Origin of the sequence: Limimaricola litoreus (assembly GCF_024159025.1) — a bacterium.
Taxonomy (GTDB): Bacteria; Pseudomonadota; Alphaproteobacteria; order Rhodobacterales; family Rhodobacteraceae; genus Limimaricola; species Limimaricola litoreus.
In genome coordinates, this window is the sequence record NZ_JAMYXC010000271.1 from 1 (window position 1) to 48,160 (window position 48,160).

The 48,160-nt window shown below is 68.5% G+C and carries 47 protein-coding genes; 17 read left to right on the plus strand and 30 right to left on the minus strand.

Translation table 11 applies throughout. The annotated features are described in order from the left end of the window. Positions 1-88 precede the first annotated feature (88 nt). The 6 genes from NHG85_RS16715 to miaB form a co-directional block, all read right to left on the minus strand. Positions 89-1,006, minus strand: coding sequence for a CBS domain-containing protein (locus NHG85_RS16715; protein WP_253334516.1), 918 nt, complete (start codon positions 1,004-1,006; stop codon positions 89-91). Further along, positions 990-1,559 carry an rRNA maturation RNase YbeY gene (ybeY, locus tag NHG85_RS16720; RefSeq protein WP_253334522.1) on the minus strand — a complete coding sequence of 190 codons (570 nt, stop codon included), beginning with the start codon at positions 1,557-1,559 and terminating at the stop codon, positions 990-992. The genes NHG85_RS16715 and ybeY overlap by 17 nt, the downstream gene beginning before the upstream one ends. Next, complete coding sequence (locus NHG85_RS16725; RefSeq protein WP_256500507.1) at positions 1,546-2,541, minus strand: PhoH family protein; 996 nt, start codon at positions 2,539-2,541, stop codon at positions 1,546-1,548. The genes ybeY and NHG85_RS16725 overlap by 14 nt, the downstream gene beginning before the upstream one ends. 188 nt (positions 2,542-2,729) lie before the next feature. Then, positions 2,730-3,029 carry a hypothetical protein gene (locus NHG85_RS16730; protein WP_253334524.1) on the minus strand — a complete coding sequence of 100 codons (300 nt, stop codon included), beginning with the start codon at positions 3,027-3,029 and terminating at the stop codon, positions 2,730-2,732. An 11-nt stretch (positions 3,030-3,040) separates the two neighbouring features. Beyond that, on the minus strand, positions 3,041-3,616 hold the full coding sequence (locus tag NHG85_RS16735; protein WP_253334526.1) for an OmpA family protein: 576 nt from the start codon (positions 3,614-3,616) through the stop codon (positions 3,041-3,043). Between the two features lie 266 nt (positions 3,617-3,882). Continuing rightward, on the minus strand, positions 3,883-5,211 hold the full coding sequence (gene miaB, locus NHG85_RS16740) for a tRNA (N6-isopentenyl adenosine(37)-C2)-methylthiotransferase MiaB (RefSeq protein WP_253334528.1): 1,329 nt from the start codon (positions 5,209-5,211) through the stop codon (positions 3,883-3,885). Between the two features lie 128 nt (positions 5,212-5,339). On the opposite strand from miaB, the gene NHG85_RS16745 reads away from it, so the two are divergent. Beyond that, complete coding sequence (locus NHG85_RS16745; RefSeq protein WP_253334530.1) at positions 5,340-6,254, plus strand: hypothetical protein; 915 nt, start codon at positions 5,340-5,342, stop codon at positions 6,252-6,254. A gap of 4 nt (positions 6,255-6,258) precedes the next feature. Here NHG85_RS16745 and NHG85_RS16750 read toward each other — a convergent pair whose 3' ends face one another. Next, positions 6,259-6,759 carry a type III secretion system chaperone family protein gene (locus NHG85_RS16750; RefSeq protein ID WP_253334532.1) on the minus strand — a complete coding sequence of 167 codons (501 nt, stop codon included), beginning with the start codon at positions 6,757-6,759 and terminating at the stop codon, positions 6,259-6,261. 295 nt (positions 6,760-7,054) lie between these two features. Here NHG85_RS16750 and NHG85_RS16755 point away from each other — a divergent pair, with 295 nt between their 5' ends. Then, positions 7,055-8,092 carry a M42 family metallopeptidase gene (locus tag NHG85_RS16755; RefSeq protein ID WP_253334534.1) on the plus strand — a complete coding sequence of 346 codons (1,038 nt, stop codon included), beginning with the start codon at positions 7,055-7,057 and terminating at the stop codon, positions 8,090-8,092. Positions 8,093-8,149: 57 nt separating this feature from the next. On the opposite strand, the gene NHG85_RS16760 is transcribed toward NHG85_RS16755, so the two are convergent. Further along, positions 8,150-8,398: an accessory factor UbiK family protein gene (locus tag NHG85_RS16760; protein ID WP_253334540.1), complete on the minus strand. Its 249-nt coding sequence runs from the start codon at positions 8,396-8,398 to the stop codon at positions 8,150-8,152. Positions 8,399-8,527: 129 nt separating this feature from the next. Between NHG85_RS16760 and lgt the strand changes: the two genes are divergently transcribed. From lgt to NHG85_RS16780, 4 genes are all read left to right on the plus strand, one after another. After that, positions 8,528-9,421 carry a prolipoprotein diacylglyceryl transferase gene (lgt, locus tag NHG85_RS16765; protein ID WP_253334542.1) on the plus strand — a complete coding sequence of 298 codons (894 nt, stop codon included), beginning with the start codon at positions 8,528-8,530 and terminating at the stop codon, positions 9,419-9,421. After that, positions 9,418-10,479, plus strand: a complete 1,062-nt coding sequence (locus NHG85_RS16770) for a class I SAM-dependent methyltransferase (RefSeq protein WP_253334544.1) — start codon at positions 9,418-9,420, stop codon at positions 10,477-10,479. The genes lgt and NHG85_RS16770 overlap by 4 nt, the downstream gene beginning before the upstream one ends. Continuing rightward, entirely contained in the window at positions 10,476-11,243 is a 768-nt protein-coding gene (pgeF, locus tag NHG85_RS16775) for a peptidoglycan editing factor PgeF (protein WP_253334546.1), read from the plus strand. The genes NHG85_RS16770 and pgeF overlap by 4 nt, the downstream gene beginning before the upstream one ends. A 162-nt stretch (positions 11,244-11,405) precedes the next feature. Next, positions 11,406-12,188, plus strand: coding sequence for a Hint domain-containing protein (locus NHG85_RS16780; protein WP_253334548.1), 783 nt, complete (start codon positions 11,406-11,408; stop codon positions 12,186-12,188). 13 nt (positions 12,189-12,201) lie between these two features. Here the strand turns inward: NHG85_RS16780 and NHG85_RS16785 are convergent, their stop codons facing one another. Continuing rightward, positions 12,202-12,702 carry an Lrp/AsnC family transcriptional regulator gene (locus NHG85_RS16785; RefSeq protein ID WP_253334550.1) on the minus strand — a complete coding sequence of 167 codons (501 nt, stop codon included), beginning with the start codon at positions 12,700-12,702 and terminating at the stop codon, positions 12,202-12,204. Between the two features lie 196 nt (positions 12,703-12,898). On the opposite strand from NHG85_RS16785, the gene trxB reads away from it, so the two are divergent. The 4 genes from trxB to NHG85_RS16805 all read left to right on the plus strand — a co-directional run bounded on the left by trxB (position 12,899) and on the right by NHG85_RS16805 (position 16,930). Beyond that, positions 12,899-13,921, plus strand: a complete 1,023-nt coding sequence (trxB, locus tag NHG85_RS16790; RefSeq protein ID WP_253334552.1) for a thioredoxin-disulfide reductase — start codon at positions 12,899-12,901, stop codon at positions 13,919-13,921. Between the two features lie 159 nt (positions 13,922-14,080). Then, positions 14,081-14,518, plus strand: coding sequence for a hypothetical protein (locus NHG85_RS16795; protein ID WP_253334553.1), 438 nt, complete (start codon positions 14,081-14,083; stop codon positions 14,516-14,518). A 62-nt stretch (positions 14,519-14,580) separates the two neighbouring features. Beyond that, a complete protein-coding gene (locus NHG85_RS16800; RefSeq protein WP_253334555.1) occupies positions 14,581-16,284 on the plus strand; it encodes a bifunctional sulfate adenylyltransferase/adenylylsulfate kinase in 1,704 nt (567 codons plus the stop codon). Between the two features lie 121 nt (positions 16,285-16,405). Then, the gene (locus NHG85_RS16805; RefSeq protein WP_253334557.1) at positions 16,406-16,930 is read left to right on the plus strand and encodes an inorganic diphosphatase; all 525 of its coding nucleotides are present in this window, start codon (positions 16,406-16,408) and stop codon (positions 16,928-16,930) included. 69 nt (positions 16,931-16,999) lie between these two features. Here the strand turns inward: NHG85_RS16805 and NHG85_RS16810 are convergent, their stop codons facing one another. Both NHG85_RS16810 and NHG85_RS16815 read right to left on the minus strand, forming a co-directional pair. Then, positions 17,000-17,236 carry a DUF1150 family protein gene (locus tag NHG85_RS16810; RefSeq protein ID WP_253334559.1) on the minus strand — a complete coding sequence of 79 codons (237 nt, stop codon included), beginning with the start codon at positions 17,234-17,236 and terminating at the stop codon, positions 17,000-17,002. Then, positions 17,233-17,652, minus strand: a complete 420-nt coding sequence (locus NHG85_RS16815; protein ID WP_253334564.1) for an Hsp20 family protein — start codon at positions 17,650-17,652, stop codon at positions 17,233-17,235. Before NHG85_RS16815 ends, NHG85_RS16810 begins: the two co-directional genes overlap by 4 nt. A 160-nt stretch (positions 17,653-17,812) precedes the next feature. On the opposite strand from NHG85_RS16815, the gene NHG85_RS16820 reads away from it, so the two are divergent. From NHG85_RS16820 to NHG85_RS16830, 3 genes are all read left to right on the plus strand, one after another. Continuing rightward, positions 17,813-18,031, plus strand: a complete 219-nt coding sequence (locus tag NHG85_RS16820) for a YdcH family protein (RefSeq protein ID WP_253334565.1) — start codon at positions 17,813-17,815, stop codon at positions 18,029-18,031. A 72-nt stretch (positions 18,032-18,103) separates the two neighbouring features. Then, complete coding sequence (gene purE / locus NHG85_RS16825; protein ID WP_253334566.1) at positions 18,104-18,589, plus strand: 5-(carboxyamino)imidazole ribonucleotide mutase; 486 nt, start codon at positions 18,104-18,106, stop codon at positions 18,587-18,589. Further along, entirely contained in the window at positions 18,582-19,655 is a 1,074-nt protein-coding gene (locus NHG85_RS16830; protein WP_253334567.1) for a 5-(carboxyamino)imidazole ribonucleotide synthase, read from the plus strand. The genes purE and NHG85_RS16830 overlap by 8 nt, the downstream gene beginning before the upstream one ends. Here the strand turns inward: NHG85_RS16830 and NHG85_RS16835 are convergent. From NHG85_RS16835 to NHG85_RS16880, 10 genes are all read right to left on the minus strand, one after another. Next, complete coding sequence (locus tag NHG85_RS16835; protein WP_253334569.1) at positions 19,652-20,506, minus strand: NAD-dependent epimerase/dehydratase family protein; 855 nt, start codon at positions 20,504-20,506, stop codon at positions 19,652-19,654. The two genes, NHG85_RS16830 and NHG85_RS16835, sit on opposite strands and share 4 nt — an antisense overlap. Then, entirely contained in the window at positions 20,503-21,336 is an 834-nt protein-coding gene (locus NHG85_RS16840) for a glycosyltransferase (RefSeq protein ID WP_253334570.1), read from the minus strand. The genes NHG85_RS16835 and NHG85_RS16840 overlap by 4 nt, the downstream gene beginning before the upstream one ends. Beyond that, entirely contained in the window at positions 21,333-22,553 is a 1,221-nt protein-coding gene (locus tag NHG85_RS16845) for an NAD-dependent epimerase/dehydratase family protein (protein WP_253334578.1), read from the minus strand. The genes NHG85_RS16840 and NHG85_RS16845 overlap by 4 nt, the downstream gene beginning before the upstream one ends. Before the next feature lie 158 nt (positions 22,554-22,711). After that, positions 22,712-23,770 carry a branched-chain amino acid ABC transporter permease gene (locus tag NHG85_RS16850; protein WP_253334579.1) on the minus strand — a complete coding sequence of 353 codons (1,059 nt, stop codon included), beginning with the start codon at positions 23,768-23,770 and terminating at the stop codon, positions 22,712-22,714. After that, positions 23,767-24,810 (minus strand): branched-chain amino acid ABC transporter permease, encoded by a 1,044-nt coding sequence (locus NHG85_RS16855; protein WP_253334581.1) that lies wholly within the window; start codon positions 24,808-24,810, stop codon positions 23,767-23,769. The genes NHG85_RS16850 and NHG85_RS16855 overlap by 4 nt, the downstream gene beginning before the upstream one ends. Beyond that, positions 24,807-25,529, minus strand: coding sequence for an ABC transporter ATP-binding protein (locus NHG85_RS16860; RefSeq protein WP_253334583.1), 723 nt, complete (start codon positions 25,527-25,529; stop codon positions 24,807-24,809). The genes NHG85_RS16855 and NHG85_RS16860 overlap by 4 nt, the downstream gene beginning before the upstream one ends. Continuing rightward, the gene (locus NHG85_RS16865; RefSeq protein ID WP_253334585.1) at positions 25,522-26,286 is read right to left on the minus strand and encodes an ABC transporter ATP-binding protein; all 765 of its coding nucleotides are present in this window, start codon (positions 26,284-26,286) and stop codon (positions 25,522-25,524) included. The genes NHG85_RS16860 and NHG85_RS16865 overlap by 8 nt, the downstream gene beginning before the upstream one ends. A 63-nt stretch (positions 26,287-26,349) precedes the next feature. After that, positions 26,350-27,519: a substrate-binding domain-containing protein gene (locus NHG85_RS16870; protein WP_253334587.1), complete on the minus strand. Its 1,170-nt coding sequence runs from the start codon at positions 27,517-27,519 to the stop codon at positions 26,350-26,352. Positions 27,520-27,644: 125 nt separating this feature from the next. Next, positions 27,645-28,466: a TlpA family protein disulfide reductase gene (locus NHG85_RS16875; protein ID WP_253334589.1), complete on the minus strand. Its 822-nt coding sequence runs from the start codon at positions 28,464-28,466 to the stop codon at positions 27,645-27,647. Positions 28,467-28,535: 69 nt separating this feature from the next. Beyond that, entirely contained in the window at positions 28,536-30,305 is a 1,770-nt protein-coding gene (locus NHG85_RS16880) for a glycoside hydrolase family 15 protein (RefSeq protein WP_253334591.1), read from the minus strand. Positions 30,306-30,460: 155 nt separating this feature from the next. Between NHG85_RS16880 and egtB the strand changes: the two genes are divergently transcribed. Next, positions 30,461-31,723: an ergothioneine biosynthesis protein EgtB gene (egtB, locus tag NHG85_RS16885; protein WP_253334593.1), complete on the plus strand. Its 1,263-nt coding sequence runs from the start codon at positions 30,461-30,463 to the stop codon at positions 31,721-31,723. On the opposite strand, the gene NHG85_RS16890 is transcribed toward egtB, so the two are convergent. The 9 genes from NHG85_RS16890 to putA all read right to left on the minus strand — a co-directional run bounded on the left by NHG85_RS16890 (position 31,720) and on the right by putA (position 46,234). Then, a complete protein-coding gene (locus tag NHG85_RS16890) occupies positions 31,720-32,190 on the minus strand; it encodes an Lrp/AsnC family transcriptional regulator (protein WP_253334595.1) in 471 nt (156 codons plus the stop codon). The genes egtB and NHG85_RS16890 overlap by 4 nt on opposite strands. A 62-nt stretch (positions 32,191-32,252) precedes the next feature. Beyond that, positions 32,253-33,029, minus strand: coding sequence for a crotonase/enoyl-CoA hydratase family protein (locus tag NHG85_RS16895; RefSeq protein ID WP_253334596.1), 777 nt, complete (start codon positions 33,027-33,029; stop codon positions 32,253-32,255). Next, positions 33,026-33,877, minus strand: a complete 852-nt coding sequence (locus tag NHG85_RS16900) for a hydroxymethylglutaryl-CoA lyase (protein WP_253334597.1) — start codon at positions 33,875-33,877, stop codon at positions 33,026-33,028. Before NHG85_RS16900 ends, NHG85_RS16895 begins: the two co-directional genes overlap by 4 nt. Beyond that, positions 33,870-35,858, minus strand: a complete 1,989-nt coding sequence (locus tag NHG85_RS16905) for an acetyl/propionyl/methylcrotonyl-CoA carboxylase subunit alpha (RefSeq protein ID WP_253334599.1) — start codon at positions 35,856-35,858, stop codon at positions 33,870-33,872. Before NHG85_RS16905 ends, NHG85_RS16900 begins: the two co-directional genes overlap by 8 nt. Then, positions 35,858-36,268, minus strand: a complete 411-nt coding sequence (locus tag NHG85_RS16910) for an ASCH domain-containing protein (protein WP_253334617.1) — start codon at positions 36,266-36,268, stop codon at positions 35,858-35,860. The genes NHG85_RS16905 and NHG85_RS16910 overlap by 1 nt, the downstream gene beginning before the upstream one ends. 7 nt (positions 36,269-36,275) lie before the next feature. Further along, positions 36,276-37,883, minus strand: a complete 1,608-nt coding sequence (locus tag NHG85_RS16915) for a carboxyl transferase domain-containing protein (RefSeq protein WP_253334601.1) — start codon at positions 37,881-37,883, stop codon at positions 36,276-36,278. Beyond that, on the minus strand, positions 37,883-39,046 hold the full coding sequence (locus NHG85_RS16920) for an isovaleryl-CoA dehydrogenase (RefSeq protein ID WP_253334603.1): 1,164 nt from the start codon (positions 39,044-39,046) through the stop codon (positions 37,883-37,885). The genes NHG85_RS16915 and NHG85_RS16920 overlap by 1 nt, the downstream gene beginning before the upstream one ends. A gap of 11 nt (positions 39,047-39,057) precedes the next feature. Further along, complete coding sequence (locus NHG85_RS16925) at positions 39,058-42,525, minus strand: indolepyruvate ferredoxin oxidoreductase family protein (protein ID WP_253334605.1); 3,468 nt, start codon at positions 42,523-42,525, stop codon at positions 39,058-39,060. A 232-nt stretch (positions 42,526-42,757) separates the two neighbouring features. Then, entirely contained in the window at positions 42,758-46,234 is a 3,477-nt protein-coding gene (putA, locus tag NHG85_RS16930) for a bifunctional proline dehydrogenase/L-glutamate gamma-semialdehyde dehydrogenase PutA (RefSeq protein WP_253334607.1), read from the minus strand. A 123-nt stretch (positions 46,235-46,357) separates the two neighbouring features. On the opposite strand from putA, the gene NHG85_RS16935 reads away from it, so the two are divergent. The 3 genes from NHG85_RS16935 to NHG85_RS16945 all read left to right on the plus strand — a co-directional run. After that, positions 46,358-46,828: an Lrp/AsnC family transcriptional regulator gene (locus tag NHG85_RS16935; protein WP_253334609.1), complete on the plus strand. Its 471-nt coding sequence runs from the start codon at positions 46,358-46,360 to the stop codon at positions 46,826-46,828. Positions 46,829-46,940: 112 nt separating this feature from the next. Beyond that, the gene (locus NHG85_RS16940) at positions 46,941-47,549 is read left to right on the plus strand and encodes a CDP-alcohol phosphatidyltransferase family protein (RefSeq protein WP_253334611.1); all 609 of its coding nucleotides are present in this window, start codon (positions 46,941-46,943) and stop codon (positions 47,547-47,549) included. Positions 47,550-47,591: 42 nt separating this feature from the next. Continuing rightward, the coding region (locus NHG85_RS16945; RefSeq protein ID WP_253334613.1) for an NAD-dependent epimerase/dehydratase family protein at positions 47,592-48,160 on the plus strand (569 nt) is incomplete at its 3' end.

A 48,160-nucleotide genomic window follows, 5' to 3' on the forward strand; every position in this document is an offset into this window, starting at 1 on the left:
GAGCCCGGCCAAGGCGGCGCGCGGCCAGGGCCGGGCCACGCGCCGCCAGGCGGCGGGCCGCACCCGCAGCAGGCTCGCGGTCATGGCTTCAGGCGTCCCGGCTCTCGGGCAGGCGGATGCGCAGCCGCTTGATCCGGCGCGGATCGGCATCGACCACCTCGAACTCGATCCCGGCCGGATGCTCGATCACCTCCCCGCGCGCCGGCACATGGCCCGCCAGCATGGAGACGAGGCCGCCGAGGCTGTCGATCTCTTCCTCGTCGATCTCCTCATGCGCGGTCAGGTCCTGCCCGATCGCTCGCTCGAAGGTTTCGAGCGGCGTGCGCGCCAGCGCCAGCCAGACGCCGGGCTTTTCGCGCAGGAAGCTCTGCGCCTCGTCGATATCGTGTTCGTCCTCGATCTCGCCCACCACGGTCTCGATCAGATCCTCGATGGTAACGAGGCCGTCGGTGCCGCCATATTCGTCGATGACCAGCGCCATGTGGATCCGCTCGGTCTGCATCTTCTGCAAGAGCACGCCCAGCGGCATCGAAGGCGGCACGTAAAGCAGCGACCGCAGCATGTCGCGCAGGCTGAAATCGGGCCTCTCGGGCACGAAGCAGTACTTGAGCGCGAAATCCTTGAGGTTCACCAGTCCGATCGGCGTGTCGAGCGTGCCGTCGAACACCGGAATCCGGGTCAGCCCGCTCTCGCGGAACACATTGATCAGCTCATCCAGCGGGATGGTGACCGGCACGGCCGTGATATCGGCCTTGGGCACCATCACGTCCTCCACGCGCATGCGCCGCAGGTTCAGCATGCCCGGAACGGGCAGCACCTGCGCAAAGCTGCGAGAAGCCTCGACCGGCGGCAATTCGGTCTCGGGGGGATTGAGAACCCCGATGATGCGGCTGAAGAAACCGCGCCCTATGCCGTCCTCGGCGGTGGTGCTACTTGGCCCCTCGGAGCCATCTCCATCGGCGTCGCGGGTGGTCCCCGCCTCGGCCGTATCAAACGCGTCGCCCATCGTCTCCTTCCGGTGCTGCTGTCGCTTCCGTGGCATATGGGTCCGCGACCCCCATCTTGCCAAGTATTTCCGTCTCGGACCCTTCCATCAAGGCCGCGTCCGGGTCGGTTTCGTGGTCATAGCCCAGCAAATGCAGGGTGCCGTGCACCAGCAGATGCGTCACGTGATCGGCGGTTGTCCGCCCGCCGTCCTGCGCCTCGCGCGTGCAGGTCTCCCATGCGATGGCGATATCGCCCAGCTCGGTCGGCCCCATGGGATCGCGCCGGGGGGCTTTGGGCCGGTCGCCGGGGCGCGCCGCGCCGCGCTCTTCGGAGGGCCAGCTCAGCACGTTGGTGGGCTTGGGCTTGCCGCGGAAATCGGCGTTGAGATCGGCGATCCGCGCGTCAGAGCAGCCCAGCAGACTGATCTCGAACGCCGCCGGGTCGAGCCCGAGCCCCTCGAGCGCCGCCGCGCAGGCGGCCTCGGCCAGGGCCTCAAGACCGACCTTCTCCCAGCGATGATCCTCGATCAGGCAATCGACCAGCGGTGGCCGGGCGGGCCTACGCTGCGCCATCGGCTTCGTAGGCGTCGATGATCGCCGCGACCAGCGGGTGGCGCACCACGTCGCGGGAGGTGAAGTAGCTGAAGCTGATCTTGGGGATGTTCTTCAGGAGCCGCTCGGCATCGTGCAGCCCCGAGGTGACGCCGCGCGGCAGGTCGACCTGGCTGCGGTCACCGGTCACCACCATGCGGCTGCCCTCGCCCAGACGGGTGAGGAACATCTTCATCTGCATCGTCGTCGCGTTCTGCGCCTCGTCGAGCACCACGAAGGCCCGGGAGAGCGTGCGGCCGCGCATGAAGGCCAGGGGCGCGATTTCGATCACCTTCTCCTCCATCATCTTGGCGGCCTGCTTGCCCGGCAGGAAATCGTTCAGCGCGTCGTAGAGCGGCTGCATGTAGGGGTCGACCTTCTCCTTCATGTCGCCGGGCAGATAGCCGAGCTTCTCGCCCGCCTCGACCGCGGGACGGCTCAGGATGATCTTGTCGACATGGCCTTGCAGGAACATCGACACGCCCACCGCAACGGCAAGATAGGTCTTGCCGGTGCCGGCGGGGCCGATGCCGAAGCACAGCTCGTTGTCGAACAGCGCGCGCACGTAGTCCTTCTGCGCCTCGGTGCGCGGCTCGACGAGCTTGCGGCGGGTCTTGATCTCTAGACGCTCGGCTGCGGGGTCGGACTTGAACAGGTCGATCTGGTCGGTGCTGGCCGCGGGCTGCGTCTCGATCGCGCCCATGCGCAGCTCGCGGTCCACGTCGCCCGGCTCGACCGCGCGGCCCGCTTCGAGCCGCGCATAGAGCGCCTGCAGCACCCGGGCCGCATCCGACACGGAGTCTTCGTCGCCGATCACCGAGAGCCTGTTGCCGCGGCGCAGAATCTGCACGCCGAGACGCTCCTCGATGGCCGCAATATGGCGATCATGTTCGCCGCAAAGATCTATCAACAGGAAATTGTTGGGAAACTCGAGGACTGTCTCGGTCGGGGTGGCGATGGACAAGCAGGACTCCTCATGCCGAATGGCGCCTATGCAGCAAGGCAATGGTCGCAATTCGCGGGCGCGCGCGCAAGCGGCTGCCGACGGATCGCCCTGCAAAACGCATCAGCCACGCCTCGGTTGCGCCGGCCGGGACGCGAAAGGGCCGCGCCTTGCGGCACAGCCCCCCTGCGTCTCATCATGCGATCGGCCTAGAGCAGGTCCGGGATCGGCGAGCCCGACTTGAACGGCCCCACCGCCGCATTGGGCTGGGCCACGCCCGAGCAGACCGGCAGCCCGTCCGGCGTCAGCCGCTCGCTCAGATAGCCTTCGACGCCGTCGTCGATGATCCAGTGGTCGCAGCCGTCGGGGTCGACCCAGATCCCGGCCACCATGGTCGAGACGTCATGCGCGTTGATGCCGCGGTCGAACGACTTGTCGGCACCGACCGGCGTGCAGGCCGCGGCCGAGCCGATGAGGCCGAGGATCGCGAAGCTTTTCAGGACAGTCATGATCTCGCTCCTCAGCGCAGGCAGTAGATTTCGACGCGGCGGTTGAGCTGCATGCCCGCCGCCGTCGCGTTCGAGGCCTTGGGCTGGCGTTCGCCGAAACCGCGCACGTCGACCACGCGCGCCCCCATCCCCTGCGCGACCTGCGCCACGGCGCGAGCGCGGTTGTTGGACAAGGTGATGTTGTATTCGTCGCTGGCGCGGCTGTCGGTGTGCCCGTAGATCAGGAAGCCGAAGGCATTGGCCTCGCTGAAGAACCGGCGCAGCCGCTCGCGGCCGGCGGCGGAGATGTGGTAGCGATCAGTGGCAAAGAGCGTGTCGGTGGGCACGACGCCGCAGATCTCGGATCGGTGACAGACCGGGCGGCCATCGCGCATCCGGCGCGGCCCCATGAAGCCCTCAGCCCCGTCGTCCATCGCCCAATGTTCGCAGCCATCGGGATCGATCCAGATGCCGGGGTTGTAGCGCTCTGCGGGGACGGTGCGGGTGTCTTGTGCGAACGCCGGCGCGCCCAATGCTCCCAGCGCCAGCCCGACCGCCACGATCCCCCCGGCCGCGGCGCGCAACTTCGCCTTGATGAATGAAGCCACTTGTACTGATCCTTTTCGATACCGTCGGCAAAATTGCTCGCCGTCGGCAAAAGGGCGAGCCTGATCGTCACAGTGTTAATGCCGATCATGGCCATGGGAAGGCCTTGGCAAGATTTTGCCGAGCCGGACCGATACAGTGGCGCCTCATACTCCCGATTGTTGTCACGCTGACGTCAAGAACATGGCCCCGGGCGACCACGCGACGCAGCTTTGCCCGACTTTCGCCGAACTTCGCCAGAATCCCTCGGCCGCGTCGGGCCGACGGATCAGCCGGTCAGAACGCCCGAGAGCGAGTTCGGCCCCGAGGCGGTGATCCGCACGCGCGCGATCTCGCCGCGCATCGTCTCGGGCGCCTGCGCATGCACCGCGAAGAGATGCTCGGACTTGCCGACCATCTGGCCGGCCATGCGACCGGGTTTTTCGAACAATACGGTGGTCTCGCGGCCGACCATGGCCTCCTGAGCCGCGCGCTGCTGCTCGCCCAAAAGCGCCTGAAGCCGCTGCAGCCGCGCGTCCATCGCCTCGGGCGGCACCTGCACCTTGCGCTCGGCGGCAGGCGTGCCGGGGCGGGGCGAATACTTGAACGAGAAGGCCGAGCCGTAGCGGACCTCGCGCACCAGATCCATCGTCGCCTCGAAATCCTCATCGGTCTCGCCGGGGAAGCCGACGATGAAATCCGAGGTCAGCAGGATGTCGGGCCGCGCCGCGCGGATCCGCTCGATCAGCCGGAGATACTGCTCGGCGGTATGCTTGCGGTTCATCGCCTTGAGGATGCGATCCGAGCCCGACTGCACCGGCAGGTGCAGATAGGGCATCAGCTTGGCCTCATGCCCATGCGCCGCGATCAGCGCCTCGTCCATGTCGTTGGGATGCGATGTGGTGTAGCGGATGCGCTCCAGCCCGTCGATCTGCGCAAGCTGGCCCACCAGCGCCGCGAGGCCACCCTCGGCCCCGTTCAGATCGCCGTGCCAAGCATTGACGTTCTGGCCCAGAAGCGTGATCTCGCGCACGCCCGCCTCCACCAGCCCGCGCGCCTCCGTGACGATCCGCTCGGCCGGACGGCTGACCTCGGCCCCGCGCGTGTAGGGCACGACGCAGAAGGCGCAGAACTTGTCGCAGCCCTCCTGCACGGTCAGGAAAGCCGTCGGCCCGCGCTTGGCCTTGGGGCGCGATTTCAGCGCCTCGAACTTGTCGTCCTCGGGAAAATCGGTGTCGACGGCACGGTTGCCCTGCCCCACCGCGCGCTCCATGGCGGGCAGGCGATGGTAGCTCTGCGGGCCGACCACCAGGTCGACGAGCGGCATCCGGTTGAGGATCTCCTCGCCCTCGGCCTGGGCCACGCAACCGGCCACGCCGATCTTCAGATCGGGCTTGGCATCCTTCAGGGGCCGCAGGCGCCCGAGATCGGAATAGACCTTCTCGGCCGCCTTCTCACGGATGTGGCAGGTGTTGAGCAGCACCATGTCGGCGTCGTCCGCCGTCTGGGTGGTGACATAGCCCGACGCGCCCAGCGCCTCGGCCATCCGCTCGCTGTCATAGACGTTCATCTGACAGCCGTAGGTCTTGATGAAGAGCTTCTTGGGCGCCTGGGTCATCACCGCCATCCCTTTGCGTGATCAGGCGCGTGGTCTAGGCCAAAGGCACCGCTCTTGCAATGCGCGGCCCGCTGGGCAATGCCTTTGGGCGGCCGGGGGCCAAGGGCCCGGGCCGACAAGGAGGCGCGATGATCCACGACAGCCTTGAGCATTTCCTCGCGGCCCTGCGTGCCGAGCGCCGCGTTTTCGGGCGCAAAAGGGCGCCGGGCGCCGGCCGGACCGCCGCCACCTCCGGGCCGATGGCGCTCATCGTGGTCGAGGACGCGGCCGAGATCGAGACCACGCTGCGCCACCATCTCGCGCTGGGCTTCGCGCGGGTGGCCGCCTTCGCCCCGCCCGACCTGCCCCGCCCCGCGCTGTCAGACCCCCGGCTCGACTGGGTCCGCGCCGAGACCCGCACGCCCTCCGCCGGGTCCGACATCGTCAACACCGTGATCGGGGCCGTCCCGGCGGGGCAATGGCTGTACTACTGCTACAACGCGGAATACCTGTATTTCCCCTTCAGCGAGGATCGCGGCATCACCGAGTTCTGCGCCTTTCTCGCAGAGGAACGGCGCGACACGGCCTCTTGCGTCACCGTCGATCTCTATGTCAGGGATTTGACCCTCCATCCCGACGGGCTATCGCGCGACGAGGCGCATTTCGACCGGCTGGGCTACTTCGCCCACGGGCGGCGCGATGCGCAGGGCCGCTCGCTCGACCGGCAGCTGGACATCTTCGGCGGGCTGCGCTGGCGCTTCGAGGAGCACGTGCCGCCAGAGCGACGCCAGATCGTGCGGGTGGCGCTGTTTCGCGCGGCCCGGGGGCTCACGCTCGGCGAGGACCACCGTTTCGACCGCGCCGCGTACAACGAGCTGCAATGCCCCTGGCACCGTTCGCCCACGGCGGCCATCTGCTCGTTTCGCGCCGCCAAGGCGCTGCGTCGCAACCCCGCCTCGCGCGACGTGATCGCCAGCTTCGACTGGGCCGGAGCCACGCCCTTCGAATGGCGCGCCCGGCAGCTTCTGGAACTGGGGCTTATGGAGCCCGGCCAGTGGTTCTAAGGGCTCAGGCCCGCCCGTAGGCCTCGGCAATGGCGATCTGCATCGCCGCCTCCGGGGCCCGATGCGCCCAGGAGACCAGCTGGAACGCCGGGTAGAACCGCTCGCAGGCGTTGAAGGCGGCATGGATCATCGTGTCGACCTGCTCGGAACCCGCGATCTGCCCGCCCGAGAGGACCAGCCCGTAGCGGTAGGCCATCATCCCCTGATCGCCCCACCAGCTGAACCCGCCGGCCCAGCAGCAATCGTTGATACGGTTGATCAGATCGAGGATCTGCGGCATGCGCGGTTCGGGCGGCTCCATCTCGAACATGCAGGCCAGGCGCAACGTCTCGTCGGCGGGCTGCCAGGCGAGCGTTACCGCATAGTCGCGCCACTGGCCTTTGAGCGTCATGGCGATCTGGTCCTCGGCGACCCGCTCGACCGCCCATTCGTGCAGGTCCGCGACCTGCTCGACCAGGTCGATCGGGTGGATCTCGTCGTCGAGATAGGACTCTGACAATGCCATGAACGGCCTCTTTCGCTTGCGGGTGACGGGTGCGGCGCATCCGCCCGGGCCATGGTGACGGAGGTGCTTCCGTCTCGCTTGTCCCGGGTGTATATGGTGAGTCTTGTCCGAGTCGCTGTAAAGCCGTTTCTTGGGGATAATTGCCCCGATTCGTTCGATTCGGGAATCACCTCTGACATTTCCTGTGGATAACCGAATCGGCTGATCGCGTTCTTCGGTCCCGCAGTTGCCGTCGCGGGGCCATTGCACTTGCCCGCGCGCCGGGCCAGCCTTCGCGCCAAAAGCGGAGAGCCTCATGAACACCGACCTACTCAAGCGCCTGTGCGAAACCCCCGGCGTGCCGGGCCACGAACACCGGGTGCGCGACCTCATCGCCGCCGAGATCGGCGGGCTGTTCGACCATGTGGAAACCGACCCTATGGGCAGCCTGCACTGCCGGCGCGACGCCGCGACCGAGGGCGCGCCCAAGATCATGCTGCTGTGCCACATGGACGAGATCGGCTTTCTCGTCAGCCATATCGATGAGAAGGGCTTTTTGTGGCTGCAGCCCGTCGGTGGCTTCGACCCGCGCAACCTGTTCTCGCGCCGTGTTCTCATCTGCACCGATGAGGGCGATCTCAAGGGGGTGATGAACCCCGGCGGCAAGCCCTTGCACATCTCCAAGCCCGAGGATCGCAAGAAGGTGCCCGACGTGGGCGAGTTTTTCGTCGACACAGGTCTCGGCAAGGCGGCCGCCGAGAAGGTCAGGATCGGCGACATGGTGGTGATGGACGAGCCTTTCCTCGAGATGGGCGACAAGCTCGTCTCCAAGGCGCTCGACAACCGCGTCGCCTGCTGGCTTGGCATCGAGGCGATCCGCCAGCTCGCCGACAAGGGCCGCGGCGCCGAGATCCACGTGGTCTTCACCACTCAAGAGGAAGTCGGGCTGCGCGGCGCGAAGACGGCCGCCTACAAGGTGCGCCCCGACATCGGCATTGGCGTCGACACGACGCTGGCCTGCGACACGCCCGGTGTGCCCGAAAAGGACCGCACCACCAAGCAGGGCGACGGCTTCGGCCTGCACGTGCGCGACGGCAGCTTCATCTCCGACCGCGATCTCGTGGTGGATATCGAGAAGCTGGCAAAAGAACGGGGCATTCCCTGCCAGCGCACGCTTCTGGCCGCGGGCGGGCAGGACGGGGCCGCAGCACAGCAGGCGGCGGCAGGCGCGCGCGCCGTCGGCATCGTGGTGGGCACCCGCTACATCCACACCGTGACCGAGATGGTCGACCGCGGCGATCTCGAAGCCGCGCGCGACATTCTGAGCGCCTATCTCGAAGGCTTCGAAGCCTGACACGCGAAGGGGCGGCCCGCGGGGCCGCCCCTTTCACATCCGCCGAGGACACCGGCCTCAGTTCGACGTCTTGGTCTCCAGCGCCGCGATCCGCGCCTTCAGGGCTTCGTTCTCCTCGCGCGCCTTCTGGGCCATGGCGCGCACCGCGTCGAACTCCTCGCGCGTCACGAAATCGCGCTCCGCGAGCCAGCGGTCGAGCATCGACTTCATGGCGTTGTTGGCCTCGTCCTTCGCACCCTGCGCCACGCCCATCGCGTTGGTCATCAGCTGCGACAGGTCGTCGAAGATCTTGTTTTTCGATTGCATGGCGGGTCTCCGCTGTTTCGGGCTGGACCCTATATGGGCGGTCGGGGCGGTCACGACAAGGCGAGGCTCCGCCCGCCGCGCGGGGCCGTGGATTGACAATCCGCCGGGCGCCGCCGCAGGTATCGCGCCATGAATGGCATCCCCTTCCCCGAGATCTCGCCCGAGATCTTCTCGATCTCGCTCGGCGGGTTCGAATTCGCGCTGCGCTGGTACGCGCTGGCCTATATCGTCGGCATCATCGCGGGCTGGCGGATCTCCGTCGCGGCGCTGAAGCGCCCCGGCCTGTGGCCGCGCGATCGTCCGGCCATGACCCCGCCCGAGCTCGAGAACCTGCTGAGCTGGATCATCCTCGGCATCATCGGCGGCGGGCGGCTGGGCTATACGCTGATCTACCAGCCGGGCTACTACCTGTCGCACCCGTGGGAGATCCCCTTCCTGTGGCAGGGCGGCATGTCGTTCCACGGCGGCTTCATCGGCGTGATCCTCGCGATCGTGATCTTCGCGCGCCGCCACAAGCTGCCTCTGGGGGGCGTGGCCGACACCATCGCGCTCGCCACGCCCCCCGCGATCCTGCTCGGGCGGCTGGCCAATTTCATCAATGGCGAGCTCTGGGGCCGACCGACCGACCTGCCCTGGGGCGTGATCTTTCCCGGCGCCGCCGCGCAGGACTGCGCGGGCGTGGTGGGGCTATGCGCGCGCCACCCCTCGCAGCTCTACGAGGCGGGGATCGAGGGGCTGTTCCTTCTGGTGCTGTTCGTGCTGATGGCCTTCCGTTGGGGCGCGCTGAAGCGGCCTTGGCTGCTCTCGGGCGCCTTCTTTCTCGTCTACGGGATCGGGCGCTTTCTCGTGGAGTTCGTCCGCCAGCCCGACGCACAGTTCGTCAGCCCCGGCAATCCGCTCGGCCTCGCGTTGCATGTCGACGGCTGGGGTCTGACCATGGGGCAGATCCTGTCGCTGCCGATGATCCTCGCCGGGATCGCCGTGATCGCCCATGCCCGCCGCCGCCGCATGGCCCCGGCATGACCGCGCTGAAGGAGATCCTGCTGCGGCGCATCGCGGCCACCGGGCCGATCAGCATCGCCGAATACATGACCGAATGCCTGCTGCACCCCAAGCACGGCTATTACACCACCCGCGACCCGCTCGGCGCGCAGGGCGATTTCACCACCGCCCCCGAGATCAGCCAGATGTTCGGCGAGTTGATGGGCCTTGCGCTGGCGCAGGCCTGGCTCGACCAGGGCGCGCCCGCCCCCTTCGTGCTCGCCGAGCCGGGGCCGGGGCGCGGCACGCTGATGGCCGACATGCTGCGCGCCACCGCCCGGGTGCCCGGGTTCCACGATGCGCTGCGCCTGCACCTGATCGAAGCCTCTCCCGCCTTGCGCGCCGCGCAGGCCGAGCGCCTGCCACGGGCCACGTGGCACGACCGTCTCGATCAGATCCCCGGCGATCTGCCGCTCTTTCTCGTGGCCAACGAGTTCTTCGACGCGCTGCCGATCCGCCAGTTCGTCCGCGAGGGCACGGGCTGGCGCGAGCGGGTGGTGGGGCGCGAGGGCGAGGCGCTGGTCTTCGGCCTGACCGCACCCGTGCCGCTGGCCGAACTCGAGCACCGGCTGGAAGACACGGTCGATGGCGACATGGTCGAGACCTCCCCCGCCCTGCCCGCGCTGGTGGGCGAAATCGGCGCGCGCATCGCCGCCAATGGCGGTGCGGCGCTGATCATTGATTACGGTGGGCGCGGGGCGACGGGAGACAGCTTCCAGGCGGTGCGCGGCCACGAGAAGGTCGGCCCCCTGGATACGCCGGGGCAGGCCGACCTGACGGCGCATGTGGATTTCGCCGCCCTCGCCCGCGCCGCCGCTCCTGCCGCCTGCGCCGGGCCGGTGCCGCAGGGCGTGTTTCTCGAACGGCTCGGCATCACCGCGCGAGCGCAGGCGCTGGCCGCGCGGCTGGAGGGCGCGGCACGCGATGCCCATGTCTGTGCGCATCGGCGCTTGACCCACCCGGCGGAAATGGGCGACCTGTTCAAGGTAGCCGCACTTCATCCGTGCAACCTGCCGCCGCCACCCGGAACCGAGACGTGAACGCAGCCACACCGCTCGACATCATAACCTCCGACAGCCTCGCGCCGCTGTGCCATGGCTTCTTCGGCCGCGCGGGCGGGGCCTCCTCGGGCGTCTTCGCCGGGCTCAACTGCGGGCCGGGCAGCTCGGACCAGCACGAGGCGGTGCGCATCAACCGCGGCAAGGTCGCGCAGGCCATGAGCGTCGCGCCCGAGGCGCTGCTCGGCCTGCACCAGGTCCATTCGGCCGATGTCGTCACCGTCGACGCCCCCCTTGCCGACAAGCCGCGCGCCGACGCGCTGGTCACCGCCACGCCCGGCCTCGCGCTCACCATCCTCACCGCCGACTGCCAGCCCGTGCTCTTCGCCGACCGCGAGGCGCAGGTGATCGGCGCGGCCCATGCCGGGTGGAAGGGCGCGCTGGCGGGCGTGCTCGAGGCGACGATCGATGTCATGGTGGCGCAGGGTGCCGAACGCGGCCGGATCCGGGCGGTGATCGGCCCTTCCATCAGCCAGCGCTGCTACGAGGTCGGCCCGGAGCTGCTCGATGCCTTCATGGCCGAGGACCCCGAGGCGGCGCGGCATTTCGCGCAAGGCAAAGGCGACCGGCTGCTGTTCGACCTGCCTGGCTTCGGCCTCGCCCGCCTGCGCGCGGCCGGGATCGCCTCGGCCGAATGGACGCGGCATTGCACCTATTCGGACCCCGGGCGTTTCTTCAGCTATCGTCGCGCCACCCATGCGCGCGAGGCGGATTACGGACGGCTGATCGCGGCAATCCGCCTTTGAGCCTTCAGCGCGAGGCGTTCCGCCGCCCCGCTGAAACGGATCGTTTCGGATCAATGCTTTGACACTCGCTCTCCGCAACTCCATCTTGGCATCTGTAATCCATCATCTTCGGGTGTTGTCGGTGGGGGCCGACAGCCGATGTGACGACCGAAAGGTGATCGCATGGCCATGCCCCTGCTGCCCCAGACCGTCTCGGCACGCGCCGGCGCGACGCTTCCCACGCTCGTCGAAGAGACATCTCCGAGGCCGTTTCACGGCCTGATGCGGCGCATCGAAATCCTCACGCTCTGCCCGAACCGCCCCGGCGACATCGTCGAGACGGCGCGTCGGGTGCCGGCGCTTCCGATCTTCGAGGAAGCCGTCGCCGCCTTTGCCCGCGGCGCGCAGATCCCGACCGAGCGTGGCCTTGTCGCGGTCGAGGACCTGCTTCCCGGCGACCGGGTCAAGACCGTCGACCGGGGCTTTCGCACGTTGCTGTGGCGCGGCGCGACGACGTTGGTGGCGGGGGTGGAGGGCCAGACCCCCGAGATGGGGCGGCTGACGCGCATTTCGGCCGATGCGCTGGGCATCGCCCGACCGATGCATGACCTCGTGCTCGGCCCCATGGCGCAGCTGGTCCGCCACGGCGCCGCGATCGAGCGGCTCACCGGGCACCGCGCCGCCGCGCTCCCCGCCCGCGATCTCATCGACGGCATGGGCGTGGCCGAGCTGACGCCGCCCTCTGCCGTGGCCGTGTACCATCTCGGCTTCGAGCGTCACGAACGCCTGCTCGCCAATGGCGTCGAGATCGCGAGCTACCACCCCTGCCCGACGCGGCTCGCCCGGCTCGCGCCGGAGCAGCGCGGATTGTTCCTGTCGTGCTTTCCACATTTGGAGCGGATCGAGGATTTCGGCCCGCCCGCCCTGCCGCGGGTGCGGCTCGCCGAGCTCGACATGGTCGCCTGAGCGGATCTGCCGCTCAGGCCTTGCGCGCCAGCCGCGCTTCCAGCACGTCGAAGGGCACGCCCGGCTCGGCCTTGGCGTTGCGGATGACCAGCGATGTCTTGACGCTCGCCACGTTGGGCGCGGCCGTCAGCTCGCTGGTCAGGAAGGACTGGAAGCTGCGCAGGTCGGGCGCCACGCATTTGAGGATGAAATCCACCTCGCCGTTGAGCATGTGGCACTCGCGCACGAGCGGCCAGCCGCCGCAACGCGCCTCGAAGGCCGACAGCTCGGCCTCCGACTGGCTCACCAGCCGCACCATGACGAAGACGGACACGTCGAACCCAAGCTCGCGCGGGTCCACGTCGGCATGGTAGCCACGGATGTAGCCCTGCTCCTCGAGCGTGCGCACCCGCCGCAGGCAGGGCGGCGCGGAAATGCCGACGCGGCGCGCCAGCTCCACATTGGTCATCCGACCATCGGCCTGCAGCTCGGCCAGGATCATCCTGTCGATCTCGTCGAGTTTCGCCCCGGGCATCATCGTCTCCGTGAATGTTGCGTCCGACCTAGGCACTTTGCACCGCAAGAGCAAGAATATTGCGAACATGCGCAACATTGTGACCTGGCCCGTGACGTTGCTGCCGCGGCGCTTTCGCACCGCGCCCACCGGGGGTTTGCACCGACAGGGACAGTGGCTATATGCAGCCGACTTCAGGCTTGCAAGGGGATGTCCCATGACCACGCGCCGCGACACCAGGGTTCTCATCATCGGTTCGGGGCCGGCGGGCTATACCGCCGCGGTCTATGCCAGCCGCGCGATGCTCGAGCCGATCCTCGTGCAGGGACTCGAGCCGGGCGGCCAGCTCACCACCACCACCGATGTAGAGAACTGGCCCGGCGATGCGACCGTGCAGGGCCCCGACCTGATGGTGCGGATGGAGGGCCATGCCCGCGAGATGGGCGCCGAGGTGATCACCGACATCATCACCGATCTCGACCTGTCGAAGCGCCCCTTCGTCGCCAAGGGCGACAGCGGCACCGAATACGTGGCCGAGGCGGTGATCCTCGCCACCGGCGCGCGCGCCAAGTGGCTCGGCATGGAAAGCGAAGAGGTCTTCAAGGGCTTCGGCGTCTCGGCCTGCGCGACCTGCGACGGCTTTTTCTATCGCGGCCAGGAGATCGTCGTGGTCGGCGGCGGCAACACCGCGGTCGAAGAGGCTCTGTTTCTGACCAACTTCGCCTCCAAGGTCACGCTGATCCACCGTCGCGACGAGCTGCGCGCCGAGATGGTGCTGCAAAAGCGCCTGTTCGAGCATCCCAAGGTCGAGACGCTGTGGCACCACGAGATCGAGGAGGTCGTGGGCGACGACACTCCCAAGGGCGTCACCGGCGTGCGCGCCCGCCACGTGCAGACCGGCGAGATCACCGAGATCCCGGCCAAGGGCGTGTTCATCGCCATCGGCCACGCGCCCGCCTCGGAGCTGGTCAAGGACCAGCTCGAGACCCATCACGGCGGCTACGTGAAGGTCGAGCCGGGCACCACCCGCACCTCGATCCCCGGCGTCTTTGCCGCAGGCGACCTGACCGATCACATCTACCGCCAGGCGGTGACCAGCGCGGGCATGGGCTGCATGGCGGCGCTGGATGCGGAGAAGTTCCTTGCCGAGCACGGCAATGCGGCCGAGGTCGCGGGCCATTCCAAGGACGAGACGCTGCCGCTGGGCTACGGCGCGCCCGAGACCGCCGACGCCAAGTGACGCTGGGGGCGGCGCATGTCCGCCCCTTTACGGGCCGGCTCTGGCGCATCTGCGCCAAAGGAGCCGACCCGCTCGCCCTCGCAGGCTCGCCCATGGGTCGCTTTCACCATGACGGGCAGCCCGCGCTTTATGCCTCGCTGAGCCCCCGAGGGCGCGGGCGTGGCGCTGGCCTCATACCTGACCCCGAACGACCCTGCGCGGTGGATCTGGCCTCTGCATCTCGCGGCACCGGGCCTGGCCGATCTGCGCGATCCCTCGATCTGCGCGGCGCTGGGTGTCGATCCCCGGAATCTCGTCTCGCGCTGGACCGAGGCGCGGGCCAAAGGCCGCGCGGTTTGCAGCTGGGAGGTGTCCGACCGGATGCGAGCCAAGGGGTTGAACGGTTTTCTTTACCCCTCCCGCAAATCGCCCGAGCATGGCCATGTGACCCTGTTCGGGACGACGCGACTGCGCAAGGCAGGGCCACCGCGCCGATGGAGTCCCCCCGCGCCTGATTGCCAGGCGAAGCGTTCGCTGTCGCAGACCCGGCATGCCTGTCTGTTCCCCGAGGCCCGCCTTCGGCGGAAAACGGTCCGTTTTGCAGGTCACGCCACTTGAATAGTGGTTCCGGCGCGGTCTAGGAGCGGCATCAGTCCCCCGGCCCCTGGAGAATTGTTTTGATGGCCTCGAACCTCGCCCCGATCCCCGAACTCTATGTGTCATACGAGTCCGCCCAAAAGCTCAAGGTCGAGGCTGGCAACCTCGTGTCGCACGACCTGACCCCGCGCCAGATCTGCGATCTGGAGCTGTTGATGAACGGCGGCTTCAACCCGCTCAAGGGCTTCCTCACCGAGGAGGACTACGACAGCGTCGTCGAGACCATGCGCACCAAGGACGGCGCGCTCTGGCCGATGCCGGTCACGCTCGACGTCTCCGAAGAGTTCGCCGCTAAGGTCGAGCTCGGTCAGGACATCGCCCTGCGCGATCAGGAGGGCGTGATCCTCGCCACCATGACGGTCACCGACAAGTGGGAGCCCAACAAGTCGCGCGAGGCCGAGAAGGTCTTTGGCGCCGACGATTCCGCGCACCCTGCGGTGAACTACCTGCACAACCACGCCGGCAAGATCTATCTCGGCGGCCCGGTCACCGGCATCCAGCAGCCGGTGCATTACGATTTCCGCGCCCGCCGCGACACGCCCAACGAGCTGCGCGCCTATTTCCGCAAGATGGGCTGGCGCAAGATCGTCGCCTTCCAGACGCGCAACCCGCTGCACCGCGCGCACCAGGAGCTGACCTTCCGCGCCGCCAAGGAGGCCCAGGCCAACCTGCTGATCCACCCCGTCGTCGGCATGACCAAGCCGGGCGATGTCGATCACTTCACCCGCGTGCGTTGCTACGAGGCGGTGCTCGACAAGTACCCCTCCTCGACCACGCATCTGTCGCTCTTGAACCTCGCCATGCGCATGGGCGGCCCGCGCGAGGCGCTGTGGCACGCGATCATCCGCAAGAACCACGGGCTGACCCATTTCATCGTCGGCCGCGACCATGCCGGCCCAGGCAACAACAGCCAGGGCGAGGATTTCTACGGCCCCTATGACGCCCAGGACCTGGTGCGCCAGCACCAGGAAGAGGTCGGCATCGAGATGGTCGACTTCAAGCACATGGTCTATGTGCAGGAGAAGGCGCAGTACTACCCGATCGACGAGGTGCCCGAGAACTCCACCGTTCTCAACATCTCCGGCACCGAGCTGCGCCGCCGCCTTGCCGAAGGGCTCGAGATCCCCGAGTGGTTCTCCTTCCCCGAGGTGGTCAAGGAGCTGCGCCGCACCAAGCCGCCGCGTGCCAAGCAGGGCTTCACCGTGTTCTTCACCGGATTCTCCGGCTCGGGCAAATCGACCATCGCCAACGCGCTGATGGTCAAGCTGATGGAGATGGGCGGCCGCCCCGTCACGCTGCTCGACGGTGACATCGTACGCAAGAATCTCAGCTCCGAGCTGGGCTTCTCCAAGGAGCACCGCGATCTCAACATCCGCCGCATCGGCTATGTCGCATCCGAGATCACCAAGAACGGCGGCATCGCCATCTGCGCGCCGATCGCGCCCTATGCCACGACGCGCCGTGCCGTGCGCGAGGATGTCGAAAACTTCGGCGCCTTCATCGAGGTGCATGTCGCCACCTCGATCGAGGAATGCGAGAGGCGCGACCGCAAGGGGCTCTACAAGCTCGCACGCGAGGGCAAGATCAAGGAGTTCACCGGCATTTCGGACCCCTACGATGTCCCCGAGACGCCTGAGCTGCGGGTCGAGACCGAGGGCACCGATGTCGACAACTGCGCGCATCAGGTGATCCTGAAGCTCGAGCAGATGGGGCTGATCGCGGGCTGATCCCTGCCTCACCGATCCTGCAAGGCGCGCCTTCGGGCGCGCCTTTTTCGTATGCGCCGCACCGTCAGAAGGAACCCGAAGGGCAATCCGGGGGCTTCACTGGATCTAAAGGGAGCGCATCATGTTCAACACCGCCCTGGCCTCCGCCAGCCCCAGAACGCGCGACGGCGCGGTCAACGTCTTCGTGGAAACGCCGAAAGGCAGCCATCACAAGTATGACATGGACGACAGCGGCCTGTTTCGCATCGCCATCGAACTGCCGGAGGGACAGAGCTTCCCCTTCAGCTTCGGCTTCGTGCCCAACACCCGCGCCGAGGACGGCGACGCGCTCGACGTGGTGCTCGTGACGGCGGGCACGGTGCCGGCCGGCGCGCTGATCGAATCACGCCTGATCGGTGTGCTGAAGATGCAGAACGACGAGGGTGGACAGATGGCGCGCAACGACCGCGTCGTGGCGGTCGCCAACATGTCGCGGATCTTCTCGAGCGTCGACACGCTGTCGGACATGCGCGACGGCTTCGCGTGGGATATCGAGCTGTTCTTTCGCAGCTACAACCAGATGATCGAACGGCCCTTCGAGGTGATCGGCCGCGGCGAGAAGGACGAGGCCTACCGCATGTTGGAGGCCGCCGAGAGCGCATCGTGACCGGCCCCGGGCTCGGGTCGTCCCGAAGGGCCCGAGAGGGGGCGCCTCTTGCAGCGCCCCCTGCCCGGCTCAGTGCAGCGTCACGGGCTGCATGTCGTGCTGGCGCGCCAGGGTGAAGGCGAGGCCACGGTCGGCCACGAGGGCGAGCTGCTGGCCATCGCTGTCATGCACGGCAAAGAGCACCTCGAGACCGTCGGCCTGCTCGCGCACTTCCTCGGGAAGATCGGCCACGCAGACCGGCTTGACGTAGACGAGCCGGCTTTCGTCGTCTTCGGAGAGCTTGTGGTGGCGGAATTGCGTGTTCATTTTCCACTCCTCTTGATGCGGATCGTCTGCACGACGCTGTCGGCGGGCTGACGGGACAGGTCGATGTGCAACAGGCCGTTCTCCATCACCGCGCCGCTCACCTCCACGCCATCGGCGAGCACGAAGCTGCGCTGGAACTGGCGCGCGGCGATGCCGCGATGCAGGAACACCCGCTCCTCGGCGGCGTCGGACTGGCGTCCGCGCACCACGAGCTGGCTGTCCTCGACCGTGATCGACAGGTCGGCCTCGGCAAAGCCGGCCACGGCGAGCGTGATCCGGTAGGAGCGATCCGAGGTCTGCTCGATATTATAGGGTGGATATCCGTCTCCCGACGCCTTCGCGGTGCGTTCGACCAGCCTTTCGAGCTGTTCGAACCCCAGAAGGAAGGGGTGCGTCCCCAAAGTGAGCTTTGTCATGCGACATGTCCTCTTGCCCAAGCGACCGTCCGTCAGCGGCCCCGGCAATCGGCAGCCGCCTGACCCTCAATATGGGAGGCGGAATTCCGCCTTGCAAGTGCCGGGGCTAGGCGGCGCCGGGTGCAACTTCTATGATGGCCAAAAGACATGGGGCAGCTGCATGAACAACTCGGCGAAGATGGATGAGGACGAGGTGCTGCGCGTGGAGCTCGAGGTGCTTCGGCGCGAGCATCGCGATCTCGACGAGGCGATCGAGGCGCTCGAGCAGCGCGGCGGCGCCGACATGCTGCAGCTGCGCCGGCTCAAGAAGCAAAAGCTGATGCTGAAAGACAAGATCGCCCGGATCGAGGACCGCATCTTTCCCGACATCATCGCCTGAGCGCGCGATCCGCTTGCCGTCGCGTCCCGCCCCGGTGTACCCCCGCCCCAACGGCAGCGAAGGGAGCGGCGGATGGGCGCGAAGATCGGCATCATCATGGGCAGCCAGTCGGACTGGGCGACGATGCGCGAGGCCGCGCAGATGCTCGACGAGCTGGGCGTGGAATACGAGACCAGGATCGTCTCGGCGCACCGCACCCCCGACCGGCTGTGGGACTATGGCAAGACGGCCGTGGAGCGCGGCCTTCAGGTCATCATCGCCGGCGCCGGCGGGGCCGCGCATCTGCCGGGCATGATGGCGTCGAAGACGCGGGTGCCGGTGATCGGCGTGCCGGTGCAGACACGCGCGCTCTCGGGCGTCGACTCGCTCTATTCGATCCTGCAGATGCCGCGCGGCTTTCCGGTCGCCACCATGGCGATCGGCGCGCCGGGGGCGGCCAATGCCGGGCTGATGGCGGCAGGCATTCTCGCGCTGAACGATCCCGCCCTCGCGCAGCGTCTCGACGACTGGCGCGCGGCGCTCTCCGCCTCCATCCCCGAGGAGCCGACCGATGACTGACGCGCTCGCCTCCGGTTCGACCATCGGCATCCTGGGCGGCGGCCAGCTTGGCCGGATGCTCGCCGTCGCGGCATCGCGCCTCGGGCTGCGCTGCCACGTCTATGACCCCGCCCCCGACGGCCCCGCCGCCGAGGTCTGCGCCGCCGCGACCTGCGCCGCATGGGATGACGAGGCGGCGCTGCGCGCCTTCGCAAGCGCGGTCGACGTCGTCACCTACGAGTTCGAGAACGTGCCCGCGGCCTCACTCGACCTGATCGAGGCCATCGTGCCGATCCGCCCGGGCCGCCGCGCGCTGGCCGTGAGTCAGGATCGGATCGACGAGAAGGACTTCCTGCGCGATCTCGGCCTTGCCACCGCCCCCTACGCCACGGTCGACGATGCGGCCTCGCTCGAAGCCGCGCTGGAGCGGATCGGCGCGCCCGCGATCCTCAAGACCCGCCGCTTCGGCTATGACGGCAAGGGGCAGGCGCGGATCATGGTCCAGGGCGATGCCGCCGCGGCGCTCGCCGGGATGAACGGTGCCCCTGCCATCCTCGAAGGCTTCGTGGAGTTCTCCCACGAGGTCAGCGTGATCGGCGCGCGCGGGCTCGACGGCGCGGTCGCCTGCTTCGATCCGGGCGAGAACCGGCACGAGGACGGCATCCTGCGCGAGACCACCGTGCCCGCGCGGCTGACGGCCTCCCAGCGCACCGACGCGGTGCTGCTCGCCGCCCGGATCCTGACCGCGCTCGACTATGTCGGCGTGATGGGGGTGGAGCTCTTCGTCACGGCCTCCGGCCTCGTGGTCAACGAGATCGCGCCGCGCGTCCATAACTCCGGCCACTGGACGCAGAACGGCTGCCTGATCGACCAGTTCGAGCAGCACATCCGCGCCGTGGCGGGCTGGCCCTTGGGCGACGGGGCGCGGCATTCCGACGTGACGATGGAGAACCTGATCGGCGACGATGTCGACCGCATCCCGCAGATCGCCGCCACGCAGTCGGCGCTGCATCTCTATGGCAAGGCCGAGGCCCGGCCGGGCCGCAAGATGGGCCATGTCAACCGGCTCACCGGCCCGGCCCGCTAGAGCATCTCGCGCAGCGCCGGGTCGAGCCCCTCTTCCCCGCGCGGGCGCCACCCCAGCGCCCGCAGCCTGTCGCAGCGCATGGCGCTGACCCGGGCGGCATCGGCGCGCCCGGGCAACGCGCCGCCCTGCCCCGTGATCCGGGCCACGCGCGCCAGCAGGTCGCGCCGGTCGAGCGTGATGTCCGAGGCGTTAAAACTGCGCCGCGCGAGCGCCGCTTCGGGCCCCTCCAACAACAAAACTACCGCCGCGGCCAGATCCTCGCCATGCAGCTCGGTGCCCACGCGCGGCGCGACCCGCTCGCCTGCGGCGAAGGCATCGAACAGCCCCTGCCACTTGTGCGCCTGCCCCGGCGCAGGCGGGCCGTAAATGCCAGTCGCGCGCAGGCTCGCCGTGGCGAAGCCCGGCCCCGACAGCGCCGAAAGCCGCTGCTCCACCGCCCATTTCATCTCGCCGTAAAGCGTGTCGGGGCGCGGGGCGAGGTCCTCGGTCAGCACCGTGCCGGGCGGGTAGTCGCCATAGACTGCGCGGCTCGACAGGAAGACCGCGCGGGACAGCCCGGCGCGGCGGGCCTCCTCGAAGAGCCTGAGCGAGCCGTCGCGGTTCGCCGCGATGAATCCTTCCGGGTCGTCCCCTTCGCCGCCGCGATAGCGCCCGGGCACATGGGCGAAGCCCGCATGCACCAGCGCCTCGCAGCCCGAAAGCGGCGCCGCCCGACCCAGCGCCCATGGTCGATGCTCGCACCCCGCGAGGGGCGTCCGACCGAGCGCCACCATCTCGTGGCCGCGCGCGGTGAGACCCGCGAGCAGGAACCGCCCGACCAGCCCCGAGGCCCCGGTCAGCGCGACCCTCATGCCGGGTCCGGCAGGTCGCCTAGATCGGGGACCGGTCCCTCGCCCGCGTAAGCGTGCCATAGCTCGATCAAGGGCTTCAACCGGTCGACCTTCGCATGGTCCTGCCACGGCTTTTCATACTGGAAATGCAGCACCTTGATCTGCTCCCAGCTCCAAAGCTCCGGAAGGTTGAACCAGACATATTGCAGCATGTTGAAGGTCACCGGCAGGCCATGCCAATCGGGGAAGACATCCTGCAGGAAGGTCTGGTCGGTGCGCCGCCAGAAGGCGCCGGGCGCATTGAGGCGTTCCAGCATCGCCCGATAGGTTTCCGGGTCGGGCCGCGCGGTGAAGACGCCAGAATTCATCCGGTGGAAATCGGCGAGGCTCTCGTAGACGTTGGGCGCGGCGCAGAACTCGGGATAGTCGAAGAGGCTGTCGATGTTGCGCAGCACCAACGTGTCGGCATCGAGGAACACCACGCGCTCGTAATCGAGCTGCCACAGCTTCAGCTTCGCGAAATTGTCCAAGGGCGTGTGAAATGCAGGCTTCTCGCCCTTGGTGAAGGGGGCGGCGCCATGCAACGCCTCGCGCGCATGGGCGGCGTTGAAGGCGTCGCTCGTCGGCAAGAGTTCGGTCGCCACCAGCCGCGCGCCGCGCGTGCGCAGCGGCGCAAGATCGGCCTCCCCCACCCCGCCCGTATGCAGCACGACGAGATCGGCCGTCGTCCCGCTCAGCCGCAGCGACCGCAACAGCGCCCTGGCCCCCAGCGCGAAATCGGCGTTGGTGACCAGCGTGACATAGGCCCGGCGGCTCTGCGCCGGGCTCTCCGCTCTCAGCCCCTCGTTCACGAGACGGTGCGCAGCGCCCGGCCCTCGGGATCGCGCTCGACCCGCGCGCCGAGATCGCGAGTCCAGGCGGAGACGGCCGGCACGCGGCTGCGGTCGATGCGGTGCGCGTATTTCCTGGCCACCTCGACCACCTCGTCCAAAAGCCCCTCCTGCAGGGTGATCGGATCGAGACCCAGCTTCAGGAACTGCTCGTTCCTCACCACGAGGTCGTTCTCCTCGGCCTCCTTGCGCGGGTTGGGCAGGAAGGCGATCTCGGCCCCGGTCTTCTTCGCCACCAGCTCGGCCAGATCGCGCACGCGGTGCGTCTCGGTCATCTGGTTGAAGATGCGCACCCGCTCGCCCGATTTCGGCGCCTCATTCAGCGCCAGCTCGATGCAGCGCACCGAGTCCTGGATATGGATGAAGGCGCGCGTCTGCCCGCCGGTGCCATGCACGGTGAGCGGATGGCCGATCGCGGCCTGAATGAGAAAGCGGTTCAGCACCGTGCCGTAATCGCCGTCATAGTCGAACCGGTTGATCAGCTGCTCGTGGCGGCGGGTCTGGTCGGTATGGGTGCCCCAGACGATGCCTTGATGCAGATCGGTGATCCGAAGGCCGTCGTTCTGGGCATAGAACTGGAACAGGATCTGATCGAGGCTCTTGGTCATGTGATAGACCGAGCCGGGCTTGGTCGGATAGAGGATCTCCTGTTGCGCCTTCTCGCCCGTGAGCGTCTCGACCTCGACGTCGAGATAGCCCTCCGGAATCGCCGCACCGACGGAGGAGTAGCCATAGACCCCCATCGTCCCGAGATGCAGCAGATGCGCGTCGATCCCGGTCTCGACCAGTGCCGCGAGCAGGTTGTGCGTCGCGTTGGTGTTGTTGTTGACGGTGTAGACCTTGTGGCGGTCGGACTTCATCGAATAGGGCGCGGCGCGCTGCTCGGCGAAGTGGATGACCGCGTCGGGCTTTTCCTCGGCCAGCCATGATTTCAGTCGCTCGTATTCCTTGGCCAGATCGATCAGGTGGAAGTTCAGCCGCCGCCCCGTCACCTCGTGCCAGATGCGGCAGCGCTCCTGGATCGAATCCATCGGCGTCAGCGACTGCACGCCAAGCTCGGTATCGATCCAGCGGCGGCTGAGGTTGTCGAGGATATGGATCTCATGGCCCTGCTCGGACAGGTGCAGGCAGGTCGGCCAGCCGACGAAACCGTCGCCGCCGAGAATCGCGATCTTCATGTAATGCCCCCTATGGTTCATGGCCCGGACCCTGACAGGCCCATGCGACAGGACGACGACGCCCCGCGCCCCTCCGGGGCGACGATGCTCTGCCCCTCCGGGGCGGCATCATGCATGGCCCGGGCTAAAGCGCCAGCCCGCCTCGGCGGGGTTTCGCCTTACCGCGCAGCGCGTGCCCTGAGCCGGCCGACGATGCCGGTGGGAAAGAAATAGACCGAGAGGATGAACAGCACCCCGAGCCACAAGAGCCAGCGATCCGGATCGAGCAGCCGCGACAGGATCGGCATCGCCTCGCTCGCCCCCGCGGCATAGCCCATGAGGCCCTGCAGGTAGGATTGCGCCAGCACCATCAGCACCGCGCCGATCGCGGCCCCCCAGATCGTGCCCATGCCGCCGATCACCACCATCAGCAGGATGTCGAGCATGATCTCGAAGCTCAGCGTCGTGCCGGGGCCGACGTAGCGTAGCCAGATCGCCCAGAGGCTGCCCGCCAGTGCCGCGAAGCCCGCTGAAAGGCAGGTCGCGGTGACGCGGTAGCGCACCACGCGGTAGCCGATCGCCTCGGCGCGGAAGTCGTTCTCGCGGATCGCCTGCAGCACCCGCCCGAAGGGCGAATTGACGATCCTCAGCATCACGAGGAACAGAACCAGCGCGACGCAGAAGACGAGGTAGTAATTCAGGATCTTGCCCGTGACGGTGACGCCCGCGATCTCCAGATCAAGCCGCATCGCGGGGCCCAAGGCGCGCGGGATCTGGTAGACGAGGCCGTCCTCGCCGCCGGTGAGGGCGCTGAGCTGGCTCACCAGCACGGTGACGGCCGAGGCCACCGCGAGGGTGATCATGGCGAAGAAGATCGCCCGCACGCGCAGCGAGAACAGCCCGATCACCAGCGCCAGCGCCACCGCCGCCGCCAGCCCCGCCAGAGTGCCCGCCCCCAGCGCCGGGAAGCCGCGCCCTATATGTGTCGAGGCCAGCGCCACGCCGTAGGCCCCGAGCCCGAAGAACATGGTATGTGCGAAGCTGACGATGCCGGTGTAGCCCAAGAGCAGGTCATAGCTCGCCGCGAGCACGATGAAGACGCAGATCCGCGCCGCCGTCTCGAGCGCCCGCACGCCCGGAAACAGGAACGGCGCGAAAGCGAGGCCGAGACCGATCGCGATGAGGATCAGCGCGAGGATCCTCGAGCGCGGCCCGTCGCCGGAGAACAGCTGTATCATTTCGCCCTCACCACCGGCAGCATCCCCTCGGGTCGCCACATCAGGATCACCGTCATCAGGCCGATGTTGGACACCAGCGCCAGCTTGGGCGCGAGGAAGGCGACGTAGTTCTGCAACAGCCCGACCATGAGCGCGCCGATGAAGGCCCCTTCGACCGAGCCCAACCCGCCGATGATGACGACAATGAAGACGAGGATCATCATCTGTTCGCCCATGCCCGCGGTGATCACCTCCTGATACAGCCCCCACATCACGCCGCCCAAGCCCGCCAGCGCCGAGCCCGCGACGAAGGTGCCGATGAAGACCAGCCTGAGCCGGTAGCCCAGCGCCTCGACCATCTCGCCGTTCTGCACGCCCGCGCGCACGATGAGCCCGATGCGCGTGCGCCGCAGCACCAGCCGCATCGCCACGAACAGCACGAGGCCGACCGCCACGGCGAGCAGCCGGTAGGTCTCGATCGCGGCGCCGAGGAACAGCGTCGCGCCCTTGAGCATCTCGGGCCGCGTGAGAAAGATCTCGTCCGGCCCCCAGACCACGTGGATCATCTGCTCGATCACGATCAGCCCGCCGACGGTGACGAGGATCTGCCGCAGATGCGCGCCGTAGACCGGGCGCACCAGCACCCGCTCGAAGCCCCAGCCCAGCGCGCCGGTCGCGGCCATCGCCGCCATGACGGCGGCCAGCACCGCCGCCATGTTGAGACCTAGAGAAGCGGCGCCGGTCCAGTCGCCAAGCGCCGCCAGCACCGAAATGCCGACGAAGGCCCCCACCGAGATGAAGGCGCCGTGGCCGAAGTTGATGACGTCCATCAGGCCGAACACCAGCGTCAGGCCGGAGGCCATGATGAAGATCATCATCCCCATGGCCAGCCCCGAGACCGTCAGCGTCAGCCATGTCGGCACGGAGCCGATCAGCGCAAAGCCGAGGAGGACCAGCACCGGCACCAGCAGAAACGGCGCGGCGCGTGCCAACCGGTCGCGCGGCGACAGCGCCGCGATGGTCGGCCGGTGCGCGGGCGCGGCTTCGCTCTGCACGCTCATGCCCCCTCCACGCTCAGCCCCATCAGCCGCTCCTGCAGCGCCGCGTCATTCGCAAGCTCGGCCATCGCACCGGTCCAGATCACCCGGCCACCCTCCATCACCGCCGCCCTGTCGCCCAGCGCGCGCGCCACGGCGAAATTCTGTTCGACCAGCAGCATCGAGGCGCCCTCGGCCTTCAACTCGCGCAGAGCCTGCGCCATGGTCGAGACGATTGCGGGCGCAAGACCCTTGGTCGGCTCGTCGATGAGATAGAGCCTGCGCTCCTCGGCCATGGCCCGCGCGATCGACAGCATCTGCTTCTGCCCGCCCGACAGCGTGCCCGCGGGCGCGCGCCAGAAGGCGGCGAGCGGCGGGAAGGCCGCGAAGATCCGGTCGCGGCGTGCGGGGGCGAGCGGGCCCGAGACGGCGGCGAGGGTCATGTTCTCCTCGACCGTGAGATCCGAGAAGATGCCCATGTCCTCAGGCACAAAGCCCACGCCCATACGCGCGATGGCAGGGGTCGGTACTTTGGCGATGTCTTGCCCGTCGAACAGCACCCGCCCGGCCTTCGCGCGCCAATGCCCCATGATCGTGCGCAGCGTCGTGGTCTTGCCCACACCGTTGCGCCCCAGAAGCATCGTCACCTCGCCGCGCGGCACCTCGAGATCGACGCCCGACAGGATGTGATAGCGGCCAATGTCGGTCTGCACGCCATCGAGCCTCAGCATCGGTTCAGCCATGATCCAGCTCCCGGCCCATGTAGGCCTCCTGCACCACCGCCGAGGCCATGACCTCCGCGGGCGGCCCGTCGGCGGCGAGCGCGCCGTTGTGCAGCACGATGATCCGGTCGGCGAGGCTGCGGATCACGTCCATCTTGTGCTCGACCAGAAGGATCGTGCGGTCGGCCCGCGCCTTCAGCCCGGCGATGAGATCGAGCACCACCGGCGCCTCGTCGATCGACATGCCCGCCGTCGGCTCGTCGAACATGTAGACCAGCGGGTCGAGCGCGATCAGCAGCGCCACCTCCAGCTTGCGCTGGTTGCCGTGGCTGAGCTCCGAGACCGGCTGCGCGGCGAAGGGCTCCAGCCGCACCTGCGAGAGGATCGCCTCGGCCTCGCGCGCAACCTCGCGGTCCGCGCCCGCCAGCCGCAGCAGTGAGGTGCCCCGTCCGCGCTTGGCCTGCACCACGAGCCGCAGGTTCTCGAACACCGACAAGCCCGGAAACAGGTTGGTCAGCTGGAAGGCGCGGCCGATCCCCAGGCGGCAGCGCTCCGAGACGCCTCTGCGGGTGATGTCGCGCCCCTCGAGCCTTACCTTACCGGCACTGGCGGCGATCTGGCCCGAGATCAGGTTGAAATAGGTGGTCTTGCCCGCGCCGTTCGGCCCGACGATGGCCGTAAGTTCGCCCGCGCGAAAGCCGCAGGTGACGGCATCGACCGCGACATGGCCGCCGAAGCGAACGGAGAGATCCTTGGTGTCCAGAAGCGTGTCGGTCATGGTGTCCCCCGCGGTTGCGGCCGGGCCGGACAGGCCCGACCCGACCCGGCCTGGCCTGGCGCATCAGTTGCGAACGGGGATCTCCATGTCGTCGATGCCCAGCTCGCGCACGAGCACCGGCACGCCATAATCCTTACCCTCCTGTACCTCGGTGCGGAAGTGGTACATGGATTGCAGCGCTTGGTGGTCCTCGGCGCGGAACCGCATGGTCCCCTTCGGGGTCTCCCACTCCATGCCCTCCATCGCCTCGATCAGCGCTTCGGTCTCGGTCGAACCCGCCGCCCGGATCGCTTCGACCACGGCCAGCCCCGCGGCCATGCCGCCGGCGGTGAAGAAATCGGGCGGGCTGTCGAAGCGCGCCATGTGCTCTTCGACCAGCCAGTCGTTCACCGCGTTGTCGGGGATCTCGTGGTAGTAATAGGTCGCGCCTTCGAGGCCGGGCAGATCCTTGTAGGCGGTGAGCGCCGCGAGGATGTTGCCGCCCGTGGCGATCTCGATGTCATGGCGCGACGGGTCCATGGCGTTGATCTTGCCCATCGGATTGCCGCCGCCGGCCCAGATGATGAAGAGCTTCTTTTCGCCCTCGACCCCGTCCATCGTCGCAAAGATGCGCTCGGCGGCAGCGGTGAAATCGGTGGTGTCGGTCGGCACGTATTCCTCATGCGCGATGCTGGCGCCGGTGTCCTCAAGCGCCTCGCGGAAGGCCGCCACCCCGTCGCGGCCAAAGGCATAGTCCTGCGCCAGCGTGGCGATGGTCACTCCCTCGCCGCCCAGCGCCACGGCGTTGGAGATCGCGTCTTGGCTGGAGTTGCGCCCGGTGCGAAAGATGTAGCGGTTCCAGTCCGAGCCGGTGATCGAATCCGCCACCGCCGGCTCTACGATCAGGATCTTTTCGTATTCGGCGGCCACCGGCAGCATCGCGAGCGCCACGCCCGAGCTGACCGGTCCCACGGCGATGTCGGCACCGTCGTCGCCATAGGCCTCGGCAAGGACGGCGCGGCCGATGTCGGGCTTGGACTGGGTGTCCTTTTCGAGCACGACGATCTTTTCGCCGTCGATCTCCATCGTGCCGTCCGTCGCGTATTCGAGACCGAGCATCAGCCCCTCGTGCGACTGGCTGGCATAGGCCTCGAGCGGGCCGGTCTTGCCATAGACATGGGCGATGGTGATGTCGGCCTGAGCTGGCAATGCGCAGCCCAGAAGGACGGCCGTGGCCGTGAGCACTCGTGTCATCCCGGGTCTCCTCCCCCTTCGGAACATGGCCCCTTGCGGGGCCCGTCTTGTGAGGGGGAGGTTAGGCGCGGCCGCCGTCACCGGTCAAGCGCGGCGGCGGCCAAGCCTCTGCGTTGCCCAATTTTTCACCTTTTGCGTGCGGATTTTCGCGCCGAGGTCAGCGCCCCGATCAGCGCCGTGGCGCCAAGCCCGATCGTCGCGGCCGCGGCCGCCGTGCGCCACTGCGGCGGCAGCGGGCGGTAAAGATCGGCGATGCGCGCCAGCGCCGCCACCGGCGGCGCGGCCTTCCACAGATCGGCCTCGGCCCGCTTGCCCGAGCGCTGCGTGACCTCGCGCATCATGCCGATGCCCGCGGCCATCGGCTTGAGCCGGGCCGTGCTCTCGCGTTTCTTCGGCATGCGCCCCTTCGACACCGCCTCCAGCGCATCGGCGAGGCTCTCGTCATCCCCGGCCCAGAGGCCCCGATAGATGATCGTGCCTTCGCGATCGGTGAGCCAGACCGCGTTGGGTTTCTCGTCGAGCTGCTTGTGCAGCGTGCCCTGGGTGTCGTCCACCGCCACGGCCCAGGGCAGCCTGTCGCGCTCCTTGAGAATGCGGGCGTTGCGGATCTTGGCATCCATGTCGTGCGGCTGATCGAACCGCTCGCCGGGATGCGCCTCGCGCACATGCAGCATGACGAAGACCACTTGCCCGCCGTAGCGGCGGTGGAGCTTCTTCATGGCCGGGTTCGAGGCCGCGGTCATCGGGCAGGTGTAGGAGCCGGTGACGAGCAGCATCGGCTTGTTACCGGTGATCGCGTGGCTGCGGATGCGCCCGCCCGTGGCGGCGGGCAGGTCGAAGACCGGCAGCCGGTCGCCCGGCCCCGGCGTGCCGGGGCGGAACGCCATATCCTTGTTCAGGGTGCTGGCCTGGACGTGGTCATAGACGTAGTCGCTGGTCGAAGTCATGTTCGTCTCCGCGTCTGGTGTTTCATCTGTCGGGGTGACAACCCGCGAAAGCCCGAGCCGTTCGATTTCTCATGCAGATGCGTCGAGCGCCCGGTTCAGGTCGATCACCGCGCCGATCAGCCCGGCATGGGCAAAGGCCTGCGGAATGTTGCCCAGCATCTCGCCGCTGCGCGGATCGGCCTCTTCGGAAAACAGGCCGAGATCGTTGGCCTGTGCGACATTGGCCGCGATGATGGCGCGCGCGCGCTCCAGCTCGCCGCGCATCACCCAGTATTGCGCCACCCAGAAACCGGCGGCGATGAAGACCCCCTCGCGCCGGCCGTCGTCGCATTCGAGGCGGCGGTGGTAAAGCTGGCCGTCCGGGCTCCAGTCACGCTCCAGTGCCGCCATGGTGGCGATCATTTCGGGCGTGTCGGCGGCGCAGTAATCCCAGACCGGAAACAGCGCCGCGGTCACGTCGACCTCTTCCGCGCCGGGATAGACCGCATAGGCCCCTTCCGAGGTCAGCCCGTTCCTCGTCACCCAGTCGCGGATTTCGCCCGCCGCGGCGCGCCAGCGGGCGGCCTCGGCCTCGTCGGCATAGGCGGCCGCCGATTCCAGCGCGCAGGCGGCGACAACCTTGCCCGAGACATAGGGCATGGGCGGCGTCTCCTCCCAGATGCCATGATCGTCCTGCTGCCAGTTGTCGGCGAGGAAATCGCAGATGTCGGCGACGACGTCCCAGTGGGCATGTCCGTCGGACTTGCCCTCGCGGTAGAGAAGCTTCGCCGCCAGCGCCACGTTGGCATAGGCGTCGAGCTGCAGCTGATCGGCGGCGCCATTGCCGATCCGCACGGGGCGCGAGCCGCGCCAGCCCTCGAAGGGCAGCTCGGTCTCGCGCGGTGCGGTCTCGCAATCGAGATTGGTGAACACCGCCATGGGATACTTTTCGGAGGTGCCGGTGCAGCGGCAGATGAACTTCAGGTATTGCTCGCCCTCGCTGTCCCTCTGACACAGGCGCAGCAGCGCCGAGACGATCATGCCCGCGTCGCGCAGCCAGACGTAGCGGTAGTCGTAATTGCGCCCGCCGCCCGCGATCTCGGGCAGCGATGTGGTCACGGCGGCGACGGTGGCGCCGCTTTCCTCGTGGGTGCACAGCCGGATCGCGCGCAAGGATCGGCGAACCTCATCGGCAAAGGCGCCGTCGTAGTTCACCGCCGCGTCGAGCCCGCGCCAATGGCCCAGCGTGTGGCCGCGCCAATTGTCGAGCGTCGCATGGTCGGCCCCGGCCAGCGGCGCGTCGGACAGCAGCATCCAGCCTGTCTCCCCCGCAGGAAGCTCCATCACCACGCGGTGATCCTCGATCCGCAGCGGATGCGATCCCTGCAGCCCCATCCCCTCGACCGAAACGCCCGTCTCCATCGCCTCCAGCTTCGCCGTGCCGCGCCCATAGCCGGGCCGCGCGTCGAGCACGATCCGCACATCGGCGGGGGCTGCGCCGAACTCGCGCACCAGCACCCCGGTCGGGGCCTGCGGGCCGGAGGTCATCCAGTCAAGCACGACGAGATCGCCGCCGGGCGCGCGGATTGTGGTCTCCAACATGCCGCTGCCGTCGAGATAGCGGCGCGGCCCCTGTTCCGCGCCCTCCATCTCGATCCGCCAGTCGCCGCCCTCGGGGTCGAGCAGCCCGGCAAGCAGGCTCGGCCCGTCGAAGCGGCAGGGGCAATACCACAGGATGCGGCCCATCCGGTCGATCACGGCGGCGCTGCGACGGTCGCCCACCACGCCAAGATCGCGGATCGGTGTTTCGTTCGTGGGCATCCCCGCCGCGCGGGTGGTCTCGGGGCGGGCTGTCGACATATGGGTCTCCTTCACGCATCAAACCGGTGCGCGGGAGCCGGGTTCCGACCGGACAGGAGATGTTCCTCGGTGCGAGAGAGCGCCCATGCCCGCCAAGCCGCAGGAACCCCGCCTTCGAGCCACGCGTTTTCGCGGCAGCAGAACGAGGGATTTCCATGCAGACCAAGCCCCAGCCCGGCCTCGCCGAAGCCTCCACGGCGCGCGACCTGTTTCGCGCCACCCGCGCCCGAAGCCGCGAACTCGTGGCCGATCTCGCACCCGAGGACATGGTGGTGCAGTCGATGGAGGACGCCTCTCCTACCAAGTGGCACCTCGCCCATACCTCGTGGTTCTTCGAGCAGTTCATCCTGCGCGAGCGGGTGCCGGGCTATGCCTCCCCCGACGAACGCTTCGCTTTCCTGTTCAACTCCTATTACGTGCAGGCCGGGCCCCGCCACGCCCGATCGCAGCGCGGGCTGATCACCCGGCCCAGCGTCGCCGAGGTGATGGCGTACCGCGCCCATGTCGAGGCGGCGATGGAGGATCTGCTGGCGCAGGGCCACGAGGAGGTGGCGGAGTTGACCACGTTGGGCTGTCACCACGAGATGCAGCACCAGGAGCTGCTGCTGACCGATCTTCTGCACGCGCTGTCGTTCAACCCGCTGATGCCCGCGATCCGCGCGCCGGAGCCGCGCGCGGTCTCGGAATCGATGCCGCAGGGCTGGGTTCGATTCGATGGCGGCATCCGCGAGATCGGCCATGCGGGCGAGGGCTTCGCCTATGATTGCGAGGGGCCGCGCCACGAGGTGCTGCTGCGGCCCTACGAGCTGGCGACCCGCCCCGTCACCAATGCCGAGTGGATCGCCTTCATCGAAGATGGCGGCTATTCGGATGCCTGGTACTGGCTGATGGAGGGCCATGCGCGCGCGCAGGCCGAAGGCTGGGACGCGCCGCTCTACTGGTGGAAGCAGGAGGACGAGTGGTGGAGCTTCACCGCGCGCGGGGCGCAGCCCGTGGACCCGAACGCGCCGGTCGTGCATGTCAGCTTCTACGAGGCCGAGGCCTTTGCCCGCTGGGCGGGCGCCAGGCTGCCGACCGAGGCCGAGTGGGAGGTCGCGGCGCAGGGCAGCGAGATCGCGGGCAACTTCATGGATGACGGCGCGCTGCGTCCCCTGCCCGGCCAGCCCGGTGAAGGCCTGCAGCAGATGCATGGCGATGTCTGGGAATGGACGCGCAGCGGCTTCGACCCCTACCCCGGCTTTCGTCCGCCCGAGGGCGCGATCGGTGAATACAACGGCAAGTTCATGGTGAATCAATACGTGCTGCGCGGCGGCTCCTGCGCCACGCCGCGCGCGCAGATGCGCCACAGCTACCGCAACTTCTTCCACCCCGACCGGCGCTGGCAGATGAGCGGGCTCAGGCTGGCGCGCGACGCCTAGAGCGGCACGTCGGTGGTGTTCTTGATCTCGCGCAGCGTCACGCTGGTGGAGATCGAGAGCACATGCGGCAGCTGCACCAGCGCGTTCTTCACCGTGCTCTCGTAATGCCGGATCGAGCGGGCCAGCACCCGCAGCAGATAGTCGTGATCGCCCGAGACCGAGTAGCACTGCACCACTTCGGAAATGCCTGCCACGGCGGCCTCGAACTCTTCGAGGTGCTCGCGGCTGTGGCCGTTCATCCGCACCGCGCAGAACACGGTGATCTCGAAGCCCGCCGCGATGGGATCGACGATGTGCCGCCGCTCCTCGATCACGCCGGCCTCGCGCATCCGCGCCAGCCTGCGCCAGCACGGCGTGTGCGACAGGCCGAGCCGTTCGCCGACCTCGCGCAGCGTCAGCTCCGGCTCGGCCTGCAAAAGCCGCAGCAGGCGGCGGTCGGTCTCATCGAGTGTGATCGTTTCGCCCATTGCGCCCCATCCCCGGCGGCGATCCTCTCGACCGGCGGGGGCGGCGTCAATGGGCGCGCCCGTCATGCCCAGCGCGCCGGGCGCTTTTCGAGAAAGGCGGCGATCCCCTCCTCGGCCTCGGGGCTTTCCCACGCCTCGACCAGCCGGTCGATGGTGGCCTCGATCACGGCCTCGTCGATGCGCGGCCCGAGGCTGCGGGCCAGCGCCTTGGCCCGCGCGGCGGCGCCGCGCGCGATCTTGAGATAGGGTGCCACCTCGGCCTCGACGGCGGCGTCGAGATCGGCCGCCGCCGCCGCGCGCGTCGCGATGCCCAAGCGGACCGCTTCCTCCGCGCCGAAGATCCGCGCCGACATGAAAACCTGCCGCGCCCGCCCCTCGCCCATCCGGGCGAGCACATAGGGCGAGATCGTCGCCGGGATGATGCCGAGCCTGGTTTCGGTAAAGCCGAAGCGGCACCCCTCCTCGGCCACCACCACGTCGCAGATGCAGGCCATGCCGACACCGCCGCCATAGGCGCCGCCATGCACGCGCCCGATCAGCGGGCTGGGCATGGTGTTGAGCGCATCGAGCATGCCCGCCAGCCGCCGCGCCTCGGCGCGCCGCCCCTCGCGGTCGGCCCGGATCTGCGCCTGCATCCATGTGAGGTCGCCGCCCGCGCAGAACACCTCGCCCGCGCCGCGCAGCACCACGGCACGGGCCTGCGCCCCCTCGGCCCGCGACAGCGCCGTCAGCTCGTCCATCATCTGTGCCGAAAGCGCGTTGCGCCGCTCAGGCGCGTTCAGCGTGACGGTGAGCACGCCGCGCGCGTCGGTCTCCAGCTTCAGCGTCTCATAGCTCATGCGCGCAACTCCTTGGCGAAACCCGCCGTTTCGGCCAATCGCTTCGCATCAAGCCCGGTCTCGAAGCCGCGCGCTTCCAGCATCAGGGCCAGCCCTTCGGTCGCGACGTTACCGGCGGCACCCGGCGCGAAGGGGCAGCCGCCCAGGCCGCCGATGCTGGCGTCGAACACCCGCAGGCCTCGCTCGAGACAGGTGGCCACGTTGTCGAGCGCGCGGCCCGAGGTGTCGTGGAAATGCCCGGCGAGCTTTTCGGCGGGCAGGCGCGCGAGCACGGCGTCGAGCATCGCGTCGGTGTCTTCCGGCCGCGCCCGCCCCAAGGTCTCGCCGAGCGAAATCTCGTAGCAGCCCATGTCGAGCAGCCGCGCCGCGACCTCGGCCACCGCCTCGGGAGCGACCGCGCCGTCATGGGGGCAATGCGTCACGCAGGAGACATAGCCGCGCACTGGCAGCCCGGCGGCTTTCGCGGCCTCCATGACTGGGGCGAAACGCTCCATGCTCTCGGCGATGGAGCAGCCGATATTGGCTTGGCTGAAGCCCTCGGAGGCCGAGGCGAAGATCGCGACTTCCTCGGCCTCGGCTTCGCGCGCCGCAATGAGGCCTCGCAGGTTCGGGGTCAGCGCCGCGTAGCGGATGGCGGGATCGCGCGCGATCCCCGCCAGCACCTGCGCCGCGTCGGCCATCTGCGGCACCCGCTTGGGGTTCACGAAGCTGGTCACCTCGATGCGAGTGAAACCGCAGGCCGAGAGCCGGTCGACCAGTTCGATCTTGGCCTCGGCGGGGATGATCCGCGCCTCGTTCTGCAGCCCGTCGCGGGGCCCGACCTCCACGATCTCGACGCGCTCAGTCATCCTGCGCCTCCAGCGTCAGCAGCAGGTCGCCGTCGGAGACCTGCGATCCCTCGTTTGCGAGCACCTCGGCCACCACCCCGTCGCGCGGCGCAGTGAGGGTGTGCTCCATCTTCATCGCCTCGAGGATGGCGAGCGGCTGGCCCTTCTCGACCTTTTGCCCGGCCTCGGCGCGCATCCGCTTCACCAGCCCCGGCATCGGTGCCGCGATGGCGTTGCCGCCCGCGCCCGCGGCTTCGGCGGCAGCGAGCGGATCGGGAATGGCGAAGACAAAGGCCCGGCCCGCATCCCACACGGTGACCGACTGGCCGTGCCGCGCCGCCTCGGCCCGGAAGCGGCGGCCCGCGACCGTCACCTCCAGCCCCTTGGTGTCACGTGAAACGCCCGTTTCGGTCCCCTCGCGGTGCCAGCTTCCCGGCCCGTCGCGCAGGAGCGCCACGTCGAGCGTCTCGCCCTCGCGTTCCAGCGCCACGTGGATCTCGGACGCGCCCCAGTTCCGGAACCCCCTGAGCGCGTCCCACGGCCCCTCGCCCCCGGGCGGGTGGTCGAGCCCGGAGGCCACCAGCGCGGCCAGCACCGGCACGTGATCGGGCATCGCCGGTTTGGTGGTCAGCGCGTCGAGATCCCGGCCGATCAGCCCGGTGTCGACCTCGCCCGCCCTGAAGCCCTCGTGCCGCAGGAGAGCTGCGAGAAAGCCGAGATTGGTCACGGTGCCGCCGACCTGCGTCGCCTCCAGCGCGCCCAGAAGCCGCGCCATGGCCTCCTGCCGCGTAGCGCCATGCGCGATCACCTTGGCGATCATCGGGTCGTAATGCGGGGTGATGGCGTCGCCCTCGGCCACGCCCGCATCGACGCGCAGCGCGCCCAACTCGAAGTTCGACGCGTCGGGAAAACGCAGCCGCTCCAGCCGCCCGGTCGCGGGCAGGAAGCCGCGCGCGGCATCCTCGGCATAGAGCCGCGCCTCGACCGCGTGGCCATCGATGCGCAGCTCGTCCTGCGACAGCGGCAGTTCCTCGCCGCGCGCGACCCGGATCTGCCACTCGACGAGGTCGAGCCCGGTGATCGCCTCGGTCACCGGGTGCTCGACCTGCAGGCGGGTGTTCATCTCCATGAACCAGAACCCGTCCTCGCGCAGGCCCTCCGAACCGTCGGCGATGAACTCGATCGTGCCTGCCCCGACATAGCCGATCGCACGCGCCGCCTCGACGGCGGCCGCGCCCATCGCGGCGCGGACATGCTCTGGCATGCCCGGCGCGGGGGCCTCCTCGATCACCTTCTGGTGGCGGCGCTGCAAGGAGCAGTCGCGCTCGAACAGGTGCACGACGTTGCCATGCGCATCGGCAAAGACCTGGATCTCCACGTGGCGCGGCGAGGTGACGTATTTCTCGACGAGAACAGCGGCATCGCCGAAGCTCGCCTGTCCCTCGGCCTGCGCACCCTCGAGCGCGTCGGCGAAATCCTCGGCCCGCTCGACGAGGCGCATCCCCTTGCCGCCGCCGCCCGCGCGGGCCTTGATCAGCACCGGGTAGCCAATGCGCGCCGCTTCTTCGGCCAGAACCTCCGCGTCCTGCCCCTCGCCGTGATAGCCGGGCACGACCGGCACCCCGGCCTCCTCCATCCGTTTCTTGGCCGCGTCCTTGAGACCCATGGCGCGGATCGCGGTCGCGGGCGGGCCGATGAAGACCAGCCCCGCCGCCTCGACCGCCTCGACGAAATCCGGGTTCTCGGAGAGGAAGCCGTAGCCCGGATGGATCGCGCCCGCGCCGGTCACGCGCGCGGCCTCGATGATCGCCTCCGCGCGCAGGTAGCTCTCGCCCACCGGCGCCGGGCCGATGCGCACCGCCTCGTCGGCGAGGCGCACATGCACCGCATCCGCATCCGCGTCGGAATGCACGGCGACCGTCTTCAGCCCCATCCGGCGGGCGGTGGTGATGACCCGCGCGGCGATCTCGCCGCGGTTCGCGATCAGGATCTTGTCGAACATCAGGCGAAATCCTCCACCAGCCGGAATCTCTCGCAGACCAGCATCATCTCAGGCGCCCAGCCCCCGTTGCGCTCGAAGTAACGGCGGTGGTCCGCCTGCCAGCCCTCCAGCGTCTCGTTCTCGCCCTCGGCCAGTGCGAAATCGGCATTCACGTCGCAGAAGCGGCGCTGTGTCACCTCAACCGTCTCGATCATCAGCGCCGGGCTGCCATCCCAGTTCAGCGCCACATCGCGGCGGCCGACCTTCGGCATCGGCTCGCCCGCCTCAAAATCGCGCAGCGCGCCGCAGGTCGCCCTCTTGGCGCCCGAGCGGACCAGCGCGATCAGTTCGGCGCACATCTCCGGGCCATCCCCGAAGCGGAAACTTTCGAGATCCGGATGCCGGGCCTTCAGCTCCTTCATCGTCACCATGGCCACCTCACATCCGGAAGACGCCGAAGCGCGTGTCGGGAATGGGCGCGTTCAACGCCGCCGAGAGCGACAACGCGAGCACCTCGCGGGTCTTGCGCGGATCGACGATCCCATCGTCCCAAAGCCGGGCCGAGGCATAGAGCGGGTGCGCCTGCTCCTCGAAGGTCTCGCGCAGGGGCTGCTTGAAGGCCCATTCCTCTTCCTCGGTCCAGGGCTTGCCCTGCCGCGCCAAAGCCTCGCCGCGCACCTGCGCCATGACGCCTGCCGCCTGCTCGCCGCCCATCACGCCGATCCGGCTGGCGGGCCATGTCCACAGGAAGCGGGGCGAATAGGCGCGGCCGCACATGCCGTAATTGCCAGCGCCGTAAGAGCCACCGACGATCATCGTGACCTTCGGCACTTCGGTGCTGGCCACCGCCGTGACCAGCTTGGCCCCGTCCTTGGCGATGCCGCCCGCCTCGTATTTGCGACCCACCATGAAGCCGGTGATGTTCTGCAGGAAGACCAGCGGGATCTTCCGCTGCGAGCACAGCTCGACGAAATGCGCGCCCTTCAGCGCGGCCTCGGAGAACAGCACGCCATTGTTGGCAATGATGCCCACCGGCATGCCCATGATATGCGCGAAGCCCGTCACCAGCGTCTCGCCGTAGCGCGGCTTGAACTCGTCGAGGCGCGAGCCGTCGAGCACGCGGGCCAGAAGCTCGCGGATGTCGTAGGGCTTGCGCGGATCGGCGGGCACCACGCCGAGGATCTCCTCCGGGTCGTAGAGCGGCGCCTCGACGGGACGGGTCACCACCGTCTCGGGCTTGCGGCGGTTCAGCCCCGCCACCGCCTGCCGCGCCAGCGCCAGCGCATGCGCGTCGTCGTCGGCGAGGTAGTCGGCCACGCCCGACAGCCTTGTGTGCACGTCGCCGCCACCCAGATCCTCGGCCGAAACGACTTCGCCGGTGGCAGCCTTTACCAAGGGCGGGCCGGCGAGGAAGATGGTGCCTTGTTCCTTGACGATGATGGTGACGTCCGACATGGCGGGCACATAGGCGCCGCCCGCCGTGCACGACCCCATCACCACGGCGATCTGCGGAATGCCTTTCCCGCTCATCCGGGCCTGGTTGTAGAAGATCCGCCCGAAATGGTCGCGATCGGGGAAGACCTCGTCCTGGTTGGGCAGGTTCGCGCCGCCCGAGTCGACGAGGTAGACGCAAGGCAGGTGGTTCGCCTCGGCGATCTCCTGCGCGCGCAGGTGCTTCTTGACGGTCATCGGGTAATAGGTGCCGCCCTTCACGGTGGCGTCGTTGCACAGCACCATGACCTCCTGCCCCTCGACCCGGCCGACGCCCGCGATTAGCCCCGCGCCGGGCGCGGCCCCGTCATAGAGGCCATGCGCCGCCGTGGCGCCGACCTCCAGAAACGGGCTGCCCGGATCAAGCAGCCGGGTGACGCGGTCACGGGGCAGCAGCTTGCCGCGCGAGACATGCCGCTCGCGCGCCCTCTCGCCACCACCCGCGCGGGCCGCCTCGACGGCTTCGCGCACCGTCTCCATCGCGGCGCGCTGCGCGGCCTCGTTCTCGCGAAAGCCCTCGGAGGAGGGCGACAGCGATGAGCGCAGCACCCCCATCAGCGCACCTTTGCCATCATCTCGCGCCCGATCAGCATGCGGCGGATCTCGGAAGTGCCAGCGCCGATCTCCATCAGCTTGGCGTCGCGGAAGATCCGGGAGACCGCGCTTTCGTTCATGAAGCCGGTGCCACCCATTGCCTGCACCGCCTGATGCGCCACCACCATCGCCTCCTCGGAGGCGTAGAGCACGCAGGCGGCGGCATCGGCGCGGGTCACCCTCCCTTCGTCGCAGGCGCGGGCCACGGCATAGACATAGGCGCGCGCCGAGCCGAGCTTGGTGTAGATGTCGGCGATCTTGCCCTGCATCAGCTGGAACTCCCCGATCGGACGCCCGAACTGCTTGCGCTCGGCGAGGTAGGGCATGATCTCGTCGAGGCAGGCGGCCATGATGCCGGTGCCTATCCCTGAGAGCACCACGCGCTCGTAATCGAGCCCCGACATCAGCACGGCGACGCCGCGCCCGACCTCGCCCAGCACGTTCTCCTCGGGAACCTCGACATTCTCGAACACCAGCTCGGCGGTGTTGGAGCCGCGCATGCCGAGCTTGTCGAAATGCTCGGAGGTGGAGAAGCCCTTCATGCCTCGCTCGACGATGAAGGCGGTGATGCCCTTGGAGCCGGCTTCGGGGTCGGTCTTGGCATAAACGACGAGGGTGTCGGCGTCGGGGCCGTTTGTGATCCAGTATTTCGTGCCGTTGAGCGTCCAGCCGCCATCGATGCGATCGGCGCGCAGGCTCATCGAGACGACGTCGGAGCCCGCGCCTGCCTCGGACATGGCAAGCGCGCCGACATGCTCGCCCGAGACCAGCTTGGGGAGGTATTTCGCCTTTTGCGCGTCGTTGCCGTTGAGCCGGATCTGGTTGACGCAGAGGTTGGAATGCGCGCCGTAGCTCAGCGCCACCGAGGCCGAGGCGCGGGCGATCTCTTCGACCGCAACGACATGCGCGAGATAGCCCATGTCAGCGCCGCCATATTCCTCGGGCACGGTGATGCCCAGAAGGCCCAGATCGCCCATCTCGCGCCACAGGTCGGCGGGAAACAGGTTGGACCTGTCGATCTCGGCGGCGCGCGGCTTCACCCGCTCCTGCGCCCAGCGGTGCACCGTCTCGCGCAAGCTGTCGCCGTCATCCCCCAGATCGAACTTCATAGCATGATCGAACATCCGCTCCCCCCTCATTCCGCCGCGAGCGTCTGCGGCGCATCGTCCATGATCGCGGCGCGCAGCGCGTCGCGCTTTGGCGCCGCCTGCTCCATCGCCGCCCGTTTCACCGGGCCGTAGCCGCGGATCTGGTCGGGCAGCTCCAGCAGCTTGAGGATTTCGGCGTCGCGCCCCTGCCCCAGCTTCGACAGCGCCAGATCCATGTCGTCTTCGTAAGCTGCGATCAGCCCCCGCTCGGCGCGGCGCTCCTCGGTGCGGCCAAAGACGTCGAACGCTGTGCCACGCAGGCGTTTGCCCTTCGCCAGAAGCCCGAACGCCTTGAGGATCCACGGCCCGAACTCGCGCTTCTTGGGGCGGCCTTCGGCATCCGTGCCGGGCAGGCCCGGAGGCGCGAGGTTGAAGGCGATCTTGTAGTCGCCGTCGAACTGCTTCTTCAGGTTCTCGGTGAATTCGGGCCGGGTGAACAGCCGCGCCACCTCGTACTCGTCCTTGTAGGACAGGAGCTTGGCATAGTTCTGCGCGACCGCGCGGGTGATCCTGTCGGCCTGCGCGTGGCCCTCGACGGCGGCGCGCATCCGTGCCACGCGATCGGTGTAGCGCCGCGCAAGCTTGGCGTCCTGATACGCGGTCAGATGGCCGGTGCGATGCGCCACGAGCTGGTCGAGCGACATGCTTGCCTGCGGCAGATGCGGCGGCTCGTCGGTCTCGCCCATCTCGGCGATCACCCGCGCCGGGTCAGCCGCCATGACGCGGCCCCAGTCGAAGGCGTCGAGGTTGGATTGCACTGCCACGCCGTTGAGCCGCACCGCCTGGGCGATGGCCTCCCGACCCACGGGGATGAAGCCCTGCTGCCAGGCATAGCCCAGCATCATGATGTTGACCGCGATCTCGTCGCCGCACAGCTCGCGCGCGACATGGGCGAAGTCGTGGAAATGCTCAGGCGAGCGCACGGTCTTCTCCACCGCGCGCATGACGCCCGCCGAGCGGAAGTCGAAATCGCGCTGGCGCACGAAATCCGAAGTGGGCGAGAGCTTGGTGCTCATCACCGCATGGGTCCGCTCGGGGTCGCACAGCGTCACCCCGTCCTTCGAAGCCGCCACCACGCTGTCCGCGGCGAGCAGCAGGTCGGCGGTGCCGGTCGCGATGCGCGGCGCGGTCGCGGGCCGCTCATGGGTGGAGATGCGGATGTGGCTCAGCACCGCGCCGCCCTTCTGCGCGAGCCCCGCCATGTCGAGGATCATCGGCGAGAGCCCCTCCATATGCGCAGCCACGCCCAGAAGCGCACCGATGGTCAGCACGCCGGTGCCCCCCACCCCGGTGACGGCGACGTTCCAGGGCCGGGTGATCTCGGGCAGCTGCGGCTCGGGCAGCATCGAGACATCGGGACCTTCGGCCGCCGGGCGCTTGTGCGGCTTGGCGCCGCGCAGCGTCACGAAGGAGGGGCAGAAACCCTTGAGACAGGAGAAATCCTTGTTGCAGGCCGACTGGTTGATCTGCCGCTTGCGGCCCAGCTCGGTTTCCAGCGGCTCGACCGCGATGCAGTTGGACTGCACCGAGCAATCGCCGCAGCCCTCGCAGACCGCGGGATCGATATGCACGCGCATGTCCGGATCATCGGCCTTGCCGCGCTTGCGGCGGCGGCGCAGCTCGGCGGCGCAGGTCTGGACATAGACCATGACAGTCACGCCTTCGATCTCGCGCAGCTCCTTCATCACCGCGTCGATCTCGTCGCGGTGGCGGATCTCGGTGCCGGGCGCGAGCTCGGAGGCGGAGTAGTTCTCAGGGTGGTCCGAGAGCAGCACGATCTTCGCCACGCCCTCGTGCTTGACCTGATGCGTCACCTGCTCGGGCGAGAGCGGCCCGTCGACCTTCTGGCCGCCGGTCATGGCGACGGCGTCGTTGTAGAGGATCTTGTAGGTGATGTTGGCGCGGGCCGCGACCGACTGGCGGATCGCGAGATGGCCGGAATGGAAGAAGGTGCCGTCGCCAAGGTTGACGAAGCGGTGCTTCTCCTCCGTGAAGAGCCCGATCGAGGACCACGGCACGCCCTCGGCGCCCATATGGGTGAAGGTCTCGGTGTTGCGGTCCATCCACTGCACCATGTAGTGGCAGCCGATCCCGGCCATCGCCTTGGAGCCCTCGGGCACCTTGGTCGAGGTGTTGTGCGGGCAGCCCGGGCAGTAATGCGGCAGGCGGGTGATCGGCGCCTCGTGGCCGGCCCCGCGCGCATGGCCCGCCTCGAGCCGCTTCAGCTCGGCCTCGATCCGGTCGTGCAGCCCCTCGGGCAGGTCGATGTGCAGCAGGCGGTCGGCGATGGCGCGGCCGACGGAGCCCACGGTGAGGCCCTGGGAAAGCGACAGGAAGGGGCGGTCCTTCTCGTCGTGCTTGCCGACGATGCGGGGCCGCACGTCGGCGCGCCAGTTGAACAGCTGCTGCTTGATTTGGTTCTCGATGATCTCGCGGCGTTCCTCGACGATCAGCACCTCGTCGAGCCCCTCGGAGAAATGGCGGATGCCCTCGGGCTCCAGCGGCCAGGGCATGCGCACCTTGTAGAGCCTCAGCCCGATCGCCTTCCACTCCTCGGGCCCGAGCCCCATCTCGGCCAGCGCCTGGCGCACGTCCTCATAGGCCTTGCCGGAGGCGACGATGCCGAAACGGGCATCGGGTGTGTCGATGGTGACCTGATCGACGCGGTTGGCGCGGGCAAAGGCCAGCGCGGCGAAGCCCTTGTGCTCCTGTAGCCGCTCGTCCTGCACCAGCGGCGCATCGGGCCAGCGCAGGTTGAGCCCGCCCTCGGGCATCTCGAAATCGGTGGGCAGCAGGAACTGCCGCCGCTCCTGCCCGAGATCGATCACGGTCGAGGTCTCGACCGTCTCGGAGATGACCTTGTAGCCGACCCAGCAGCCCGAGTAGCGCGACATGGCGATGCCGAGCAGCCCCAGTTCGAGAAACTCATGCACCGAGGAGGGGTAGAGCATCGGCATCAGCGCCGAGATGAAGGCGTGGTCCGACTGGTGCGGGATCGAGGAGGATTTGCAAGTGTGGTCGTCGCCCGCGATGGCCAGTACGCCGCCATGGGCCGAGGTGCCCGCGGCGTTGGCGTGTTTCAGCACGTCGCCCGAACGGTCCACACCCGGCCCCTTGCCGTACCACAGGCCGAGCACGCCGTCCTTCTTCGCGCCCTCTGACAGGGCAAGCTGTTGGCTGCCCCAGACGGCGGTGGCGGCGAGATCCTCGTTGACGCCGGGCTGGAAGCGGATGTCGAGCGGGTCGAGATGCTTGCGCGCGGCCATCAGCTGCTGGTCGTAGCCGCCCAGCGGCGAGCCGCGATATCCCGAGATGAAGGTGCCGGTATTGAGCCCGGCGGCGCGGTCGCGCCGCATCTGGGTCATCGGCAGGCGCACCAGCGCCTGGATACCGGTCAGAAAGACGTGGCCGGTCTCGGCCGTGTACTTGTCGTCGAGCGACATCTGCATCGTCATGCGCCCCTCCCCTGACTAATGACGATGAAAGCTTAGACCCGATCCGGCAGAACGCGGTCCCTGTTTTTGCATGACAAGCGACACTTCGCCGTGACGCCGTCACTCCCTGCCTCCGAGACGAGAAACGGCGTCACCCATTCGAGCGACGCCGTTCCCTTTCATCTTTCTTCAAATACACCTGCCACGACGGTCCGGCAGCGCATTGGCCAGAGCCTCATGGCCCCGGCCCGGGTCAGCCGACGCTGGCGAGCAGGCTGGCATTGCCGCCCGCCGCCGTGGTGTCGACGCAGACATGGCGCTCCAGATGCAGTCGCATCTCGATGTCTTCCTCGGACAGGAGCGGGATGCGCTTGCCCTCGCGCGCGGCGAGTGCCGCGCGGAAGGGGCGCAGGGCATCCGCGCCGCCGCGCAGCGCCACCGCGTCGAAGCCCGAGAGCTTCTCCAGCGCCGCCGGGTCGAGTGTGCCGTCGAGCGTCTGCTCGCCCGCAAGCCCCGGCGCGATGCCGATCGCGGCGTTGCCTGCGACGCGCGCCGTCTCCATCTGCGCTTGCGCCTCTTCGGCGGAGGGGCCGAGGCAGAGGACAGTGCCGCGCGGCACGACCGAGAGCCTGTTCGATTCCCCCGTCGGCCCCGGCAGGGTGACGGTGTCCCTGCGATCGGGATCGGGCATGGCCGCGTCGAGCAGCGCCTGCACCTTCTCGCTGGGCACCTCGCGGCCATTGGCCGGCTGGGAGGCGATACGCATTGGCTCGGTGAAGCGCGCGACGTAGTTCGGCCCGCCCGCCTTGGGCCCGGTGCCCGACAGCCCCTCGCCGCCAAAGGGCTGGGAGCCGACGATGGCGCCGATCTGGTTGCGGTTGACGTAGAGGTTGCCGACATGGACGCGCCGCGTCACATGCTCCACCCGGTCGTCGATCCGGGTATGCAGGCCGAAGGTCAGCCCGTAGCCGGTGGCGTTGACCGCATCGATCACCGCGTCGATCTCGTCCGACCTGAAGGTCGCCACATGCAGCACCGGTCCGAAAATCTCGCGTTCCAGCTCCTCGATGCCGCCCAGCTTGATCAGGGTCGGGCCGACATAAAAGCCCTTCTCGGGCGTCCCAAGCTGCCACATCAGCCGCCCCTCGGCGCGGGCCTTCTCGATATGCTCGACGATGCCGTTTTCGGCGCGCGCGTCGATTACCGGGCCGACGTCGGTCGAATGATGCCACGGATCGCCGATTCCCATCTCTTCGGCGGCGCCCTTGAGCATCTCGAGGAACCGCTCGGCCACGTCCTCCTGCAGGTAGAGCATGCGCAGCGCCGAGCAGCGCTGGCCTGCCGACTGGAAGGCCGAGTTGACGATGTCGCGCACCGCCTGCTCGGGCAGCGCAGTGGAATCGACGATCATCGCGTTGAGGCCCCCGGTCTCGGCGATCAGCGGCGCGGTCGGGTCCATGTTAGCGGCCATGGCGCGGTCGATGCCGATGGCGGTCTCGGTCGAGCCGGTGAAGCACACCCCCGCGATGCGCGGATCGGAGGTGATCGCGGCACCCACGACCTTGCCCGCGCCGGGCAGGAGCTGCAACGCATCGCGCGGCACGCCCGCCTCGTGCAGCAGCCGCACGCCCAGTGCGGCGGTCAGCGGCGTGGCCTCGGCCGGTTTCGCAAGCACGGCGTTGCCGGCGGCGAGAGCGGCGGCCACCTGCCCGGTAAAGATCGCCAGCGGGAAGTTCCACGGGCTGATGCAGGCGAAGGTGCCGCGCGCGGGGTCCTTCAGCTCCTCGCCGCGGGCGGCGTAGTAGCGCAGGAAATCGACCGCCTCGCGCAGCTCGGCCACGGCGTCTTTCGGCGTCTTGCCCGCCTCGCGCGCGGTGAGCGCGAAGAACTCATGCGCGTTCTCCTCGAACAGGTCGGCGGCGCGGCGCAGCGTGGTGCCGCGGGTCGAGGCCGGGGCCTGCCAGCGGCGCGCATTGGCGATGGCGGTTTCGACATCGGCCTTCGAGGACATCATCACCTCGCCCACCACGTCGGACGGATCGGCCGGGTTGGTGACGGGCAGCACCTCGGCGCCCTCGGCGGGCTCCTCGGTGGCGAGGATCGGCTCGGAGCGCCAGGTCGCGGACTTGAAGGCCGCGCGGCCCGTGTCGAACTCCTCGATCTGGTCGAGCGCGGTGAGATCCCAGCCCTTGGAGTTCTCGCGCTCGGGCTGGAACAGCGCACGCGGATCGCGCAGCTCCTTGGGGCGCGGACCGCCGAGCTTCTCGAACGGGTCGGCGGCGACCAGTTCGGCGGGCACGCTCTCATCGACGATCTGGTTGACGAAGGAGGAGTTCGCACCGTTTTCCAGCAGGCGGCGGACGAGATAGGCCAGAAGGTCGCGATGCGCGCCGACGGGGGCGTAGATGCGTAGCCGCGTCTCGCCGGTCTCGATCTGCTTGTCGTGCAGCGCCTCGCCCATGCCGTGCAGGCGCTGGAACTCGAAGTCGCGCCGCTCGCCCGCCATCTCCATGACGGCGGCGACGGAATGCGCGTTGTGCGTGGCGAACTGCGGATAGATCCGGTCGGTCATGCCCAAAAGCCGCTTGGCGCAGGAGAGCCACGCCACGTCGGTCGCGGCCTTTTCGGTGAAGACCGGGAAATCGGGCAGGCCCTCGACCTGTGCGCGCTTGATCTCGGTGTCCCAATAGGCGCCCTTGACGAGGCGGACCATGATCTTGCGATCGAGCTTTTCCGACAGCGCATAGAGCCAGTCGATCACCCCGCCGACGCGGCGGCCAAAGGCCTGTACCACGACGCCGAATCCGTCCCAGCCAGCAAGCTCGGGGTCGGACAGCACCGCCTCGATGATATCGAGCGAGATGTCGAGCCGATCGGCCTCCTCGGCGTCGATGTTGAGGCCCATGTTGCCCCCCTTGGCGGCGCGGGCGAGCTTCTGGAGGCGCGGCACAAGCTCGGCCATGACCCGCTCGCGCTGGGCCTCCTCGTAGCGCGGGTGCAGCGCCGAGAGCTTGACCGAGATGCCCGGGTTGTCACGGATGTCGCGCGCATCGGCCTCCTTCGAGATCCGCGCGATGGCGTCCTCGTAGCTTTTCATGAAGCCCGCCGCGTCACGCGCCGTCAGCGCCGCCTCGCCCAGCATGTCGTAGGAGTAGGTCACGCCCTTCTTCATCGGGCCCCGGCTGCGCTTGATCGCCTCGTCGATGTCGCGGCCCAGTACGAAGGTCTTGCCCATCTCGCGCATGGCGGCATAGGTCGCGGCGCGGATCACCGGCTCGCCCAGCCGCTTGATCGCGCGGCGCAGCACGAGGCCGAGCCCCTCGCCCTTTTCGTCGAGCACCTTGCCGGTGAGCATGAGCGCCCAGGTCGAGGCGTTGACCAGCGGCGATGCGGCCTTGCCCAGATGCGCGCTCCAGTCCGAGGGCGTGATCTTATCGTCGATCAGCGCGTCGATGGTTCTGGCGTCGGGCACGCGCAAGAGCGCCTCGGCAAGGCACATCAGCGCGATGCCCTCGCGGGTCGAGAGGCCGTATTCCGCGAGGAAGGCCTCCATGATTCCGGGGCGCGTGTCGTTGCGGATCGCCTGCACGAGTGCCGTGCCGCGCCGGGTCGCGGCGGCGCGGGTCTCGGGCGAAATCGGGTCGCGCGCCATCAGATCGGCGAGGACCGCGGTCTCATCGCGTCGATGATCGGCACGGATGCGGTGGCGCAGATCGTCAAGCTCGCTCATTGGCGGACCCCCTTGAGTAAATGTCCGGATCATCATACTCCTGAACAACTAAGGCGCGTTTCCCGAAAATCGACGGCAGACGCGCCTTTTGCGTTGATTTCTTCGTTATTGGCGGGACGAAAGATGAGCAATTCCGACACTGGCAGCCATCTGGACCGCACCGACTATCGCATTCTCGCCGAATTGGCTGCAAATGCTCGGCTTCCGGTCACCGAGCTGGCGGTGCGGGTCGGCCTGTCGAAATCGCCCTGCCAGGTGCGGCTCAAACGGCTTCAGGAAAAGGGCGTGATTCGGGGGTTTCGCACCGTGATCGACCCCGCCAAGCTCGGGCTCGATCATGTCGCCTTCGTCGAGGTGCGGCTGGCCGACACCACCGAGGCCTCGCTCGCCGCCTTCAACGCGGCAGTGCGCATGATCACCGAGGTCGAGCAGTGCCACCTGATCGCGGGCAGCTTCGACTATCTGCTGAAGGTGCGCACCCGCGACATCCGCAGCTACCGCGAGGTGCTGGGCAGTAAGATCTCGGCCCTGCCCGGCCTCGCCGGCACCTCGACCTATGTCTCGATGCAGCCGATCATCGACGACACGATGTGATCCCCCTCACCATCGCGTCATCCCGCGCCCCCGCAATGGACGCGGGGCTGGCGCGGCGCGATGATGGCTCGCCCCATCCGATGATGGTCCGCCCCAGCCAAGGACGCCTTGCATGCTCGACGCCGCCGCCCGCCGCCTGATCGACGCGCCGCTGAACCGGCTGGGCCGCGCGCTGGCCCGGCGCGGCGCGACCGCCGACGGGGTGACGCTGGCGGGGCTGGGCCTGGGGCTCTTCTCGGCCGCGCTCATTGCGCTGGGCGCGCCGGGCTGGGCGCTCTGGCCGCTTCTGGCCTCGCGGCTGGCCGACGGGCTCGACGGGGCGGTGGCGCGGGCGACGCGCAGGACAGATTGGGGCGGCTATCTCGACATCGCCGCCGATTTCGCCTTCTACGGCGCGGTGCCGCTGGCCTTCGTCCTGGCCGATCCGGCGGCCAATGGCGCGGCAGGCGGCTTCCTGCTCGCGGCCTTCTACTTCAACGGCACGACGTTCCTCGGCTATGCGATCCTCGCGGAAAAGCGTGCCATGCAGACCTCGGCGCAGGGCATCAAGTCGCTCTATTTCTCGAACGGCCTGCTGGAGGGCACCGAGACGATCGGCTTCTTCGTGGCACTGTGCCTGTGGCCCGGCTGGTTCGCGCCGATGGCATGGGGCTTCGGGGCGCTGTGCTATCTGAGCGGCAGTTTGCGGCTGATCGGCGCGCGCGCGGCCTTCCGGGGCTGAGGGGATCTGGCGCGATCCGCCGCGATCGGTTAGCCGGGAAGGATGATCTCGGACACAGCGCAGACAGGCCCCCTGATTCTCGGCGGCACCGGCCGCATCGGCCGGGCGCTGCGCCGTCTGGCGGATGACGGCCATTGGCCCATGGGGCGCGCCGCGCTGTGGCACGGCCGCCGGGGCGACTATGCCTGGGACATGCGCGAAACACCCCCCGCCCTGCCGCGCCCGGTGCGCGGCGTGGTGGTTCTGGCGGGCGTCACCGAAGGTGCGCCCGACGCGCTCGCGGCCAACACCGATCTGGCGCTGGCCGCGCTGCGGTTGGCCGCGCGCGAGAGGCTCGGGCCGGTGCTGCTGATGTCCTCGGCCGCGGTCTATGGCCGGGAGGCAGACCCCGGCCGAGAGGACACCGCCGCACCGGCCGCGCCCTACGGCGAGGCCAAGCTGGCAATGGAGCGCGCCGTCACGGCCGAGGTCAGGCGCCTTGGCGCGCAGGCCCCGGCGGCCTGCTGCCTGCGGCTTGCCAACGTCGCGGGCTGCGACCAGCTCTTCGGTGCGATGTCGGCCGGACCGGTGACGCTGGACCGCTTCGAGGCCGGGCGCGCGCCGCGCCGCGC

What these genes read in the sequence shown, in the direction of transcription:
- NHG85_RS16715 (WP_253334516.1), bottom strand. Translation starts at nt 1,006, where the DNA reads ATGGGCGACGCGTTTGATACGGCCGAGGCGGGGACCACCCGCGACGCC.
- ybeY (WP_253334522.1), bottom strand. Translation starts at nt 1,559, where the DNA reads ATGGCGCAGCGTAGGCCCGCCCGGCCACCGCTGGTCGATTGCCTGATC.
- NHG85_RS16730 (WP_253334524.1), bottom strand. Translation starts at nt 3,029, where the DNA reads ATGACTGTCCTGAAAAGCTTCGCGATCCTCGGCCTCATCGGCTCGGCC.
- miaB (WP_253334528.1), bottom strand. Translation starts at nt 5,211, where the DNA reads ATGACCCAGGCGCCCAAGAAGCTCTTCATCAAGACCTACGGCTGTCAG.
- NHG85_RS16745 (WP_253334530.1), top strand. Translation starts at nt 5,340, where the DNA reads ATGATCCACGACAGCCTTGAGCATTTCCTCGCGGCCCTGCGTGCCGAG.
- NHG85_RS16750 (WP_253334532.1), bottom strand. Translation starts at nt 6,759, where the DNA reads ATGGCATTGTCAGAGTCCTATCTCGACGACGAGATCCACCCGATCGAC.
- NHG85_RS16755 (WP_253334534.1), top strand. Translation starts at nt 7,055, where the DNA reads ATGAACACCGACCTACTCAAGCGCCTGTGCGAAACCCCCGGCGTGCCG.
- NHG85_RS16760 (WP_253334540.1), bottom strand. Translation starts at nt 8,398, where the DNA reads ATGCAATCGAAAAACAAGATCTTCGACGACCTGTCGCAGCTGATGACC.
- lgt (WP_253334542.1), top strand. Translation starts at nt 8,528, where the DNA reads ATGAATGGCATCCCCTTCCCCGAGATCTCGCCCGAGATCTTCTCGATC.
- NHG85_RS16770 (WP_253334544.1), top strand. Translation starts at nt 9,418, where the DNA reads ATGACCGCGCTGAAGGAGATCCTGCTGCGGCGCATCGCGGCCACCGGG.
- NHG85_RS16780 (WP_253334548.1), top strand. Translation starts at nt 11,406, where the DNA reads ATGGCCATGCCCCTGCTGCCCCAGACCGTCTCGGCACGCGCCGGCGCG.
- NHG85_RS16785 (WP_253334550.1), bottom strand. Translation starts at nt 12,702, where the DNA reads ATGCCCGGGGCGAAACTCGACGAGATCGACAGGATGATCCTGGCCGAG.
- trxB (WP_253334552.1), top strand. Translation starts at nt 12,899, where the DNA reads ATGACCACGCGCCGCGACACCAGGGTTCTCATCATCGGTTCGGGGCCG.
- NHG85_RS16800 (WP_253334555.1), top strand. Translation starts at nt 14,581, where the DNA reads ATGGCCTCGAACCTCGCCCCGATCCCCGAACTCTATGTGTCATACGAG.
- NHG85_RS16805 (WP_253334557.1), top strand. Translation starts at nt 16,406, where the DNA reads ATGTTCAACACCGCCCTGGCCTCCGCCAGCCCCAGAACGCGCGACGGC.
- NHG85_RS16810 (WP_253334559.1), bottom strand. Translation starts at nt 17,236, where the DNA reads ATGAACACGCAATTCCGCCACCACAAGCTCTCCGAAGACGACGAAAGC.
- NHG85_RS16815 (WP_253334564.1), bottom strand. Translation starts at nt 17,652, where the DNA reads ATGACAAAGCTCACTTTGGGGACGCACCCCTTCCTTCTGGGGTTCGAA.
- NHG85_RS16820 (WP_253334565.1), top strand. Translation starts at nt 17,813, where the DNA reads ATGAACAACTCGGCGAAGATGGATGAGGACGAGGTGCTGCGCGTGGAG.
- purE (WP_253334566.1), top strand. Translation starts at nt 18,104, where the DNA reads ATGGGCGCGAAGATCGGCATCATCATGGGCAGCCAGTCGGACTGGGCG.
- NHG85_RS16830 (WP_253334567.1), top strand. Translation starts at nt 18,582, where the DNA reads ATGACTGACGCGCTCGCCTCCGGTTCGACCATCGGCATCCTGGGCGGC.
- NHG85_RS16835 (WP_253334569.1), bottom strand. Translation starts at nt 20,506, where the DNA reads ATGAGGGTCGCGCTGACCGGGGCCTCGGGGCTGGTCGGGCGGTTCCTG.
- NHG85_RS16845 (WP_253334578.1), bottom strand. Translation starts at nt 22,553, where the DNA reads ATGAAGATCGCGATTCTCGGCGGCGACGGTTTCGTCGGCTGGCCGACC.
- NHG85_RS16850 (WP_253334579.1), bottom strand. Translation starts at nt 23,770, where the DNA reads ATGATACAGCTGTTCTCCGGCGACGGGCCGCGCTCGAGGATCCTCGCG.
- NHG85_RS16855 (WP_253334581.1), bottom strand. Translation starts at nt 24,810, where the DNA reads ATGAGCGTGCAGAGCGAAGCCGCGCCCGCGCACCGGCCGACCATCGCG.
- NHG85_RS16860 (WP_253334583.1), bottom strand. Translation starts at nt 25,529, where the DNA reads ATGGCTGAACCGATGCTGAGGCTCGATGGCGTGCAGACCGACATTGGC.
- NHG85_RS16865 (WP_253334585.1), bottom strand. Translation starts at nt 26,286, where the DNA reads ATGACCGACACGCTTCTGGACACCAAGGATCTCTCCGTTCGCTTCGGC.
- NHG85_RS16870 (WP_253334587.1), bottom strand. Translation starts at nt 27,519, where the DNA reads ATGACACGAGTGCTCACGGCCACGGCCGTCCTTCTGGGCTGCGCATTG.
- NHG85_RS16875 (WP_253334589.1), bottom strand. Translation starts at nt 28,466, where the DNA reads ATGACTTCGACCAGCGACTACGTCTATGACCACGTCCAGGCCAGCACC.
- NHG85_RS16880 (WP_253334591.1), bottom strand. Translation starts at nt 30,305, where the DNA reads ATGTCGACAGCCCGCCCCGAGACCACCCGCGCGGCGGGGATGCCCACG.
- egtB (WP_253334593.1), top strand. Translation starts at nt 30,461, where the DNA reads ATGCAGACCAAGCCCCAGCCCGGCCTCGCCGAAGCCTCCACGGCGCGC.
- NHG85_RS16890 (WP_253334595.1), bottom strand. Translation starts at nt 32,190, where the DNA reads ATGGGCGAAACGATCACACTCGATGAGACCGACCGCCGCCTGCTGCGG.
- NHG85_RS16895 (WP_253334596.1), bottom strand. Translation starts at nt 33,029, where the DNA reads ATGAGCTATGAGACGCTGAAGCTGGAGACCGACGCGCGCGGCGTGCTC.
- NHG85_RS16900 (WP_253334597.1), bottom strand. Translation starts at nt 33,877, where the DNA reads ATGACTGAGCGCGTCGAGATCGTGGAGGTCGGGCCCCGCGACGGGCTG.
- NHG85_RS16905 (WP_253334599.1), bottom strand. Translation starts at nt 35,858, where the DNA reads ATGTTCGACAAGATCCTGATCGCGAACCGCGGCGAGATCGCCGCGCGG.
- NHG85_RS16910 (WP_253334617.1), bottom strand. Translation starts at nt 36,268, where the DNA reads ATGGTGACGATGAAGGAGCTGAAGGCCCGGCATCCGGATCTCGAAAGT.
- NHG85_RS16915 (WP_253334601.1), bottom strand. Translation starts at nt 37,883, where the DNA reads ATGGGGGTGCTGCGCTCATCGCTGTCGCCCTCCTCCGAGGGCTTTCGC.
- NHG85_RS16920 (WP_253334603.1), bottom strand. Translation starts at nt 39,046, where the DNA reads ATGTTCGATCATGCTATGAAGTTCGATCTGGGGGATGACGGCGACAGC.
- NHG85_RS16925 (WP_253334605.1), bottom strand. Translation starts at nt 42,525, where the DNA reads ATGACGATGCAGATGTCGCTCGACGACAAGTACACGGCCGAGACCGGC.
- putA (WP_253334607.1), bottom strand. Translation starts at nt 46,234, where the DNA reads ATGAGCGAGCTTGACGATCTGCGCCACCGCATCCGTGCCGATCATCGA.
- NHG85_RS16935 (WP_253334609.1), top strand. Translation starts at nt 46,358, where the DNA reads ATGAGCAATTCCGACACTGGCAGCCATCTGGACCGCACCGACTATCGC.
- NHG85_RS16940 (WP_253334611.1), top strand. Translation starts at nt 46,941, where the DNA reads ATGCTCGACGCCGCCGCCCGCCGCCTGATCGACGCGCCGCTGAACCGG.